At 72.2% G+C, this 56,528-nt stretch carries 56 protein-coding genes (1 of these 56 running past the window's edge); 11 read left to right on the forward strand and 45 right to left on the reverse strand.

Annotated features, from left to right (window positions below):
• Nucleotides 1–217: 217 nt before the first annotated feature.
• The 14 genes from FCN18_RS27660 to pyrR all read right to left on the reverse strand — a co-directional run bounded on the left by FCN18_RS27660 (nucleotide 218) and on the right by pyrR (nucleotide 16,195).
• On the reverse strand, nucleotides 218–2,278 hold the full coding sequence (locus FCN18_RS27660; protein WP_137096481.1) for a primosomal protein N': 2,061 nt from the start codon (nucleotides 2,276–2,278) through the stop codon (nucleotides 218–220).
• A 23-nt stretch (nucleotides 2,279–2,301) separates the two neighbouring features.
• The gene (locus tag FCN18_RS27665; protein ID WP_137096482.1) at nucleotides 2,302–3,411 is read right to left on the reverse strand and encodes an acyltransferase family protein; all 1,110 of its coding nucleotides are present in this window, start codon (nucleotides 3,409–3,411) and stop codon (nucleotides 2,302–2,304) included.
• A gap of 57 nt (nucleotides 3,412–3,468) precedes the next feature.
• Entirely contained in the window at nucleotides 3,469–4,671 is a 1,203-nt protein-coding gene (metK, locus tag FCN18_RS27670; protein ID WP_170200608.1) for a methionine adenosyltransferase, read from the reverse strand.
• 55 nt (nucleotides 4,672–4,726) lie between these two features.
• A complete protein-coding gene (gene coaBC / locus FCN18_RS27675; protein ID WP_137096483.1) occupies nucleotides 4,727–5,965 on the reverse strand; it encodes a bifunctional phosphopantothenoylcysteine decarboxylase/phosphopantothenate--cysteine ligase CoaBC in 1,239 nt (412 codons plus the stop codon).
• 7 nt (nucleotides 5,966–5,972) lie between these two features.
• A complete protein-coding gene (gene rpoZ / locus FCN18_RS27680) occupies nucleotides 5,973–6,248 on the reverse strand; it encodes a DNA-directed RNA polymerase subunit omega (RefSeq protein ID WP_110339306.1) in 276 nt (91 codons plus the stop codon).
• Nucleotides 6,245–6,889: a guanylate kinase gene (gene gmk / locus FCN18_RS27685; RefSeq protein ID WP_407675795.1), complete on the reverse strand. Its 645-nt coding sequence runs from the start codon at nucleotides 6,887–6,889 to the stop codon at nucleotides 6,245–6,247. The genes rpoZ and gmk overlap by 4 nt, the downstream gene beginning before the upstream one ends.
• Nucleotides 6,890–6,912: 23 nt before the next feature.
• The gene (gene mihF / locus FCN18_RS27690) at nucleotides 6,913–7,230 is read right to left on the reverse strand and encodes an integration host factor, actinobacterial type (RefSeq protein ID WP_005437476.1); all 318 of its coding nucleotides are present in this window, start codon (nucleotides 7,228–7,230) and stop codon (nucleotides 6,913–6,915) included.
• Nucleotides 7,231–7,551: 321 nt separating this feature from the next.
• Nucleotides 7,552–8,382, reverse strand: coding sequence for an orotidine-5'-phosphate decarboxylase (gene pyrF / locus FCN18_RS27695; RefSeq protein WP_137096485.1), 831 nt, complete (start codon nucleotides 8,380–8,382; stop codon nucleotides 7,552–7,554).
• 93 nt (nucleotides 8,383–8,475) lie between these two features.
• Entirely contained in the window at nucleotides 8,476–11,790 is a 3,315-nt protein-coding gene (carB, locus tag FCN18_RS27700) for a carbamoyl-phosphate synthase large subunit (protein WP_137096486.1), read from the reverse strand.
• Nucleotides 11,790–12,914, reverse strand: coding sequence for a glutamine-hydrolyzing carbamoyl-phosphate synthase small subunit (gene carA, locus FCN18_RS27705; protein WP_113643629.1), 1,125 nt, complete (start codon nucleotides 12,912–12,914; stop codon nucleotides 11,790–11,792). Before carA ends, carB begins: the two co-directional genes overlap by 1 nt.
• Nucleotides 12,911–13,402: a PH-like domain-containing protein gene (locus FCN18_RS27710; protein WP_137096487.1), complete on the reverse strand. Its 492-nt coding sequence runs from the start codon at nucleotides 13,400–13,402 to the stop codon at nucleotides 12,911–12,913. The genes carA and FCN18_RS27710 overlap by 4 nt, the downstream gene beginning before the upstream one ends.
• On the reverse strand, nucleotides 13,402–14,691 hold the full coding sequence (locus FCN18_RS27715) for a dihydroorotase (RefSeq protein WP_112274491.1): 1,290 nt from the start codon (nucleotides 14,689–14,691) through the stop codon (nucleotides 13,402–13,404). The genes FCN18_RS27710 and FCN18_RS27715 overlap by 1 nt, the downstream gene beginning before the upstream one ends.
• Nucleotides 14,688–15,617, reverse strand: coding sequence for an aspartate carbamoyltransferase catalytic subunit (locus FCN18_RS27720; RefSeq protein ID WP_113643630.1), 930 nt, complete (start codon nucleotides 15,615–15,617; stop codon nucleotides 14,688–14,690). The genes FCN18_RS27715 and FCN18_RS27720 overlap by 4 nt, the downstream gene beginning before the upstream one ends.
• Complete coding sequence (gene pyrR, locus FCN18_RS27725) at nucleotides 15,614–16,195, reverse strand: bifunctional pyr operon transcriptional regulator/uracil phosphoribosyltransferase PyrR (protein WP_113643631.1); 582 nt, start codon at nucleotides 16,193–16,195, stop codon at nucleotides 15,614–15,616. The genes FCN18_RS27720 and pyrR overlap by 4 nt, the downstream gene beginning before the upstream one ends.
• A gap of 260 nt (nucleotides 16,196–16,455) precedes the next feature.
• Here pyrR and bldD point away from each other — a divergent pair, with 260 nt between their 5' ends.
• Nucleotides 16,456–16,944 (forward strand): transcriptional regulator BldD, encoded by a 489-nt coding sequence (gene bldD, locus FCN18_RS27730; protein WP_003096372.1) that lies wholly within the window; start codon nucleotides 16,456–16,458, stop codon nucleotides 16,942–16,944.
• A gap of 60 nt (nucleotides 16,945–17,004) precedes the next feature.
• Here the strand turns inward: bldD and nusB are convergent, their stop codons facing one another.
• The 3 genes from nusB to FCN18_RS27745 are packed head-to-tail and all read right to left on the reverse strand — an operon-like array spanning nucleotide 17,005 to nucleotide 19,176.
• Entirely contained in the window at nucleotides 17,005–17,454 is a 450-nt protein-coding gene (gene nusB / locus FCN18_RS27735; protein ID WP_113643632.1) for a transcription antitermination factor NusB, read from the reverse strand.
• Between the two features lie 8 nt (nucleotides 17,455–17,462).
• Nucleotides 17,463–18,020, reverse strand: a complete 558-nt coding sequence (gene efp / locus FCN18_RS27740; protein ID WP_112274499.1) for an elongation factor P — start codon at nucleotides 18,018–18,020, stop codon at nucleotides 17,463–17,465.
• A 37-nt stretch (nucleotides 18,021–18,057) separates the two neighbouring features.
• On the reverse strand, nucleotides 18,058–19,176 hold the full coding sequence (locus FCN18_RS27745; protein WP_170200609.1) for a M24 family metallopeptidase: 1,119 nt from the start codon (nucleotides 19,174–19,176) through the stop codon (nucleotides 18,058–18,060).
• Nucleotides 19,177–19,226: 50 nt separating this feature from the next.
• Between FCN18_RS27745 and FCN18_RS27750 the strand changes: the two genes are divergently transcribed.
• Nucleotides 19,227–19,736, forward strand: a complete 510-nt coding sequence (locus FCN18_RS27750) for a B-4DMT family transporter (RefSeq protein WP_170200610.1) — start codon at nucleotides 19,227–19,229, stop codon at nucleotides 19,734–19,736.
• On the opposite strand, the gene FCN18_RS27755 is transcribed toward FCN18_RS27750, so the two are convergent.
• The 9 genes from FCN18_RS27755 to FCN18_RS27795 all read right to left on the reverse strand — a co-directional run bounded on the left by FCN18_RS27755 (nucleotide 19,700) and on the right by FCN18_RS27795 (nucleotide 27,738).
• Nucleotides 19,700–21,220 carry a glycoside hydrolase family protein gene (locus tag FCN18_RS27755; protein WP_112274503.1) on the reverse strand — a complete coding sequence of 507 codons (1,521 nt, stop codon included), beginning with the start codon at nucleotides 21,218–21,220 and terminating at the stop codon, nucleotides 19,700–19,702. The genes FCN18_RS27750 and FCN18_RS27755 overlap by 37 nt on opposite strands.
• Nucleotides 21,221–21,729: 509 nt before the next feature.
• Complete coding sequence (aroQ, locus tag FCN18_RS27760) at nucleotides 21,730–22,161, reverse strand: type II 3-dehydroquinate dehydratase (protein ID WP_113643634.1); 432 nt, start codon at nucleotides 22,159–22,161, stop codon at nucleotides 21,730–21,732.
• Entirely contained in the window at nucleotides 22,158–23,267 is a 1,110-nt protein-coding gene (gene aroB, locus FCN18_RS27765) for a 3-dehydroquinate synthase (RefSeq protein ID WP_137096488.1), read from the reverse strand. The genes aroQ and aroB overlap by 4 nt, the downstream gene beginning before the upstream one ends.
• 67 nt (nucleotides 23,268–23,334) lie before the next feature.
• On the reverse strand, nucleotides 23,335–23,895 hold the full coding sequence (locus FCN18_RS27770; RefSeq protein WP_112274877.1) for a shikimate kinase: 561 nt from the start codon (nucleotides 23,893–23,895) through the stop codon (nucleotides 23,335–23,337).
• Between the two features lie 55 nt (nucleotides 23,896–23,950).
• A complete protein-coding gene (gene aroC, locus FCN18_RS27775; RefSeq protein WP_113643635.1) occupies nucleotides 23,951–25,144 on the reverse strand; it encodes a chorismate synthase in 1,194 nt (397 codons plus the stop codon).
• Nucleotides 25,145–25,178: 34 nt separating this feature from the next.
• On the reverse strand, nucleotides 25,179–25,847 hold the full coding sequence (locus FCN18_RS27780; RefSeq protein ID WP_137096489.1) for a prepilin peptidase: 669 nt from the start codon (nucleotides 25,845–25,847) through the stop codon (nucleotides 25,179–25,181).
• 339 nt (nucleotides 25,848–26,186) lie between these two features.
• A complete protein-coding gene (locus FCN18_RS27785) occupies nucleotides 26,187–26,843 on the reverse strand; it encodes an anti-sigma factor family protein (RefSeq protein ID WP_137096490.1) in 657 nt (218 codons plus the stop codon).
• Nucleotides 26,840–27,325, reverse strand: coding sequence for a sigma-70 family RNA polymerase sigma factor (locus tag FCN18_RS27790; protein WP_233520303.1), 486 nt, complete (start codon nucleotides 27,323–27,325; stop codon nucleotides 26,840–26,842). The genes FCN18_RS27785 and FCN18_RS27790 overlap by 4 nt, the downstream gene beginning before the upstream one ends.
• Before the next feature lie 23 nt (nucleotides 27,326–27,348).
• A complete protein-coding gene (locus tag FCN18_RS27795) occupies nucleotides 27,349–27,738 on the reverse strand; it encodes a hypothetical protein (protein WP_112274517.1) in 390 nt (129 codons plus the stop codon).
• 128 nt (nucleotides 27,739–27,866) lie between these two features.
• Between FCN18_RS27795 and FCN18_RS27800 the strand changes: the two genes are divergently transcribed.
• Nucleotides 27,867–28,316: a QcrA and Rieske domain-containing protein gene (locus FCN18_RS27800; RefSeq protein ID WP_112274519.1), complete on the forward strand. Its 450-nt coding sequence runs from the start codon at nucleotides 27,867–27,869 to the stop codon at nucleotides 28,314–28,316.
• Between the two features lie 63 nt (nucleotides 28,317–28,379).
• On the opposite strand, the gene FCN18_RS27805 is transcribed toward FCN18_RS27800, so the two are convergent.
• Complete coding sequence (locus FCN18_RS27805; protein WP_137096491.1) at nucleotides 28,380–28,835, reverse strand: PTS sugar transporter subunit IIA; 456 nt, start codon at nucleotides 28,833–28,835, stop codon at nucleotides 28,380–28,382.
• Nucleotides 28,832–29,068: a glucose PTS transporter subunit EIIB gene (locus tag FCN18_RS27810; protein ID WP_112274523.1), complete on the reverse strand. Its 237-nt coding sequence runs from the start codon at nucleotides 29,066–29,068 to the stop codon at nucleotides 28,832–28,834. Before FCN18_RS27810 ends, FCN18_RS27805 begins: the two co-directional genes overlap by 4 nt.
• A 152-nt stretch (nucleotides 29,069–29,220) precedes the next feature.
• Between FCN18_RS27810 and FCN18_RS27815 the strand changes: the two genes are divergently transcribed.
• From FCN18_RS27815 to FCN18_RS27845, 7 genes are all read left to right on the forward strand, one after another.
• A complete protein-coding gene (locus FCN18_RS27815; RefSeq protein WP_369973616.1) occupies nucleotides 29,221–30,006 on the forward strand; it encodes a GntR family transcriptional regulator in 786 nt (261 codons plus the stop codon).
• On the forward strand, nucleotides 30,003–31,274 hold the full coding sequence (locus tag FCN18_RS27820; RefSeq protein ID WP_137096492.1) for a PTS transporter subunit EIIC: 1,272 nt from the start codon (nucleotides 30,003–30,005) through the stop codon (nucleotides 31,272–31,274). The genes FCN18_RS27815 and FCN18_RS27820 overlap by 4 nt, the downstream gene beginning before the upstream one ends.
• A 14-nt stretch (nucleotides 31,275–31,288) precedes the next feature.
• The gene (locus FCN18_RS27825; RefSeq protein ID WP_112274527.1) at nucleotides 31,289–31,555 is read left to right on the forward strand and encodes an HPr family phosphocarrier protein; all 267 of its coding nucleotides are present in this window, start codon (nucleotides 31,289–31,291) and stop codon (nucleotides 31,553–31,555) included.
• A gap of 83 nt (nucleotides 31,556–31,638) precedes the next feature.
• On the forward strand, nucleotides 31,639–31,929 hold the full coding sequence (locus FCN18_RS27830; RefSeq protein ID WP_113643640.1) for a hypothetical protein: 291 nt from the start codon (nucleotides 31,639–31,641) through the stop codon (nucleotides 31,927–31,929).
• Between the two features lie 40 nt (nucleotides 31,930–31,969).
• Nucleotides 31,970–32,626 carry a phosphoribosyltransferase gene (locus FCN18_RS27835; RefSeq protein ID WP_113643641.1) on the forward strand — a complete coding sequence of 219 codons (657 nt, stop codon included), beginning with the start codon at nucleotides 31,970–31,972 and terminating at the stop codon, nucleotides 32,624–32,626.
• A 3-nt stretch (nucleotides 32,627–32,629) separates the two neighbouring features.
• The gene (locus tag FCN18_RS27840) at nucleotides 32,630–33,277 is read left to right on the forward strand and encodes a dienelactone hydrolase family protein (RefSeq protein ID WP_112274533.1); all 648 of its coding nucleotides are present in this window, start codon (nucleotides 32,630–32,632) and stop codon (nucleotides 33,275–33,277) included.
• Between the two features lie 10 nt (nucleotides 33,278–33,287).
• Complete coding sequence (locus tag FCN18_RS27845) at nucleotides 33,288–34,100, forward strand: serine hydrolase domain-containing protein (protein ID WP_137096493.1); 813 nt, start codon at nucleotides 33,288–33,290, stop codon at nucleotides 34,098–34,100.
• Here FCN18_RS27845 and FCN18_RS27850 read toward each other — a convergent pair.
• The 14 genes from FCN18_RS27850 to FCN18_RS27915 all read right to left on the reverse strand — a co-directional run bounded on the left by FCN18_RS27850 (nucleotide 34,084) and on the right by FCN18_RS27915 (nucleotide 51,692).
• Entirely contained in the window at nucleotides 34,084–35,034 is a 951-nt protein-coding gene (locus FCN18_RS27850) for a D-2-hydroxyacid dehydrogenase family protein (protein WP_137096494.1), read from the reverse strand. The two genes, FCN18_RS27845 and FCN18_RS27850, sit on opposite strands and share 17 nt — an antisense overlap.
• Nucleotides 35,035–35,044: 10 nt before the next feature.
• A complete protein-coding gene (locus FCN18_RS27855; RefSeq protein WP_137096495.1) occupies nucleotides 35,045–36,241 on the reverse strand; it encodes an endonuclease/exonuclease/phosphatase family protein in 1,197 nt (398 codons plus the stop codon).
• A gap of 70 nt (nucleotides 36,242–36,311) precedes the next feature.
• Nucleotides 36,312–37,166: a shikimate dehydrogenase gene (locus FCN18_RS27860; RefSeq protein WP_407675794.1), complete on the reverse strand. Its 855-nt coding sequence runs from the start codon at nucleotides 37,164–37,166 to the stop codon at nucleotides 36,312–36,314.
• The gene (mltG, locus tag FCN18_RS27865; protein ID WP_137096497.1) at nucleotides 37,156–38,766 is read right to left on the reverse strand and encodes an endolytic transglycosylase MltG; all 1,611 of its coding nucleotides are present in this window, start codon (nucleotides 38,764–38,766) and stop codon (nucleotides 37,156–37,158) included. The genes FCN18_RS27860 and mltG overlap by 11 nt, the downstream gene beginning before the upstream one ends.
• Entirely contained in the window at nucleotides 38,763–39,257 is a 495-nt protein-coding gene (gene ruvX / locus FCN18_RS27870; RefSeq protein ID WP_112274544.1) for a Holliday junction resolvase RuvX, read from the reverse strand. The genes mltG and ruvX overlap by 4 nt, the downstream gene beginning before the upstream one ends.
• Complete coding sequence (gene alaS, locus FCN18_RS27875) at nucleotides 39,254–41,914, reverse strand: alanine--tRNA ligase (protein WP_113643647.1); 2,661 nt, start codon at nucleotides 41,912–41,914, stop codon at nucleotides 39,254–39,256. Before alaS ends, ruvX begins: the two co-directional genes overlap by 4 nt.
• A gap of 97 nt (nucleotides 41,915–42,011) precedes the next feature.
• On the reverse strand, nucleotides 42,012–42,335 hold the full coding sequence (locus tag FCN18_RS27880) for a hypothetical protein (protein ID WP_112274548.1): 324 nt from the start codon (nucleotides 42,333–42,335) through the stop codon (nucleotides 42,012–42,014).
• Complete coding sequence (locus FCN18_RS27885; RefSeq protein ID WP_112274550.1) at nucleotides 42,332–42,736, reverse strand: DUF948 domain-containing protein; 405 nt, start codon at nucleotides 42,734–42,736, stop codon at nucleotides 42,332–42,334. The genes FCN18_RS27880 and FCN18_RS27885 overlap by 4 nt, the downstream gene beginning before the upstream one ends.
• Before the next feature lie 45 nt (nucleotides 42,737–42,781).
• On the reverse strand, nucleotides 42,782–43,693 hold the full coding sequence (locus FCN18_RS27890) for an NAD(P)-dependent oxidoreductase (protein WP_137096498.1): 912 nt from the start codon (nucleotides 43,691–43,693) through the stop codon (nucleotides 42,782–42,784).
• A gap of 18 nt (nucleotides 43,694–43,711) precedes the next feature.
• Nucleotides 43,712–45,079, reverse strand: a complete 1,368-nt coding sequence (locus tag FCN18_RS27895) for a replication-associated recombination protein A (protein ID WP_112274554.1) — start codon at nucleotides 45,077–45,079, stop codon at nucleotides 43,712–43,714.
• A gap of 55 nt (nucleotides 45,080–45,134) precedes the next feature.
• Entirely contained in the window at nucleotides 45,135–45,935 is an 801-nt protein-coding gene (locus FCN18_RS27900) for an SGNH/GDSL hydrolase family protein (RefSeq protein ID WP_170200613.1), read from the reverse strand.
• A gap of 168 nt (nucleotides 45,936–46,103) precedes the next feature.
• Nucleotides 46,104–47,321: a phosphotransferase gene (locus tag FCN18_RS27905; protein ID WP_112274558.1), complete on the reverse strand. Its 1,218-nt coding sequence runs from the start codon at nucleotides 47,319–47,321 to the stop codon at nucleotides 46,104–46,106.
• A gap of 540 nt (nucleotides 47,322–47,861) precedes the next feature.
• Nucleotides 47,862–49,628 carry an aspartate--tRNA ligase gene (aspS, locus tag FCN18_RS27910; protein WP_137096499.1) on the reverse strand — a complete coding sequence of 589 codons (1,767 nt, stop codon included), beginning with the start codon at nucleotides 49,626–49,628 and terminating at the stop codon, nucleotides 47,862–47,864.
• Between the two features lie 129 nt (nucleotides 49,629–49,757).
• Complete coding sequence (locus tag FCN18_RS27915) at nucleotides 49,758–51,692, reverse strand: intein-containing Rv2578c family radical SAM protein (RefSeq protein ID WP_206077995.1); 1,935 nt, start codon at nucleotides 51,690–51,692, stop codon at nucleotides 49,758–49,760.
• Between the two features lie 400 nt (nucleotides 51,693–52,092).
• Between FCN18_RS27915 and FCN18_RS27920 the strand changes: the two genes are divergently transcribed.
• On the forward strand, nucleotides 52,093–53,553 hold the full coding sequence (locus FCN18_RS27920; RefSeq protein WP_137096500.1) for a benzaldehyde dehydrogenase: 1,461 nt from the start codon (nucleotides 52,093–52,095) through the stop codon (nucleotides 53,551–53,553).
• Here FCN18_RS27920 and FCN18_RS27925 read toward each other — a convergent pair.
• From FCN18_RS27925 to FCN18_RS27935, 3 genes are all read right to left on the reverse strand, one after another.
• A complete protein-coding gene (locus FCN18_RS27925) occupies nucleotides 53,541–54,329 on the reverse strand; it encodes an IclR family transcriptional regulator (RefSeq protein WP_137096501.1) in 789 nt (262 codons plus the stop codon). The two genes, FCN18_RS27920 and FCN18_RS27925, sit on opposite strands and share 13 nt — an antisense overlap.
• 61 nt (nucleotides 54,330–54,390) lie before the next feature.
• Nucleotides 54,391–56,109: a thiamine pyrophosphate-requiring protein gene (locus tag FCN18_RS27930; protein ID WP_137096502.1), complete on the reverse strand. Its 1,719-nt coding sequence runs from the start codon at nucleotides 56,107–56,109 to the stop codon at nucleotides 54,391–54,393.
• Nucleotides 56,106–56,528, reverse strand: the 3' end of a protein-coding gene (locus tag FCN18_RS27935; protein ID WP_112274564.1) for a solute symporter family protein. 1,113 nt of this gene lie beyond the right edge of the window; 423 of the gene's 1,536 nt are visible here — the last part of the coding sequence; its start codon lies beyond the right edge, outside the window; its stop codon occupies nucleotides 56,106–56,108. The genes FCN18_RS27930 and FCN18_RS27935 overlap by 4 nt, the downstream gene beginning before the upstream one ends.

The raw sequence follows: 56,528 nt of genomic DNA on the forward strand, positions 1-56,528 counted from the left end.
CCCGCTCCCGCACGCGAGTCCCCCCGCTCCCGCACGCGAGTCCCCCGCTCCCGCACGCGAGTCCCCCGCTCCCGCACGCGAGTTGCGCGCTCAGCGGTGCCGAACGGGCAACTCGCGGTCAAGAAGCGGGGACTCGCGGGCTCGAGCGGGGAACTCGCGGGCTCGAGCGGGGGACTCGCGCGAGCGGGAGTGCACGACTCGCGAACGCCGGTTCCGGTCAGATCAGGGTCAGCGGGTCCAGCTGGATGCGGACGGGGTCGGTTTCCTTGCGGGCGTTGCGCAGCGCGTTCACGGCGTGCGCCGCCGCGGCGAGTCCCCGGCCGTGGGCGCGCGGCACCCGCACGAGCGCCCGTTCCCGCTCGGCGCGGCCGTCCTCGTCGACCTCCCCCACCGGCACCGGGCCGAGCACCTCGGCCTGCTCGGGCAGGGTGATCTCGTCGAGCAGCGCCGCGACCGCCTCCGGGGTGCCCTCGAAGCTCGCCATCCGCACCGCTGGCGGGAAGCCCAGCTCCTTGCGCTCGGCCAGCTCCAGCTCCGCGTGCCAGCCGGGGTCCCAGCGCACGAGCGCCTGCACCGGAGCGATCCCGGCGTCGGCGCCCACCACCACCCGGCCGCCGTCACGGGCGGACCGCACGAGCGCTGCGGCCGTCATCCACCGCCGCAGCGTCTCCTCCGCCGCGCGCAGGTCCTGCCTGCCCAGCAACGCCCAGCCGTCGAGCAGCAGCGCGGCGCCGTAGCCGCCCTCGGCCACCGGCTCGGCGCCGGGCGTCGCGACCACGAGCGAGGGCTCACCGGGCACCTGGGGCAGCACCTCGCCCGCGCCGGAGGTCCGCACCGGCACGCCGGGAAACGCCCTGCCCAGCTCCTCGGCGGTCCGCTTGGCGCCCACCACGACGGCCCGCAGCCGCCCGGAACCGCACGTCGCGCAGCGGAAGCTCGCGTCGGCCACCCCGCACCACCGGCAACGGGGCGTCCCGGCCTCGCCGCCGCCCGGGAGCATGAGCGGCCCCGCACAGCGGCGGCACCGCGCCGGCGAGCGGCAGTGCCCGCACGCCAGGCCGGGCACGTAGCCCCGCCTCGGTACCTGCACGAGCACGGGCGCGCCTGCCGCCAGGCCCGCGCGAGCGGCCTCGAACGCGACGGCGGGCAACCGGGCGGCGCGGGCCGCCTCGTCGCGGGCGACGTCGAAGTCCTCGCCCGTGGGCGTCACGCGCGGGGCGCACGCCCGCAGCTCCTCCCGCGCGGCGACGATCGGGTGCGCCCACCCGGACTCCACCAGCAGCTGCGCCTCTGCGGTCCTCGCGTACCCGGCGGCGAGGAACGACGCCTTGCTCGCGTGGGCGCGCAGGATCAGCACGTCCCGCACCTGCGGGTAGGGCATGTGCGGGTCGGCGTGCAGGTCGTCGCCGTCGTCCCACACCACGAACAGCCCCGGATCGGTGACCGGGGCGAACATCGCTGCCCGCGTGCCCACGACGATGCGCACCGCGCCGCGCAGCACGGCGAGCCAGCGGCGGTAGCGCTCGGCCGGGCCGAGGTCGGCCGACAGCGCGACGACGGCGTCCTCCCCGGCGAGCGCGGCACAGGCCGCCCGCAGCCGGGCGACGTCGCGGTGGTCGGGCACCACCAGCACGGCGCCCCTGCCCCGCGCGGCGACGGTGGCCGCCAGCTCCGCCAGCCGCGCCGGCCAGTCCTCGCCCGGCAGCGCCTGCCACACGGCGTGGCCGACCCGGCCCGCGCTCAGCGCGCCGGTGAACCCGGGGCCCCACGGGTAACGCCGCCAGCCCGCGACGTCCGGCGGTTCGGGCGCGGGCGCGGGCTCCCGCGGCGGTTCCGCCTCGACCTTGGCGTGCCGGGGCGGCAGGGCCAGCCGCAGCACGTCGATGAGCGTGCCGCCGTAGCGCTCCGCCACCGACCGGCACAGCGCGGCCAGTTCCGGGGGCAGTACCCGCTCGCTGGAGGTGACGCGCTCGAGGAACGCGAGCCGGCCCTGGTGCTCGGTGGTGTCGCCGCGTTCGAGCAGGAAGCCGTCGACGAGCTGGCCGGCGAACCGCACGCGCACCCGGCAGCCGGGCACGGCGGCCTCGTCGAGCTCCTTGGGCACGTGGTAGTCGAAGGTCCGGTCGAGGTGCGCTAGCGGCACGTCGACGATCACCCTCGCGACCGGCGCGGTCTCCGCGGGCTCCCGGCGGCCCTTGCGCGAGGCCGCCGCGCGCTTGCCCTTGGCGGGCTTGGGCTGCGGCAGCTCCCACAGCGGGGTGGTCTCGGGACGGCTCACGCCGTCTTCTCTACCAGAGCGGTTCAGCGGGGCTGCTTCGCGTCGAGGCGCCGGGTGAGCAACGTGAACATGGGCTGCTCGACCCACCGCGTCAGCGCCCAGCCCAGCAGGATCGCGGTGACGACGAACGCGGGCACCCAGCCCCACCACGGCACGCCGAGGTCGGCGAGGTGCCTGGCGACGATCGTGCCGATCACGTAGTGCATGAGGTACACGCCGTAGGAGATCCCGGCGAGCCAGCTGATGGGCTTCGCGAGCCGGTTGAGGCCGGGCAGGTCCCACGCGGGCTGGTAGGCGGCCACGCAGATCAGCACGAGCGCCACCGCGAACGCGATCACCGAGTCGCCGGGCGGCGGGTGCTTGTCGTGCGCGACGATGACCACGCCGAGCATGCAGTACAGCTGCGCGAAGCTCATGCGCCCCTTGGACCAGCGGTAGATCGCCACGCCGGCGATCAGCAGGTGCGCGCGGTTGAGCCCGGTGCCGTCCATCATCATGCTCGCCCACGGCGCGACCTCGCCGGGCCGCATGAACAGGTATCGCACGGCGAGCGGGACCAGCAGCACCGCCCACATCACCAGGGTCGCGTTCCGTCCCCGCACCTTGCCTTTCCAGGCGAGCAGCGCGATGGCGGTGAACCCGCACACCTGCACCGGCACGGTCCAGTGCGACAGGTCGATGTACTCGACCGACGGCAGCAGCGTGTGCACGAGCGCCAGGTTGCCGACCAGGTCGCCGTAGGACGGGCGGGGGAAGCCCTCGGGATGCAGCACGATGCTGACCAGGAAGATCACCACGACGGCTACCCAGAACGCGGGCAGCAGGCGGGCGAGCCGCCGCAGCCACCAGCGCAGCGGCGTCCCCCTGCCGATCGTCATCGCCGCGAAGTAGCCGGAGATGACGATCAGGATGGACGCGCCGAACGGGAAGTCCATCTGCAGCGACCCCGGCGGCATGTCGAAGCCGGGCAGGGTGTGCGGCGCGAGGAACGTCGCGTGGAAGGCCAGCACGGCCACGATTCCCAGGACACGGATGGCATCCCAGCTGATGTGCCGCGTGCTCTTGGGCTTCGCCGCCCCGGCGGTCTGTTCCCCGGCCCTTGGCGACGCCGCGACGTCCTGAGTGTCCACCACGAGATCGGAAGCCTAAAGGAAACCCGTCAGTAGCCGACCACCGGGGCGGGCACCGGGTCAGGCGCCCACGGCGCTCCGGAGGGCGTCCGCGCGGTCGGTGCGCTCCCACGGGAGGTCGAGCTCGGGACGGCCGAAGTGCCCGTACGCCGAGGTCTGCGCGTAGATCGGCCGCAGGAGGTCGAGGTCGCGGATGATCGCCGCCGGGCGCAGGTCGAACACCTCCGTGATGGCGGCCTGGATCTTCAGCGGGTCGACGTGCTCGGTGCCGAACGTCTCCACGAACAGGCCCACCGGGGCCGCCTTGCCGATCGCGTATGCCACCTGCACCTCCACCCGGCCCGCGAGGCCAGCGGCGACCACGTTCTTGGCGACCCAGCGCATCGCGTACGCCGCCGAGCGGTCCACCTTCGACGGGTCCTTGCCCGAGAACGCGCCACCACCGTGCCGCGCCATCCCGCCGTAGGTGTCCACGATGATCTTCCGACCGGTCAGGCCCGCGTCACCCATCGGGCCGCCGACCACGAACCGGCCCGTGGGGTTCACCAGCAGCCGCAGGTCGGAGGAGTCGAGCTCCACCCCGGCCAGCACGGGCGCCACCACGTGCTCGCGCACGTCGACGCCGAGCATCTTGTCCAGGTCGATGCCGTCGGCGTGCTGGCTCGACACCACCACGGTGTCCAGCTTCACCGCCTGCTCGCCCGCGTACTCGATGGTCACCTGCGTCTTGCCGTCCGGCCGCAGGTAGGGCAGCACGCCCTCCTTGCGCACCGCGGCGAGCCGCTGCGAGAGCCGGTGGGCCAGCGCGATCGGCAGCGGCATCAGCTCCGGCGTGTCCGAGCACGCGTAGCCGAACATCAGCCCCTGGTCGCCCGCGCCCTGCTTGTCGAGATCGTCGAGCGCGTTCTCCAGCCTCGACTCGTACGCCGTGTCCACGCCCTGCGCGATGTCCGGCGACTGGGAGCCGATCGCCACGTTCACGCCACAGGAGTTGCCGTCGAAGCCCTTGGCCGAGGAGTCGTAGCCGATGTCGAGGATCCGCTCCCGCACGATCGTCGGGATGTCCGCGTACGCCTCGGTCGTGACCTCGCCGGCCACGTGCACCTGGCCCGTCGTGATCAGGGTCTCCACCGCGACCCGGCTGCGCGGGTCCTTCGCCAGCAGGGCGTCCAGGATCGAGTCGCTGATCGCGTCGCAGATCTTGTCCGGGTGCCCCTCGGTCACCGACTCCGACGTGAACAGCCTACGGTTCGACGCGGTCACGACGTCCTCACATCCTCGATCGACAACGGCACGTGGGCGAATGCCCGCTGTGAGCCTACTGGCGATGGGCGCGGTGGCGCACCAGCTCGGTCACCGCGTCCCACACTGTGGCCGCCAGCAGGGACTTCGCGCCCAGCGGGATCCGTTGCTCGGTGCCGTCCGCGCTGAGCAGCCAGCCGGTGTTCTCCTCCATCTCGAAGGCCTTGCCCTCACCGACGGCGTTGACCACCAGCAGGTCACACCCCTTGCGCTTCAGCTTGGCCCGCGCGTGCTCGAGCACGCTGCCGTGCTCGTCGCCGGTCTCCGCGGCGAAGCCGACGATCACCTGGCCTGGCCTGCGGGCCTCGACGAGCCCGGCGAGGATGTCCGGGTTGCGGACCAGCGAGATCGTCGGGTCCGGGCTGTGATCGGTCTTCTTGATCTTGTGGTCGGCGGTGTCGGCGGGCCGGAAGTCGGCGACCGCGGCGGCCATCACGACGACGTCGGCGGTGCTCGCCGCCTCTTCCACCGCGGCGCCGAGCCGGCGCGCCGTGGAGACGTGCACGACCTCGGCCCCGGCGGGCTCCGGCAGCGCCTCGGTGTGGGCGGCGACGAGTGTGACGTCGGCGCCGCGCTGGGCGGCGACCCGCGCGAGCGCGTAGCCCTGCTTGCCCGACGAGCGGTTGCCGAGGTGCCGCACGGGGTCGAGCGGTTCGCGTGTGCCGCCCGCCGACACGACCACGCGCAGGCCCTCGAGATCGCGGGGCAGCGCGTCGGAACGGGCCAGCAGCAGGCGCGCGACGTCGACGATCTCACGTGGGTCGGCGAGCCTGCCCTTGCCGGTGTCGACGCCGGTCAGCCGTCCCGAGTCGGGCTCGGTGACGACCGCCCCGCGCGAGCGGAGCAGCGCCACGTTGTCGCGCGTGGCGGGGTGCTCCCACATCTCCGTGTGCATCGCGGGGAAGAACGCGACGGGGCACCGTGCCGTGAGCAGGGTGTTGGTGAGGAGGTCGTCGGCAAGACCGTGGGCCGCCCTGGCGAGCAGGTCGGCGGTGGCGGGCACGACGAGCACGAGGTCCGCGTCCTTGCCGACGCGGACGTGCTGGACCTCGGGCACCTCGGTGAACACACCCGTGTGGACGGGATGCCCGGACAGCGCCTCGAAGGTGGCCGCGCCGACGAAGTTCAGCGCGGCCACGGTGGGCACCACCCGCACGTCGTGCCCGGACTCGGTGAGCCCGCGGAGCACCTCGCACGCCTTGTAGGCCGCGATACCGCCACCGACGCCCAGGACGACCCGCGGTTTCGAGCTCACCGAGGCGTTACTCGCCTTCGGTGTGCTCGAGCAGACCGGCGTGGATCTCGCGGAGCGCGATCGACAGCGGCTTCTCGCGGGGGCCGGGCTCGACGAGCGGGCCGACGTACTCGAGCAGGCCCTCGCCGAGCTGCGCGTAGTAGTCGTTGATCTGACGGGCGCGCTTGGCCGAGTAGATCACCAGCGCGTACTTGGAGCTGACCTTCTCGAGCAGGTCGTCGATGGGCGGGTTGGTGATGCCCTCGAGGTGCTCGCTCTGAGGACCCAGGGTAATCGAGGTCACTGACTGTGCTCCGAATCGTCGAAAGACTTGTTTTCGCCGGTTACCAAGTCTAGCAATCGGCGCGCGGCGACCTGCACGTCGTCGTTCACGACCTGCTCGTCGAACTCCGCGGCGGCCGCGAGCTCACGCTCCGCTTCCGTCAGCCGGGCCCGCACGGCTTCGTCGTGCTCGGTGCCGCGGCCCGTGAGCCGGTCGACGAGCACGCCCCACGACGGCGGCAGGAGCATCACGAGCTGGGCCTCCGGCATCGCCTGCCGCACCTGCCTCGCGCCCTGCAGCTCGATCTCGAGCACGGCGGGCCGTCCCGCGTTCAGCGCGGCCTCCACGGGCGCCCGTGGCGTGCCGTAGCAGTTGCCCGCGAACTCCGCGTGCTCCAGCAGCTCGCCCTTGGCGACCATGGCGTCGAAGGTCTCGCGGTCGATGAAGTGGTAGTGCTCGCCGTCGACCTCGCCGGGCCGGGGCGCGCGGGTGGTCACCGAGACGCTGAAAAACACATCGGGGTTCAGCCGCCGCAGCTCGCCGACGACGCTGGACTTGCCGACCCCGGATGGTCCCGAAACGACGGTGAGCCGGTGCCGGGCCGTCTCAGCCGGCACCGGCTCACCAGTTGTCACTCGGCCGCCGCGTACGCCGGCCTCGATCGAGCCGCGGTGTCGCCGCTCGCTCACTCGCCGCTGAACTCGGCGAGCAGCGCCTTGCGCTGCCGGTCGCCGAGGCCGCGCAGGCGACGGCTGGTAGCGATCTCGAGCCGCTCCATCGTCTGCTGCGCACGCACCTTGCCCACGCCCGGCAGGGCCTCCAGCAGCGCGGAGACCTTCATCTTGCCGAGGACCTCGTCCTCGTCGGCCTGCTTCAGCACGTCGGCGAGGGTCGTACCGCCGCGCTTGAGCCGTTCCTTGAGCTCCGCGCGGGCGCGACGGGCGGCGGCGGCCTTCTCCAGCGCCGCAGCACGCTGTTCCTCGGTGAGCTGGGGAAGTGCCACGTTTTCCTCCGGTGTTACTCAAATTCTGGGTGGGTGTGGCGACCGTACCCACCCTTGACCTGGACCCACAATGCGGGGGTGGGCGCTGACCGCGCCGCCAGGACGCTGGATGACGGCCTGGCGGACGGTGCTGTCGCGCCGCGACTGGACGCCGCGGCACGGCCAGAGACGACCCTACTCACAAATGGTCGCGCGGTGTCAGCCCGCGACCCTGCGAATGCGTTTCCCGGTGCGGCGCCGACACCCCCGCCTGCGCCACGCCGCTTACCCTAGTGCAAGATCAACATACGGTTCGACCAGGGCGGGAACCGGGCGCAGACCCTACTTGAGCACGCGGTTCAGCTCATCGGCCGTGCGCAGCACCGCGGCACGCAGCGCCGCCGGATCCGGGCCGTGTTTCAACAGAGCCCTCGCCGAGGCGGGCAGCACGTTCGGCAGGCTGTCGCCGAACAGCGGCGCGAGGTCCCGCGCACCGGCGCCCTGCTCACCGAAACCCGGAGCCAAGATTGGCCCGTTCAGCCCAGCGAGATCCAGCTCGCCTGGCAGGTTGGTGGCCCCGATGACAACGCCGACGGCGCCCAGCGGAGCGACGCCCGCGTTGCGCGCACCCGCATCGTCCACAACGGACTGCGCAACCGTGCGACCACCCGTGTCGGCCCGCTGCAGGCCCTCGCCCTCCGGGTTCGAAGTCCGCGCGAGCACGAACACGCCCCGCCCCGTCTCCCCGGCCAGCGCGAACGCGGGTTCGAGCGCGCCGAAGCCGAGGTAGGGCGACACGGTGATCGCGTCGGCCGCGAGCGGCGAGCCCTCGCCGAGGTACGCCAGCGCGTAGGCGGCCATCGTGGAGCCGATGTCGCCGCGCTTGACGTCGAGCAGGACGAGTGCGCCCGCCTGGCGCGCGCACTCGATCACCCGCTCCAGCACGGCGACCCCCTTGGCGCCGTGCGCCTCGAAAAGCGCCGACTGCGGCTTCACCACCGCCACGTGCTCGGCGAGCACCTCGGTGGCGCTCAGCGCGAACGTCTCCAGCCCGCGCGCGTCGGCGGGCAGGTCCCACGCCCGCAGCAGCTGCGGGTGCGGGTCCACGCCCGCGCACAGCGGGCCGCGCGCGGCGACGGCGCGCCGCAGCCGCGCCCCGAACCCCTCAACCACGCCGGCTCCTCTCCTCCGCGACGTCCGCAGTGAAGGCCACCTTCACTGCGTTGAGCGCAGGCATGGTGGCCTTCACTGCAGGTGGGTACTCGGTCACGATCCGACCCGCAGGGACGCCTGGAGCTGCTGCAGTGAGCGCACCCCCAGGTCACCCCGGATGAGGGCCTCGATGCCGTGTACGGCGGCGGCAGCGCCCTGCACGGTGGTCACACACGGGATTCCCCTCGACACCGCCGCGGTGCGGATCTCGTAGCCGTCCACGCGGGGCCCGCTGTTGCCGTACGGGGTGTTTATCACCATGTCGACGCCGCCGTCGAGGATCACCTCGACGATGTTCGGCTCGTCGGCGGTGCTGCCCTGGTAGTGCTTACGCACCACCGTGCACGGCACCCCGTTCCGGCGCAGCACCTCGGCCGTGCCCGACGTCGCGAGGACCTCGAAGCCGAGGTCGGCGAGCCGCTTGACCGGGAACACCAGCGAGCGCTTGTCACGGTTGGCCACCGAGACGAACACCTTGCCGCTCGTCGGCAGCGAGCCGTAGGCACCGGCCTGCGACTTCGCGAACGCGGTGCCGAAGGACGTGTCGACGCCCATCACCTCGCCCGTGGACTTCATCTCGGGGCCGAGCAGCGAGTCCACGCCGTGGCCCTCGGGCGTGCGGAACCGGTGGAACGGCAGCACGGCCTCCTTGACGGCCACCGGCGCGTCGACGGGCAGGTGCCCGCCGTCGCCGTCGGCGGGCAGCACGCCGCGCTCGCGCAGGTCCTTGATCGACGCGCCCGTCATGAGCAGCGACGCGGCCTTGGCGAGCGGCACCGCCGTCGCCTTGGACACGAACGGCACCGTGCGGGACGCACGCGGATTGGCCTCCAGCACGTACAGCACGTCGTCCTTGAGGGCGTACTGCACGTTGAGCAGCCCGCGCACGCCCACGCCGCGCGCGATCGCCTCGGTGCAGCGGCGCACCTCCTCGAGGTCCGTGCGGCCCAGCGTGATCGGCGGCAGGGCGCACGCCGAGTCGCCGGAGTGGATGCCGGCCTCCTCGATGTGCTCCATCACGCCGCCCAGGTACAGCTCCTCGCCGTCGTAGAGGGCGTCGACGTCGATCTCGATGGCGTCGTCGAGGAAGCGGTCCACGAGCACCGGGTGCTCCGGGGTTACCTCCGTGGCGCGCCGGATGTAGCCCGCGAGCGACGCCTCGTCGTAGACGATCTCCATGCCGCGCCCGCCGAGCACGTAGGAAGGCCGGACGAGCACCGGGTAGCCGATCTCGTCGGCGATCCGCTTGGCTCCCTCGAACGACGTCGCCGTGCCGTACGCGGGGGCCGGGAGCCCGGCCGAGGTCAGCACCTCGCCGAACGCGCCCCGGTCCTCCGCGAGGTGGATCGCCTGCGGCGGGGTGCCCACGATCGGCACGCCCGCGTCGGCCAGCCGCTGCGCGAGCCCGAGCGGGGTCTGGCCGCCCAGTTGCACGATCACGCCGGCGACCGTGCCCGACGCCTGCTCGGCGCGCACGACCTCCAGCACGTCCTCGAACGTCAGCGGCTCGAAGTACAGCCGGTCGGAGGTGTCGTAGTCGGTGGAGACCGTCTCCGGGTTGCAGTTGACCATCACGGCCTCGAACCCGGCCTCCCGCAGCGCCAGCGCCGCGTGCACGCACGAGTAGTCGAACTCGATGCCCTGCCCGATGCGGTTCGGCCCGGAGCCGAGGATCAGCACCTTCGGTTTCTCCGGCTGCGGGGCCACCTCCGTCTCGGCGGCGGGATCGGCCTCGTAGGCCGAGTAGTGGTACGGCGTCCTCGCCTCGAACTCGGCCGCGCACGTGTCGACGGTCTTGAACACCGGGTGCACACCGAGGCGGTGCCGCAGCGCGCGCACGCCGTCCTCACCGGCCAGTTCGGGCCGCAGCGCGGCGATCTGCCGGTCGGACAGCCCGGTGCGCTTGGCGCGGCGCAGCAGCTGACCATCCAGCACCGGCGCGTCCCGCACCTCCGCGCCGACCTCGCCGATCAGCGCGATCTGGTCGATGAACCACGGGTCGATGCCGCTGGCCTCGTGCACCTGCTCGACGGTGGCGCCGAGCCGCAGCGCGCGCTCGACGGCGTAGAGCCTGCCGTCGTGGGCGGTGCGCAGGTCCTCCAGCGTCGACTCCAGCGTGGCGCCCTCCGGGTCGGGCTGGGTCCAGAAGCCGACGCGCTTGGTCTCCATCGAGCGCATGGCCTTGCCGAGCGCCTCGGGGAAGCTGCGGCCCAGCGACATGGCCTCGCCGACGCTCTTCATCGTCGTGGTGAGCATCGGGTCGGCGCCGGGGAACTTCTCGAACGCGAACCGGGGCACCTTCACGACCACGTAGTCGAGCGTCGGCTCGAAGCTGGCCGGGGTCTCCCCCGTGATGTCGTTGCTGATCTCGTCGAGCGTGTAGCCGATCGCGAGCTTCGCGGCGATCTTGGCGATCGGGAAGCCGGTGGCCTTCGACGCCAGCGCCGAGGAGCGCGACACGCGCGGGTTCATCTCGATCACGACCATGCGCCCGTCGCGCGGGTTGATCGCGAACTGGATGTTGCAGCCGCCGGTGTCGACGCCGACCTCGCGCAGCACGTCGATGCCGACGTCGCGCATGTGCTGGTACTCGCGGTCGGTCAGCGTCATGGCGGGGGCAACGGTCACCGAGTCACCGGTGTGCACGCCCATCGCGTCGACGTTCTCGATCGAGCACACCACCACGACGTTGTCGTGGCGGTCGCGCATCAGCTCGAGCTCGTACTCCTTCCACCCGAGCACGCTCTCCTCGATGAGCACCTCGGTGACGGGGCTCTCCTCGAGGCCCAGCGACGCGAGCCGCTCGAGCTGCTCGTCGGTGTGCGCCATGCCGGAGCCGAGCCCGCCCATCGTGAACGAAGGCCGGATCACCACCGGAAGGCCCACCTCGGCGACGGTCTTGCGCACCTCGTCCATGGAGTGGCAGACGGCGCTGCGCGGCACGTCGCCGCCCACCGACCGCACGATGTCCTTGAACTTCTGCCGGTCCTCACCGCGCTGGATCGCGTCGATGTCGGCGCCGATCAGCTCCACGCCGTACTTCTCGAGCACCCCGCGCTCGTGCAGCGCGACCGCGGTGTTGAGCGCGGTCTGCCCGCCCAGCGTGGCCAGCAGCGCGTCGGGGCGCTCGGCGGCGATGACCTTCTCGACGTAGTCCGGGGTCACTGGCTCGATGTAGGTCGAGTCGGCGAACTCAGGGTCGGTCATGATCGTCGCCGGGTTGGAGTTGACGAGGCTCACGCGCAGGCCCTCGGCGCGCAGCACGCGGCAGGCCTGGGTGCCGGAGTAGTCGAACTCGGCGGCCTGCCCGATCACGATCGGCCCGGACCCGATGACGAGGACGTGCTCGATGTCAGTGCGTTTGGGCATTACTTGCTTTTCTCCATCAAGGTCACAAACTCGTCGAACAGCGGGTTGGCGTCGTGCGGACCGGCCGCCGCCTCGGGGTGGTACTGCACGGAGAAGGCGGGCACGTCCTCGCACCGCAGGCCCTCCACCGTGCCGTCGTTCGCGCAGTAGTGGCTCACCTTGGCCGTGCCGAACGGCGACTCGAACCGCTGGCCAGGCTCGCCCTCGAGCGCGAAACCGTGGTTCTGCGCCGTGATGGCCACGCGGCCGGTGTCGGCGTCGAGCACCGGGACGTTGATGCCGCGGTGACCGAAGCGCATCTTGTAGGTGCCCAGCCCCAGCGCGCGGCCGAGGATCTGGTTGCCGAAACAGATGCCGAACAGCGGCACCTGCCTGCCGAGCACCGCCCGCGTCAGCTCGATCGCGTGTGTCTGGGTCTGCGGGTCGCCGGGCCCGTTGGACAGGAACACGCCGTCGGGCTCCACCGCCAGCACGTCGTCCAGCGTGCTCGCGGCGGGCAGGACGTGCACCTCGATGCCGCGCTTGGCCATCTGGCGGGGCGTGTTCGACTTGATGCCGAGGTCCAGCGCGGCGACGCGGTAGCGCCGCTCGCCCTCGGCGGCCACCACGTAGGGCTTCTCCGTGGTGACCTCGCCGGCCAGGTCGGCGCCCTGCATCGGCGGGCTCGCGAGCACCTGGGCCACGAGGTCGTCGGTGGACGCGAGCGCGTCACCGGAGAAGACGCCCGCGCGCATGGCGCCGTGCTCCCGGATGTGCCGGGTCAGCGTGCGCGTGTCGATCTCGGCGATGCCGACGATGCCCTGCGCGCGCAGCTCGTCGTCGAGCGTGCGCTTCGAGCGCCAGTTCGACGGAGTGCGCGCCGGGTCGCGGACCACGTAGCCGGCCACCCAGATCCGCGAGGACTCGTCGTCCTCGTCGTTCCACCCGGTGTTGCCGATCTGCGGCGCGGTCTGGACCACGATCTGGCCGCGGTACGACGGGTCGGTCAGCGTCTCCTGGTAGCCGGTCATGCCGGTGCAGAAGACCGCCTCGCCCAGCGAGCGCCCCTGCGCGCCGTAGGCCGTGCCCCGAAAGATCCGGCCGTCCTCGAGGACGAGCGCGGCCGGCGTGCGAGTGCCGCTCATACCTGGGCACCTCCCTTGACCTGGTTGATCCACTGTGGATAGACCGCGAGATCGTCCCCGCGGAACCCGGTGTCGAGCTCGACGTCGTCGGCGCGCCACGTGAACACCAGAAGACTGTCCGTTCCCATCACCTTGCCCGCCATCCCCTTGGCGGTCTTGACGTCCACAATGGACTCGCGGGGGATCCAGAAGCTCACCGTACCGGCGCGGTCCACCTCGACGCCCTCGTCGTACAGCCGCAGCACGGCCGGGCCGCGCAGGCCCACACCCCGCGTCACCACGCGTTCCTGCCAGTGCCCCGCGTTGGTGGTCGCCACGTAGAGCCCCTTGGCTGAGAGCAGCGGCTCGCCAAGGTCCTCCGGCACCTCGGGGAAGGGCGGCACGCGCACGCTCTGCGCGCGGGCCTGGCGTCGCCAGCCCCGCCACATCCCGTAGACCCCGAGCGCGAAGAACGCGATGACCAGCAGCGTCAGCAGAAGCCTCTCCATTACCCAATCTTCCCTTCGCGCGACGTGATCCGCCCGCGCAGCAGCGTGGCGCTCACCACGGCGGGCAGTCGCAATCCCTCGTACGGTGTGTTGGCGGCCACGCTCGCGAGCTCGGCGCCGCGCACCGTCCACTCCGCGTCCGGGTCCACCAGCACCAGGTTGGCAGGCTCGCCGACCGCCAGCGGCCTGCCCTGGTCGGGCAGGCCCGCGATCTCGGCTGGCCGCTCGCTCATGACCCTCGCCACCCCGCGCCAGTCGAGCAGGCCGGGGCGCACCATCGTCTCGGCCACGATCGACAGCGCGGTCTGCAGGCCGAGCATGCCCGGCCTGGCCGCCGCCCACTCGCAGTCCTTGTCCTGCACGGCGTGCGGGGCGTGGTCGGTGGCCACGCAGTCGATCACGCCGTCGGCCAGCGCCCGGCGCATGCGCGCCACGTCGGCGTCGGCCCGCAGCGGCGGGTTGACCTTGTTCACCGGGTCGTAGGTGGCCAGGCGCTCGTCGGTGAGGAGCAGGTGGTGGGGCGTCACCTCGGCCGAGACGTCGATGCCGAGGCCCTTGGCCCAGCCGAGGACGTCGACCGTGCCGGTGGTGGAGACGTGGCAGATGTGCAGGCGCGCGCCTGCGTGCCGGGCGAGCACGCAGTCGCGGGCGACGATCGACTCCTCCGCCGACGAGGGCCAGCCGGTGTAGCCGAGCCGCGCCGCCCGCTCTCCCTCATGGGCCTGGGCGCCGACCGTGAGCCTCGGCTCCTCGGCGTGCTGCGCGACGACCACGCCCAGCGCCGTCGAGTACTCCAGCGCCCTGCGCATGAGCAGCGGGTCCGCCACGCAGTGCCCGTCGTCGGAGAACAGCCGCACCCCGGCCACCGACTTGGCCATCGTGCCCATCTCGGCGAGCTTCTCGCCCTTGAGCCCGACGGTGACCGCGCCGACCGGGTGCACGTCGACGAGGCCGACCTCCCGGCCACGCCGCCACACGTGCTCGACGACCACCGCGTTGTCGGCGACCGGGTCGGTGTTGGCCATGGCGAACACCGCGGTGTAGCCGCCGAGGGCGGCCGCGGCGGAGCCCGAGTCGATCGTCTCGGTGTCCTCTCGGCCCGGCTCGCGCAGGTGGGTGTGCAGGTCGACGAAGCCGGGCAGCAGCACCTGCCCGTCCGCCTCGATCACCTCGGCGTCCTCGCTCGCGGTGACCGTGCCGATCGCGGCGATGGTGCCGTCGGCCACGTGCACGTCCACCGGGTCGCCCTCGCCGTAGAGCCTCGCGCCCCTGATGACGATCTCGCTCACTGTTCTCCCTCTCCGGCAAGCAGGTGGTACAGCACGGCCATCCGCACGTGGACCCCGTTGCGGACCTGCTCGGTGATCGCCGACTGCGGCGCGTCGGCCACGGCGGAGCCGATCTCCATGCCGCGCAGCATCGGACCGGGGTGCAGCACCACGGCGCCCTCGGGCAGCAGGCCCAGCCGCGCCTCGTTGAGCCCGTAGGCGATCGAGTACTCGCGAGCGGACGGGAAGAATCCGCCGTGCATGCGCTCGGCCTGCACCCGCAGCATCATCACGGCGTCGAGCGCGGGCAGCTCGGCGTCGAGCTCGTGCGACACGGTCACCGGCCACGATCCGACGCCGACGGGCAGCAGCGTCGGCGGCGCGACGAGCACCACCTCCGCGCCGAGGGTCGCGAGCAGGTGCACGTTGGACCTGGCGACGCGGCTGTGCAGCACGTCGCCGACGATCGCGATCCGCCGGTCCTTGAGCCCGCCGAGCCGCTCGCGCAGCGTGGCAGCGTCGAGCAGCGCCTGTGTGGGGTGCTCGTGGGTGCCGTCGCCCGCGTTCACCACCGACGTGCCGACATCGGCGAGCCAGCCGGCCAGCCGGTGCGCCGCCCCCGAGGCGGGGTGCCGGACGATCACGCAGTCGGCGCCCGCGGCCGAGAGGGTGAGCGCGGTGTCGCGCAGCGACTCCCCCTTGCCTACCGACGAGCCGCCCGCCGAGACGTTCACCACGTCCGCGCTCATCCACTTGCCCGCGATCTCGAACGACACCCTGGTGCGGGTGGAGTTCTCGTAGAACATCGTGATCACCGTGCGGCCGCGCAGCGTCGGCAGCTTCTTGACCTCCCTGCCGAGCAGGGTGCGCTTGAGCTCGTCGGCGGTGTCGAGGATCGCGGTGGCGGCGTCCTCGGCCAGGCCGTCGGTGGTCAGCAGGTGCTTCATCGGCGTTCCCCCAGCAGCACGGCGTCGCGGTCGTCCACGTCGGACAGCAGGACCGAGACCTCCTCCGAGCGGGAGGTGGGCACGTTCTTGCCCACGTAGTCGGCGCGGATCGGCAGCTCGCGGTGGCCTCGGTCGACCAGCACGGCGAGCTGCACCACCCGGGGCCTGCCGTGGTCCCGCAGCGCGTCGAGCGCGGCCCGGATGGTGCGGCCGGAGAACAGGACGTCGTCGACGAGGACCACGACGCGGTCGTCGATGCCGGTACCCGGCAGCTGCGTCTGTTCGAGCGGGCGGGTGGGCTTGCGCCGCAGGTCGTCGCGGTAGAGCGTCACGTCGAGGGCGCCGGTGGGCACGTCGACGCCGGAGAACTCGCTGATCCGCGCGCCGAGGCGGGTCGCGAGCGGGATGCCGCGAGTCGGGATGCCCAGCAGCACGGGCGGGATCGCGCCCGTCGAATCAAGAGCGGTCTTCTCGATGACCTGATGGGCCATTCGGGCGATGGTGCGCGCGACATCCCCGGCCGAGAGCAGCTCGCGCTCAGCAGCCGGTTCCGTCGCGCCACGTGGGCGTGGCGCCACGGTGGACCTCCTTCCCCGCCTCACTGGACGGGTCCTTAAAGGATGTCGATTCCCCTGGTTAGGCGGGAACCGCACAGACAGTAGCAGGTGAGGCTCGTCATCCGTTCGGGTGGTGCGATCGGGTGCGAGAACCCCCAGCCAGGGATGATCTGCTTGACCTGGTGACGACTACGAGTAACCATTACTCTGAGTATTCGACTCACGAGTTCCCTGTCGGTCATCCGGGCCGATCTCGGGACGAGGAAACGGAGAACCACCAGATGGGCGATTACGCCAAGGCGCTCGGGGCCAAGCTCCGCGGTATCCGCCAGCAACAGGGCTTGTCCCTGCACGGGGTCGAGCAGAAGTCCGGCGGCCGCTGGAAGGCGGTCGTGGTGGGCTCCTACGAGCGTGGCGACCGTGCGGTCACCGTCCAGAAGCTGGCCGAGCTCGCGGACTTCTACGGCGTCCCGGTGGTCGAGTTGCTGCCCGAGGGCCGGGTTCCCTCCGGCGCCGAGCCGGCCACGAAGATCGTGATAAACCTCGAGCGGCTGCAGCAGCTGCCCGCCGAGAAGGTCGGCCCGCTGGCCCGCTACGCGGCGACCATCCAGAGCCAGCGCGGCGACTACAACGGCAAGGTACTGTCGATCCGCACCGAGGACCTGCGGTCGCTGGCGATCATCTACGACATGACGCCCGGTGAACTCACCGAGCAGCTGATCGACTGGGGCGTGCTGCCGCCCGAGGCCCGCCCTTCCAAGGAAGACTGATCGCCGCCGCGCGGTCGTGAGCGGGAGACCCCTCGCTCACGACCCGGCGGTGACGGGTGCCTAGAGCACCGCCCTGAGGCGGTCGGCGATGTTGCCGATGCGGCCGAGCACACCGTTGACGAAGCGCGGCGAGTCGTCGGTGGACAGTTCCTTGGCCAGCCCCACCGCCTCGTCGATCGCGACCGGGTCCGGCACGTCTGCCGACCAGAGCATCTCGTAGACCCCCATCCGCAGGATCGCGAGGTCCACCGGCGGCATCCGGCTCAGCGTCCAGCCCTGCGCGTGCTCCGCGAGCAGCTCGTCGATGCGCTCGCGCCGCGCCGTCACACCCTCGACCAGCGAGATCGTGTAGTCGCTGATCGGGTCCACGTCCACGGAACCGACGCGGTCGGACAGCAACGTCACCGCGTCGGCCTCCCGCTGCGCGGCCTCGTACAGGAACTCCACCGCGCGGCGGCGGGAGGCGCGGCGCCCGATGGGCGCACGCCGGGAAGGGCTCTCCGAGGTCACCGGGCTTCTCACGCGCGGCCGAGGTAACGGCCGTCTCGGGTGTCGACCTTGACCTTCTCGCCGGTGCTGACGAACAGGGGCACCTGGATCTCGGCGCCGGTCTCCAGCGTCGCCGGCTTCGTGCCACCGGTGGAGCGGTCGCCCTGCAGGCCGGGGTCGGTGTGCTGGATGACCAGCTCGACCGAAGTGGGCAGCTCGACGTACAGCGGCTGACCCTCGTGCATCGCCACCTGCGCCTCTGTGTTCTCGAGCAGGTAGTTGGCGCCGTCGCCGACGGTCTCGCGGGGGACGTTGATCTGGTCGAACGTCTCGCCGTCCATGAAGACGAAGTCGGTGCCGTCGTTGTACAGGTAGGTCATGTTGCGGCGGTCCACCGTCGCGGTGTCGACCTTGGTACCCGCGTTGAACGTCTTGTCCACGACCTTGCCGGACAGCACGTGTTTGAGGGTGGTGCGCACGAAGGCACCCCCCTTGCCGGGCTTGACGTGCTGGAAGTTCACGACCGACCAGAGCTGGCCGTCGAGGTTCAGCACCAGGCCGTTCTTCAGGTCGTTGGTGGTGGCCACGGGTGTGAGTTCTCCCTGTGATTCGGTGGGCCGCGTACTAAACGACCACGAGTTCCTTGCTGGTCAGGGTGAGGAGCTCGGGAGTCCCCTCCCGCACGACGAGCGTGTCCTCGATGCGCACGCCACCCCGGCCGGCGAGATACACGCCCGGCTCGACGGTGACCGCCATACCGGCGGACAGTGTACCGGCGCCGGTCGCGGCGAGACTGGGAGCCTCGTGAATCTGCAGGCCGACGCCATGGCCGAGACCGTGCGAGAACTCCTCGCCCCGGCCCGCCGCGACGATCACGTCCCGTGCCGCGCCGTCCACCGCGGCCACCTCGGCTCCGGGCACCACGGCGGCGCGACCCGCGGCCTGGGCACGCAGCACGAGCTCGTAGAGCTCCCGCTGCCAGTCCGCGGCGGTGCCGAGCACGACGGTGCGCGTCATGTCCGAGTGGTACCCGTCGACGGTCGCCCCGAAATCCAGTTTGACGAAGTCGCCGGCCGCCAACGGCGTGTCGGCAGGCCGGTGGTGCGGGATCGCCGAGTTGGCCCCCGCCGCGACGATCGAGGTGAACGACCGGCCCTCGGAGCCGTGGTCGAGCATGCGGTTCTCCAGGTCGCGCGCCACCTCCCGCTCGGTGCGGCCCGCGCGCAGCCCGCCGTGCTCGATCAGGTCGGCCAGCGCGCGGTCGGCGGCGGCGCACGCCCGGCGCAGCGCCTCGACCTCCGTCTCGTCCTTCACCGCGCGCAGGCGCTCGACCAGGCCCGGCGCCCGGTGCAGCTCGACATCGTCCGCGGCCTCCACGAACACCGCGTGCTGTTCGACGCTGACGTACTGGCTCTCGAAGCCGGTGCGCGCGTAGTCCTTCGCCTTCGCCGCGGCGCGGGCCAGCAGGGTCACGGCGCTCGCCCGGCCGAGGACGCGCTCGAGGTCGGGCACCTCCGCGGCGGCCTGGGTCGTGTAGCGGCCGTCGGTGCAGAACAGGGTCCGGTCGTCGTCATCTGCGTGCACGAGCAGTGCTGCGTTGGAGCCGGTGAAACCCGTGAGGTAGCGGATGTTCAGCAGGTCGGTGACGAGTAAGGCGTCGAGGCCCTGGGGACGGAGCAGGTCACGCAGCGCCTCCCTGCGGGCGGCGCGGATCTCGGTCGCGGTGCGGGAATTCTCGGCCACGGGCCAAGCTTAGGACTCGACCTCACGATACTTGCGGTTACAGTGGGCCGATGCCGTCCTGGGTTGTTCGCGGACTCGGCATGGCCGTGCTGCATGCCGCCGCCACCGTCGCACTCGCGAAGATCGCGGTCTTCCAGCCGACCGAGTCGACCACCGTCACCGCCGTCGTGCTCGCCCTGCTGGTGGGGGCGGCCGCGCTGTGGAGCGCGCTCGACGCGTGGCTCGGCCTGGTCGACGCGGGCCGCACCTGGTTCATCGCCGCGCTCGTCGCCGGGCCGGTCGCCGGCGTGCTCAACGTCGTCGGCCGCGCGGCGTTCGTGGACCAGACCGGGGTCGGCGAGCTCGGTTCCGCGCTGACCGGAGGCGCCGCCTTCACGGCGTTGCTCGTGCTCGTGCCAGCGGGCCTCGGCCTGCTCGTCGGCGGGAAGCTGCACACGACCCGCGAGGACGCCGGCGCCGACGCCGACTCTGGCCCTGACTCCGACGCCGGGGCCGCCGAGGAACCGGCGCCCCGGCCGCGGCCTCAACCGCGCAAGCCCAAGGTCGGCCCCGCCGGGTAGGCCTCCCACTCCGCCCGGCTCACCGGCTCGGCCGGTGAGCCGTTCAGCTCGACGACCTCGGCCGGCGTGACCGGCCACAGCGTGCCGTCCAGCAGGAAACCGGCTCCCAGACCGGGCGCCTCCACCGCCGGCGCCCCCGGCCGCAGCCGCACGTCCACCGGCAGCCGGTCAAGCACGGGCAGCCGCTCGTCCAGCACCACCCCCGCCAGCTGCTCGGCCACCGAGCGCCGGTCGACCCGCACCACCTTGCCGTCGGTAACCAGGTCCATCGTGCGCACCGGCGAGGGCATCGCGAAGCCGTCGAGCACGGCCAGCGCACGTTTCGGCTCTGCGCAGGCGTCCAGCCCGTGCAGGTCGAGCCCGTAGTGCCGCAGGTCCGTCGGCGCGTTGGCCCGGCCGATCACGGTCGCGTGGATGACGTCGATGGGCACCCGGCCACACGGGTCGTCGACCGAGACCGGCGCGTGACCGTCGGGCCTGCGCACCAGCCCGGGGCCCTCCTCCCACTCGTCGGGGATCGTCACCGGCTGGTACGGCGTCGCCGTGAACTCCCTGTTCCAGAAGGTGATCGTGGTGCCCTTGTCGGTCTGGTGCGCGATCGCGAAGGCGTCGAGCGCGTCGACCCACATGAGGTCGGCGCTGAAGGCGTCGACGAGGGAGTTGGTCCGCGCGGTCTCGGTGTGCGGCACCTCGGTGAAACCCTGCGGCCCCAGTGCCTGCACGCCCGCGGAGAACGTGGGGTCCTTGGCGCGCAACAGGAACTGGCCCGCGCCGTTCCAGCCCGCGGCACGGCCCGTGGTGTCGGTGAACATCAGGTAGAACCAGCCGTCTAGGTACACCGCGGCAGGCTGGCCCGCGCCGTAGGTGTTGTCGCGGTGGGTGTCGTGGGCGGGCCGGACGATCGGATCGGTGCCGGGACGCGTCCAGTTCCTCCCGTCGGTACTGGTCACGAGACCGATCGAGTTGCCGAGCGCGTGGCTGCCCGCCGCGCCGGTGTAGTACATGTAGTACGTGCCGTCGACCCGGATCACGGACGGATCGCACGTGTGCACCCCGTCGAACGCACCGGGGTTGCCGGAGAGCACGGCTTCCGGAATGCCGCCGCCAGGACCGGCGAACGGCCCGTCCGGCGAGCCGGCCTCGGCGTAGAGGATGTCGTCGCCCGGCGGCGCGGCGCTGCCGTACTGGCTGCACCACCACATGCGCGTCTGCCCGCCGTCCGACATCACCGTCGGCCCGTAGTTGTAGACGGCGTCCGCCCCGCCCGCGGCGACCACACCGGGGCTGGCCCGGTACCGGTCAGCCTGCAGCGGCACCTGCTCCTCGGTGGGTACGGGCTGCTCGGGACCAACGCCGATCCCCGGCTCCGCGCCCTCGGCCTGCGGCCGGGCGGTCCCCGCCGTGCACCCCGCGACCAGGGCGGCGCTCACCGTGACGGCGAGTGCCGCACCGGCGACACGTGCTCGACGATGCCGGGAGCGCATGCTGGCGGCGGACCTCCATCCCTCCCCCACGGCCGGAATGCCTCGGCCTGGACCCGCTCAGTCTACGGAACCCCTCACCCGAACGGGTGCAGACCTCGTGGTGTGGCAACGGGTTCCGCCTCGAATCCGTTGATGTTCTGCGGATACGCCGCGTAGCGCCCGGGACCGCCCGCGCGCGGGTAGGCGTCGGCGAACTGCGGCCGTGGGCCCGTGCCCGAGGAGCGCCGCCGTCAGCTCGTGGCCGATCTCGGCGGCCTCCCCCGGCAGCTCTGTGAGCGGCCGGAGCTCGACGAGGCCGATCGATCGCCTCACCGCCGAGCTCGATCACCCAGACCAGTGCACGTGCCCGGCCGCCCCGCGTACCCTTGCCGCCGCTCGATCATCCCCGCGACGCCGCCCCGCGGGAACCTGCTCAGCTCCGGTCGCGAACAGTGACGCCACCGCGCAGGCGTCCGATTCGGGCAGCCCGCGGCTCCTGAGCCGCGTGGCCCGCGAAACCGGGACCGCGGTCACCCTTCGTTGTCGGCCAGCCAGCGCAGGGCGAGGCGGTAGCCGTCCACCCCGAAACCGGCGAGCACGCCGGTCGCGATGTCGGAGAGCACGCTGTGGTGCCGGAACTCCTCGCGCCGGTGGACGTTGGAGATGTGCAGTTCGATCAGCGGCGCGGCCAGCTGAGCGGCCGCGTCGCGCACGGCGATCGAGTAATGCGTCCAGGCCCCGGCGTTGAGCACCACGGGCACACCGGCGTCGGCCGCCTCGTGCAGCCAGCCGACCATCTCGCCCTCGTGGTCGGTCTGCCGCACCTCGACCTCGAGCCCGAGCTCCTTCCCGGTTTCGACGCACAGCCGCACCAGGTCGTCGTGGGTGGTGGAGCCGTAGACGGACGGCTCGCGCTTGCCGAGCCTGCCGAGGTTGGGCCCGTTGAGCACCAGCACGTTCACAGGAACACGCCCCCGTCCTTGGCCTCGCCGCCCGCGAGCACGGAGTAGGCCCCCGCCAGCAGCGCCGGGTCGGGTCCCTCCATGCGGCCCGGCTTGGCGAGCCCGTCGAGCACGACGAACCGCAGCGTGCCCGACCTGTTCTTCTTGTCGGCGCGCATGCCGTCGATGAGCTGCGGCAGCGCGTCGGGGTCGTAGGAGGTCGGCAGCCCGAGCGAGCGCAGCACGGCGGCGTGCCGGTCCGCGGTCGCGTCGTCGAGCCTGCCGGCGAGGCGGGCCAGCTCGGCGGCGAACACGAGCCCCACGCTCACGGCCGCGCCGTGCCGCCACCGGTACCGCTCCCGGCGCTCGATGGCGTGCCCGAGGGTGTGGCCGTAGTTGAGGATCTCGCGCAGATCCGACTCGCGCAGGTCCGCCGACACGACGTCGGCCTTGACCTGGATCGAACGCCGGACCAGCTCACCGAGCACCGGTCCCTGCGTGTCGACGGCCGCGGCCGAGTCCTGCTCGATCAGCTCCAGGATGCGCGGGTCGGCGATGAAGCCCGCCTTGACGACCTCGGCCATCCCCGCCACCAGCTCGTTCGGCGGCAACGTCTCCAGCGTCGCGAGGTCGACGAGCACCGCCGAGGGCTCGTGGAAGACGCCGACGAGGTTCTTGCCCGCCTCGGTGTTGATGCCCGTCTTGCCGCCGACGGCGGCGTCCACCATGCCGAGCAACGTCGTCGGCACGTTCACCAGCCGGACGCCCCGCATCCAGGTGCCCGCGACGAACCCGGCGAGGTCGGTGACCGCGCCGCCGCCCAGTGCGACGACGACGCCGCGCCGGTCGAGCCCGATCTGGCCGAGCACGTCCCAGCAGAAGTCCGCGACGCGCAGCGCCTTGCCGTCCTCGGCGTCGGGGATCTCCACGCGGTGGGCGTCGAGCCCGGCACCGGCCAGCTCCTCGCGGACGGCCTCGGCTGTCGTCGTGAGCGTCGGCGGGTGGATGAGCGCCACCTTGGACGCGTCACGCACCGTCTCGGTGAGCTCGGCGAGCAGCCCACGGCCCACCACGACCTCGTACGGCTGGGCGGTCTTGACCTCGATACGGACCGGGTCGGTGGTCATCGTCCTCCTCATCGGGATCCGGTCGGCGGCGCGGTGACCCCGGCCTGCCGGACGCGGGTACGCATTGTCACTCCGCGAACGACTCCTCGGCGCCGTCGCGCCCGGACTCCTCCGCCAGGCCGGCCAGCCGCTCGGCGATCACGGCCGCGACGTCGCGGGGTGCGCGACCGGTCGTGTCGACCTCGATCGTCGCGACCGAACGGTAGATCGGCAGCCGCTTGTCGAGCAGCTCCTTGTACGTCGCGCGCGGGTTCACCCCGGCCAGCAGCGGGCGCGCGGTCGACAGGCCGGTGCGCTGCACGCCCTCGGCCATGCCGACGTACAGGAACACCACGGTGTGCTCACTCAGCCGCTTCCGCGTGATCTCCGACAGCGGCGCCCCTCCGCCGAGCGCGTAGACACCCGAGTGCCGGCCCAGGCCGGCCGCGACGATCTCCTCCTCGATGGCCCTGAACGCGGGCTCACCGTCGTTGGCGAAGATCTCGGCGATGCGGCGGCCCGTCTCGGCCTCGAGGTCGGCGTCCGCGTCGGCGTAGGCCACACCGAGCAGCCCGGCGAGCAGCGGCCCCACCGTACTCTTGCCCGAGCCGGGCGGGCCGACGAGAACAACAGGGCCGCGTGTGGTCATGCTGGTCACGGTAGCCTCCGCGCTCGGACGCCCGCCCTCGGCCTCCGCCGTCGCGTTACCGGTCCCACCACGCCTCGAGCCCGGCCAGGTAGCTCTCGACGTTGCGCTTGGACTCGGCCAGCGAGTCGCCGCCGAACTTCTCCAGCGCCGCGTCGGCCAGGATCAGCGCCACGACCGACTCCAGGACCACACCCGCCCTCGGCACCGCGCACACGTCGGAGCGCTGGTGGATCGCCACGGCCGGCTCGCCGGTCTCCACGTCGACGGTGGAGAGCGCGCGCGGCACGGTCGAGATCGGCTTCATCGCGATCCGGACCCGCAGCGGCTCGCCGTTGGTGATACCGCCCTCCAGGCCGCCGGCACGGTTCGAGCGCCGCGTGACGCCCTTCGGCCCCTTGCCCCTGTCGATCTCGTCGTGGGCCCTGCTGCCCCAGCGCCGCGCCGTCGTGAACCCGTCGCCGACCTCTACGCCCTTCATCGCCTGCACGCCCATCAGCGCGCCGGCCAGCCGGGCGTCCAGCCTCCGGTCCCAGTGGACGTGGGAGCCCAGGCCCGGCGGCAGTCCGTACGCGATCACCTCGATCACACCACCGACCGTGTCACCGGCCTGCCGGACGGCGTCCACCTCGGCGACCATCGCCTGCGTGGCCTCATCGCCGAAGGCTCGGACGGGGCTCTCGTCGATCGCGGCGAGGTCACCCGGCTCCGGCAGCGGCCCCTCGGGAGCCTCGGCGGCACCGATGGACACGACGTGGCTGACGATCTCGACATCCAGCAGCTGCCGCAGGAACAGCCGCGCCACCGTGCCCAGCGCGGTGCGCGACGCGGTCTCCCGCGCGCTGGCCCGCTCGAGCACCGGACGTGCCTCGTCGAAGCCGTACTTCTGCATCCCGGGCAGGTCAGCGTGACCGGGCCGGGGCCGCGTCAGCGGCTCGTTGCGCGCCAGGCCCTCCAGCTCGGCGGGGTCGACGGGATCGGCCGCCATGACCTTCTCCCACTTCGGCCACTCGGCGTTCTCGATCTGGACCGCGATCGGGCCGCCCTGGGTACGACCGTGCCTGACGCCTCCGACGAACTCGATCCGGTCGGTCTCGAAGCCCATGCGGGGGCTCCGGCCGAAGCCGAGTCGCCGACGGGCGAGCTGCTCGCTCAGGTCGGCGGTCGTGACCTCGACTCCGGCGACCATGCCCTCGAGGATGGCGGCCAGAGCGGGCCCATGTGACTCACCTGCGGTTATCCAGCGCAACACGTACCGAATCCTGTCACGAGGCGCCGATCTTGCTTCAGCTGCCCACAGTCACCTCCGCTCCCGCCTCCAGCCCGGCGCCCGGGAACAGCGTGATCAGGCACGTGACGGCCAGCAGGCCGGGACCGTGCGGGACTCCTCCGCGCCACCGGCGCACGCGGAGCAGAGCCGCCGCTCCGGCCAGCACCAGCGTGGCCACCGCCGCCGTGCAGGCGGCGACCACGAGTGCCGGCCAGCCCGTCGCGCCGAGCGCGCCACCGAGGCTGCCCGACAACTTCACGTCGCCCGCTCCGAGCGCGGCCGGCGCGACGGCGTGTACCAGGGCGTGGACTCCCGCGAACAGCACGGCGGCCGATGCCGCCCTGACCGCGAGCGCGCCTTCGGGTCCCGCCGCCGCCGCGACGCAGACCGCGGCGCCCACCAAGGGATACGCGGGCACCGTGAGTGCGTCGGGAAGGCGCCGGTGACGGAGATCGGTGAGCGCGAGCGGGACGGCCAGCGCGGTGACGACGAGCGGCACGGGCAGCCACCAACCGGGCATGCCGTCCGCCGACCACCGCCAGGCCACCACGGCCCACAGCGACGCCGTGCCGCCCGCGCACCACCAGATCGGCACGGCGGCAGGGCGCCGCGTTCGGCCCAGCACCCTGCTCGCGGCCCAGCCGATGACGAGGCCGGCGACGGCGAAGATCAGTCCCCAGTACACGCCTTCCAGAGTCGTGGCCGGGGACACCGGAAGGCAAGGAGTAACCGGAGTGAGTACTCCGCTCGCGCGCGGGTGCGGCCGATCTCACCCGTTCGCCGTAACCACACGGGGGCGTCCCACGGGGGCCCTCCCCGGGCATGCCGCGCGGTCCCGGGCGCACAACTCGCGGTCCCGAGCGGGCAACTCGCTGCCGAGCGGGCAACTCGCGGACTGGAGCGGGCAACTCGCGGGCTGGAGCGGGCAACTCGCGGTCCTGAGCGGGCAACTCGCGCGCTGGAGCGGGCAACTCGCGGTCCTGAGCGGGGGACTCGCGGGCTGGAGCGGGGGACTCGCGCAGCGTCAGCCGGAGACCGGGAGGCGGAGGAGGGCAGGGCCGTCCGGGAGACGGATCTCCAGTGCGTCGATGTCGGCACGCCGGAGCGGGGTACCGATCGACAGCTCGGCGGTGTCCTCGGGCACCGCGTACCAGCTCGCCAGCTGGCGCACGGTGCCGTCGGCCCGCACGGCGACCAGGATGTAGTCACCTCCCCTGCCACCGCGGTAGCTGCACGACATGTCCACTCGCGTGCCCCAGTCCGCCTCGGTCAGGTTGACGCTCGCCTGCACGGGGTAGGCGCCGAGCACGGTCATCTCCTCCCGGGGCGGCTGCCCGCCGGGCAGCACGAGCGCGAGCACCAGCGCCGCGCACGCCGCCACCGCCGCGCCCACGGCCGCGAGCGTCGTCAGCACCCGGCGCCGCCGCTGCCGCCGCACCGTCACCAGCAGGGCAGGCAGGAGATCGGGCGGTGGCGGTTCCGGGTTCAGGTGGGCCACCACGTCGGCCTGGGCGAGCAGGCCGGGCAGCCCGGCCAGCTCCCGCACCGAACGCGCGCACGAGTCGCAGTGCGGGAGGTGCTGCTCGAACGCGGCACGGTCCTCGGGCGCGAGCGCCCCGAGCACGTACGCGGCATCGAACGCCGCGAACGCATCGGCTCGCGTGCCGAACGCGTCGTTCACCGGGTCACCCCCTTCTCCTCGAGCACCAGCCGGAGCGCGCGCAGGGCGTAGTGCGTCCGCGACTTGACCGTTCCCTCCGCGATTCCCAGCTGAGCCGCCGCATCGGCGACGGACATCCCCTGGAAGAAGCACAGCAGGAGCACCTCACGATGCCGAGGAGACAGCTCGCCGAGCGCGTCGGCCACGAGCCAGCCCTGCACCGCGCGCTCGGTGTCGTCCGGCACCGGGAACTCAGGCACCGGGTCCGTCGCGACCTCGGAACGGCTCGTGGCCGAGCGCCAGTCGTCGATCGCGATCCGCCTGGCCACCGTGAACAGCCAGGCCCTCGCCGAGCGCTGAGACTGGTCCAGCACCGTGGGATGGCGCCACGCCCGCAGCAGGGTCTCCTGCACGACGTCCTCGGCACGGCCACGGTCCCCGCTCGTCAGGCGCAGGGCGTACGACCACAGTGCGGCCGCGTGCTCGTCGTGCAACGCCCGCATCAACTGGGGCTCGGCCTCATCGCTCACACCCGCCCGCTCTCCCTCGCGGTCGCCGTGGTCCTCCGGGGCACCAGCAGCGCGAGGCCGAACACCACGCACGCGACCTCGGTGACGACGCCCCACAGCTCCTCCTGGGTGGCGAACTGCTCCTGCACCCCGAAGAAGCCGACCGTCAGCGACAGCACGTAGGCCCCGAGCGTCGCGAGCCCGAAACCGACCGCCGCCAGCGCGGGCAGCCAATGCCGCCACAGCAGCACGGCGATCGCGATCACGACCCCGGCGATGACGTTGACCAGGAAGAGCGGGCCGACGACGTCCGTGTTGCGGGCCCAGTCGAGCCAGACGACCCAGTGCACCCATGCCGAACCGAGCAAACCGAGCGCCACCAGCACCCGCAGAATCCAGCCGACCATCGCTCCACTCCCAAGCCCGCTCCGCCGATCAGTGACGACCTCTCTGTCAGTGACACGGGGCAGCGCCCGTTCCGGTTCGACGTCGCGCTGGATTGAACCGAACCGGCGGCGGCCTCGTGTCCAGAAGCATGACTGCCCAATCTCACACCCGCCGCACCGTTCTGACCACCGGTGCCGCCGTAGCCGGAGCAGCCGCCGGAACCGTCGTGCTCGCCGCGTGTGGTGACGGAGAAACCGAAAGCCCGCCCACCGAAGGAGGACAGCCGTCGAGCGCGGCCCCCGCGGGCCAGCGGGTCGCCGCCCTCAACGACGTGCCCGTCGGCGGCGCCACCACCGTGAAGACGCCTGACGGTCAGGACGCGATCATCTCGCGACGCAGCCAGAACGAGGTCGCCGGTTTCAGCGCCGTGTGCACCCACCAGGGCTGCGCGGTCGCGCCGGAGGGCGCCGAGCTGGTGTGCCCGTGCCACGGTTCGCGGTTCGACGCGTTCACGGGCGAGGTCAAGAACGGACCGGCGAGCGAACCGCTGCCCGCCGTCAAGGTCGCCATCGAGCGGGACCAGATCGTGACCGCGTGAGCGCGGTCGCCCAGTGGCGGGGATGCCTGAGGGGGTGGGGCATCCCCGTCTCCCGTCGGCGCCTCAGCCCGCCCAGGTGAAAATCGCGTCGCCCGCGGCCACCGCCGAGCCGAGCCGCAGCCCGGCGAGCGCGCTCTCCTGAGCGTCGAGCGCGATGACGGGCACGATCGGCGAGTAGCCCGCCGCCGCCACGGCGTCGGGGTCCCAGCCCACCACTGGCTGTCCCGCGCGCACCTGCTCGCCCTTCACGACGTGCAGGGTGAACCCCTCGCCCTTCTGCTTGACCGTGTCGATGCCGAGGTGCACGAGCACGGCCCGGCCGTCCTCGCCCGCGACGACGAACGCGTGCGGATGCAGTGTCACCACCGTGCCGTCGAGGGGGGCCACCGCGTCGGCCCGCCCTCCCTCCGGCCGCACCGCGAGGCCGGGACCCACCATGGCCTGCGCGAACACCGGGTCCGGCACCTCGGTCAGCGCCACGGTCGTGCCCGCGACCGGGCTCTGCACGGCCAGGCTCACATCAGGTCCTCGATGTCGCTGGCGATGGTGTCGGCCTCGGGGCCGACGATCACCTGCACGACGTCGCCGACCTTCACCACGCCGTGCGCGCCCGCCTGCTTCAGCGCGGGCTCGTCGACGAGCGAGCCGTCTTCCAGCTCGCAGCGCAGCCGCGTGATGCATCCTTCGATCTCGATGATGTTGTCCGCGCCGCCGAGCGCCGCGAGGATCTTCGCCGGCCTGTCGTCCGCCATGGCGGTCTCCCTGGATCTGTTCGGTTACGGAGCACGAACCCGTAACGGTGGTTGACACCCGGTCGGGTAACGGAGCATTCTGCCCCATCAACAAATGGTCTAGACCGGAACGTACCAATCTTCGCCCGTCGACGCGAGCACCGGAGGTGCCGATGGACTCGATGACCGGCGCCTCGCCCGACCGCGTCGTCGACGGCCCGACCCCCAAACACACGCAGCTGCGCGAAATACTGCGCCGGATGGTGGAACGCGAGCTGCCACCCGGCTCAGCCATCCCGTCGGAGCGCGAGCTCGCGGAACGCTACGACGTGTCCCGGCTGACCGTGCGCACGGCGATCGGCAAGCTCGTGGACGAGGGCCTGCTGTCCCGGGTGCGGGGCAAGGGCACGTTCACCGCGGCCGGGCGTATGGAGCTGCAGCTCTACCTGATGTCGTTCACGGCGGACATGCGGCGCCGCGGCCTGGTCCCGACGACCAGGAGCCTCGGCGCCGCCAGTGAGATCCCGCCCCCGTCGACGGCCGCCGCACTCGGCCTCGCCGGGAACGAGGAGGCGCTGGGGATCCGGCGGCTGCGGCTGGCCGACGGGGTGCCGCTGGCCGTCGAGCGCGGCTGGTACCACCCACGTGCCGTGCCGGGGCTGCTCGGCCTCGACCTCACCGGTTCGCTGTACGCGCAGCTCGCCGAGCACTACGACATCCGCTTCGACCATGCCTGGCAGACCGTCTGGGCGGAGTCGGCGGACCGGGAGACCGCGCGGCTGCTCGGCATCCGCACGGCGGGCCCGCTACTGGTCTTCCGCCGGATCTCGAGCATGCGCGGGAAGCCGGTGGAGGACATGACGTCCTGGTACCGGGGAGATCAGTACCAGGTGACCATGAAACTGGACCGGAACTCCCCGGATTCCGGCCCCCTTCCGGAACATGGAGGACGCTCATGAGCGCCACCCCCTCTGCGGAGACGAAGGGCAAGGGCAGGCGGCTGGCGGGACTGCAACGCTTCGGGCGCAGCCTCATGCTGCCCATTGCCACCCTTCCCGCGGCAGGCCTGCTGTCGCGGCTGGGCCAGGACGACATGCTCGGCAGATGGTCGGCCACCGAGGACATCGCGAAGGTGCTCGCCGCGGCGGGCGGTGGGCTGTTCGACTGGCTGCCGCTGCTGTTCGCGGTGGGCATCGCCGTTGGCTTCGCGCGCAAGGGGGACGGTTCGACGGGTGTGGCCGCGGTCGTCGGCTTCGTCGTCTTCAGCAAGGTCGTGCAGGTGTTCGCGCCGATCAACGAGCTCGAAGGGTTCTCGGAGGGCTGGTACCTGCAGCCCATCCGCTGGCCGTACAGCGTGCTCTCCGGCGTGATCGTCGGTCTCGTGACCGCCGTGCTGTGGCAGCGGTTCTACCGCATCAAGCTCCCGCCATACCTGGCCTTCTTCGGCGGCAGGCGATTCGTGCCGATCATCAACTCTTTCGTGCTGCTCGTGCTCGGCGTGGTCTTCGGGCTGATCTTCCCCGCCATCGACGCCGGCATGCAGAACCTCGGCGAGGCCGTGACCGGTGACGCCGTGATCGGCGGCGGCATCTACGGGTTCCTGAACCGGTTGCTCATCCCGGTCGGCCTGCACCAGCTGATCAACGTGCCCGTCTGGCTGATCTTCGACGGCGGCGACATCAACAACTTCTTCGCGGGCGACCCCAACGCGGGCGCGTTCATGACCGGCTTCTTCCCGATCTTCATGTTCGCCCTGCCCGCCGCGGCGCTGGCCATCTGGCAGACCGCCCGCCCGAGCCAGAAGAAGATCGTCGGCGGGATCATGCTCTCCGCCGCGCTCACGTCGTTCCTCACCGGTGTCACCGAGCCCATCGAGTTCGCGTTCATGTTCGTGGCCTGGCCGCTGTACCTGATCCACGCGGTGCTCACGGGCCTGTCGCTGGCGCTGGTCAACGCGCTGGACATCCACCTCGGCTTCTCGTTCTCCGCCGGTGGCATCGACTTCCTGCTCAACGCGGGGGCGCCCGCCGCGAGCGGTGCGCTGTGGCTGATCCCGATCGGCCTGGTGTACGCGGTGATCTACTACCTGCTCTTCAGGTGGGTCATCACGAAGTGGAACCTGCGCACGCCGGGCCGCGAGGAGGACGAGGAGAGCGCGGCGGCATCCGAGGGCGCGCCCGAAGCCACCGAGAAGTCCGAACCCGCCGACAAGTCGGCCCGGTCCTGACGGGAGCGCGAAACATGCCGCAACAACGGGTCACGGTGGCGAGCAAGGTGGGCCTGCACGCGAGGCCCGCGGCCCTCGTCGCGAAGGCCGCCGCCGCGCAGCCGGTCACGGTGACGATCGCCAAGGACGGTGGGGAGCCGGTGCCCGCGGGCAGCGTGCTGAACCTGATGACGCTCGGCGCGGCGTTCGGGGACGAGGTGGTGATCGCCGCCGACGGCACCGGTGCCGAGGAGGCCGTCACCGCGATCGCCGAGCTGGTGGCGACCGACCTCGACGCCTGAACCACTCCTGAGCGGGCCCCCTCCGGTCGCCGAGGGGGCCCGCCGCACGCATGGGACACCGCCACGCCGGGTACCCGGGACACATGGAACGACGGGAAAGGCAGCGGCCTCGCACCCGCGAGGAGTACGCGCGGGGCCTGCCCGACTACCACGACCCGACCGGTGGCTTCGGCGGTGCGGCACCCGCCTACAGCGCGTTGACCCTGCGGATCGTCCTCGCCGCGGTCACGGTGGTGCTGTGCGCGGGCGCGGCGGTGCTCTTCGCGGTCAACGGGATCGTGTGGGCCACCGTGCTGTTGTGCGTGCTCGCCGTGGGCATGGCCGTCGACCTCGGCTGGGTGATCCACCGCAAGCGACGCGGGGAACCCGGCTGAACCAGGCGGGTCAGCACATCGAGGAGGGCCGGACGAGCTGATGCGACAACCAGCCACCACGAGCCAGACGTACACCGACCGCCGGGACGCGGGCCGCAGGCTGGCCGGGCTGCTGAGCGAGCGCGACTGGGTGGAGCCCGTCGTGCTCGGCCTCGCCAGGGGCGGCGTGCCCGTCGCGGCGGAGGTCGCCGCCGAGCTGGACGCACCCCTCGGCGTCGCCGTCGCCAGGAAGATCGGCGCTCCGGAACATCCCGAGTTCGGCATCGGTGCCGTCACGGCACACGGGCCCGCGACCTTCGACGACCGCAGTGTGCGGGCGCTCGGGCTCGGCCCCGGCGACCTCGAGGAGGCCTGCGAGCGCGAGCGGGCCGAGGCACAGCGCAGGGTCGACCTCTACCTGCAGGGCCGGGAACCCGAGCGGGCCGAGGGCCGCGACGTCCTGCTGATCGACGACGGCCTGGCCACGGGCGTCACCGCGACGGCGGCGCTGCGGGCGTTGCGGGCCGACGGTCCGCGCAGGCTGATACTGGCCACGCCCGTGTGCGCGGCGGAGGCGGCCGAGGGGCTGCGCGCGGAGGCCGACGAGGTGGTGTGCGCGCTGCGGCCGGAGGGTTTCCGCGCGGTGGGCCAGTGGTACGACGACTTCGGCCAGACCACCGACGACGAGGTCCTCGACCTGCTGGCGAAGGGGGCGTGAGCGATGACCGTGCCCTTCGCCGTCGAGACCGAGGACGCGGCTCTGCCCGGCGATCTCACGATGCCCGCCGACGCGATCGGGGTGGTCGCGTTCGCGCACGGCTCGGGCAGCTCCCGGCACAGCCCGCGCAACGTGGCCGTGGCCAGGACGCTGCAGGACCAGCGGCTCGGCACACTGCTGTTCGACCTGCTCAGCCCCGACGAGGAACGCGCCGACGCCGCCACGGCCGAGTTGCGCTTCGACGTCGAGCTGCTCGCCGGACGCCTGGTAGACGCCGTCGACCGGCTGACAGAGGACGACCGCACGCACGGACTGCCGATCGGCCTCTTCGGCGCGAGCACCGGCGCCGCGGCCGCGCTGGTCGCGGCGGCGAGGCGGCGGGAGCACGTGCGCGCGGTGGTGTCGAGAGGTGGCAGGCCCGACCTGGCGGGCGACGCGCTCGGCGAGGTCGACTGCCCCGTGCTGCTCGTGATCGGCGAGCGGGACGAGCAGGTACGCAGGCTCAACGAGCAGGCCGCACGGAACCTGCGGGCGCCATACGAGATCGAGATCGTGCCGGGCGCGACCCACCTGTTCGAGGAGTCCGGCGCGCTGGAGCACGTGGCCGAGCAGGCCGGGGCCTGGTTCGGGAGGCACCTCGCACGTTCGTAGGCTGGGGGCCATGGACAGTGTGCGGTTGATCGAGCGATGGCCGGTGGACAACGTGGCGACGGCGGTAGTGCGCGCCGACGGCAGCGTGCTGGGCAGCCACGGCGACACCGGGCGGGTCTTCCCGCTCGCGTCGGTCACCAAGCTGTTCACCGCCTACACGACGCTGATCGCGATCGAGGAGGGCGTGGTCGAGCTGGACACGCCCGCGGGTCCCGAGGGCGCCACGGTCAGGCACCTGCTCGCGCACACGGCCGGCCTCGGCTTCAACGAGCACAAGGTCTACGCGCCTCCCGGGCAGCGCAGGATGTACTCCAGTGCGGGCTTCGAGCAGCTCGCCGACGCGCTCACCGAGCACTCGGGCATCCCGTTCGCGGCCTACCAGGACGAGGCGCTGTTCCAGCCGCTGCGGATGAACAGCACGAAGTTGAACGGCTCGCCGGGAGCCGACGCGGAGTCCACTGTGGATGACCTCGTGCTGTTCGCCGCCGAGCTACAGCAGCCGAAGCTGCTGGCGCCCACCACGCTCGCGCGGGCGACCGAGGTGGCCTTTCCCGGGCTCACCGGCGTGCTGCCCGGGTTCGGCCACCAGAAGCCCAACGACTGGGGCCTCGGCTTCGAGATCCGCGACCACAAGAGCCCACACTGGACGGGCAGCCTCAGCTCCCCGCGCACGTTCGGCCACTTCGGACAGTCCGGAACGTTCCTGTGGGTCGACCCGGACGCCGGCGTGGCATGCGTGGCGCTGACCGACCGCGACTTCGGGCCGTGGGCCGCCGAGGCCTGGCCCGCCTACACCGACGCCGTGCTCAGGGAACTGGCATGACGCGGATGGGCTCGCCCGCCTGATAGGCGGCGATGTCCTCCACGGCGTCGCGGTAGAACACCTCGTACACCTCACGTGTCACGTACCCGATGTGCGGCGTGAGGACGGTGTTGGGCAGCGACCGCAGCGGGTGGTCGGCAGGCAACGGCTCCTGGTCGAACACGTCGAGCGCGGCACCCCCGATCCGCCGCTCCCGCAGTGCCTCCACCAGCGCGTCCTGGTCGACGATCGGCCCGCGTGAAGTGTTCACGAGCCATGCGTCCGGCTTCATCAGGGCAAGCTCGCCGGCGCCGACGAGACCCCGCGAGCGGCTGCTCAGCACGAGGTGGACGGTCACGATGTCCGACTCGCGCAGCAGGTCCTCCTTCGACACCGCCGTCACGTCGTGCTCGGCGGCCTTCTCGGGCGTGAGGTTCTGGCTCCACGCGATCGTGCGCATGCCGAACGCCTGCCCGACGCGGGCAACCTTCGCACCGAGCCTGCCGAGCCCGAGCAGGCCCAGCGTGCGGCCGTGCAGCCCCGTGCCGACCCCGACCTGCCAGCCGCCCTCGCGCACCGACCGCTCCTCGACGGGCAGCCCGCGCACCGCCGCGAGGATCAGCGCCCACGTCAGCTCCGCGGCCGGGTGCGGCAGGTACCCGGTGTGGCTGACCACGATCCCCCGCTCGGTCGCCGTCTTGATGTCGATCGAGGGGTTGCGCGGGCCGCCGGCGCTGACGATCAGGCGCAGGTCCGGCAGCCGCTCCAGCAGCTCGGCGGGGAACGGGGTGCGCTCGCGCATGGCGACCACCACCTCGAACCCCGCGAGCCTGCGCGCGAGCTCGTCCCGGTCCCGGATGTGCTCGGTGAACACCTCGATCTCGGCATCGAGCGAAGCCCAGTCCGCGAGGCCGAGCGCGACGTTCTGGTAGTCGTCGAGGATCGCGATCTTCATGGGCGTCACGCTAGGGCACAGCCACCTCGACGTGCACCAGGTGGTGGTCGGAGGCGTCGTTCAGTCGCGCCAGCTCCGAGCCCGGCACCGGCCAGAACACGCCGTCACTCAACGGAAGCAGGCCCCGCGACGGCAGCACGTAGTCCACGCGCAGGTTGCCCGGCGCCTCGTCGTTGAAGTCGGCCGTGTCGAGCCACGGCCTGCCCTCGTGTCCGGTGTTGGCGCCGCCCTGCTGCTCGGCCGCCACGGCCGCGCCCAGGCTGGCCGGCTTGGTGTCCTGGACGCGGGGCGCGTCGAGCAGCTGCCGGGCGGCGCTCGCGACGCTGTCGCCGTCGAACGGGTCGGCGTTGTAGTCGCCCGCGATCACGAACCGCTCGCCCTCGCGCAGCCCACCGCGTCCGCCCGCGTCGTCGTAGATGTACCCGCCCTTGCCGGGGGTGACGTAGTCGGCCCAGAAGCGGATCTCGTCGTGGTTGCGGGTGCCGTTGCGGTCCTCGGGGCCGTCGAAGGTGGGCGGCGTCGGGTGCGCGACGAGGAAGTGCACGGTGCGCTTGCCCACGCGCACCGGAACGTCCCAGTGCGACTTCGACGACAGGCGCAGCACGTCCAGCGCCTCTGGCGAGTACCAGTCGGCGGGCTCCGGCGTGGCCGGGTCGTCGGGCAGCAGGGCGCCGGGCATGTCCTGCCAGCGGAAATGCTGGAACGTGCGGACCTTCGCGGTGTCGATGGGGTACTTCGAGAGCACGAGCATCCCGTACTGGCCCTCGAACACGCCGAAGCCGTGCGCGTCGTTGCCGCCGCCGACGGTGCCGTCGCGGTCGAGGTCGAAACCGGTGGGCACCCCGGTGTTGACGGGCGCGGTGTAGGCGTACGGGTAGTCGATCGGCCGCGCGCCGTTCTGCCCGACCTCCAGGTAGTTGTCGCGGAACGCGTCGGCGGCCGCGTTGCCCGGCACGTAGTCGAACTCGTTGACCAGCAACACGTCCGGTCTGCTCCGCTGGATCACCTCGGCGACCTCACGCGCCTGCGCGTTGTCCGGTGTGGACAGATCCGCGAGCAGGGCTCCCTCGGAGCCGCGGTTGAGCGAGGCGTTGAACGTCGCGAACTCGGCGCTCGCGCCGGGCCGGGGCGTGGCCGAGGCGGGCGCGGCGGTAACGGCCAGCACCACGACGGCGAGAACGGGCAACCACCCGCGAGATGTGCGCACTTGTGTCTACCTCCCAGTCGCGCTCACCCTACGGGCACAAGGTGAACGGCGGGGAGCGACTTTCGGACGATCAGTCCAGCGGCAGCGGCAGAATGCCGCCCGTCGCCTCACGCAGGGCATCCCGCATCGCGGTCTTCGGCGCCGCCCGCCCCGTGAACTGCTCCACCTGGCCGAAAGCCTGGTGCAGCAACATGTCCAACCCGGTCGCGACCCGGCCGCCGCGCGCGGCGACGGCCTCGGCGAGCGGCGTCGGCCACGGGTGGTAGATCACGTCCAGCACGCAACCGACGGCGGCCAGCTCCGCCAGGTACGGGGCGACCGCGTCGGGCGGCACCGTGTTGACGAGCACGTCGGTGTCGCCGGTGACGGCGGCGAAGTCCACGTCGGACCAGCGCAGCACCTCCACAGCCAGTCCGGCGCGCTTCGCGGCCGCCGCCGACTCCTCGGCCCGCGCGGGCTCCCGCACGACGAGCCGCACCAGCTCCAGGCCGAGCGCGGCGAAGCCCGCGACGGCCGCCGCGGCGGTGCCTCCCGCGCCGAGCACCATCGCCGTCCGGCCCTCGGTGTAGCCACCCGCGGCGCGCAGTGCACCCACGACGCCGTCCACGTCGGTGCAGTCGGCGCGCCAGCCACCCGAGGGCAGGTGCACGAGCGTGTTCGCGGCGCCCACGGCGGTGGCCCTCGGCGTGGCCTCGTTGGCGAGGTCCAGCGCCGCGCGCTTGCCCGGCATCGTCACCGACAGCCCCGCCCACTCGGGACCGAGGCCGGACACTAGGCCGGGCAGGCTCTCGGCGTCGGCCTCGATCCGCTCGTAGGTCCAGTCCGGCAGGCCGAGGGCCGCGTACGCGGCACCGTGCAGCACCGGCGAGAGCGAATGCTCCACCGGTTTGCCGAGTACCGCCGCGCGGCGGGGGCTAGAAGACACCACGGGCTATCGCGTCGTCGCGGTTGCGCAGGTGCTCCTGGTAGTCGACCGAGAAGCACGAGAGCCCGTTGGTCTCGCACTTCACGAAGTACAGCCAGGGCCCATCGGGGGGCTCCTCCGCCGCGGTGATGGCGTCCAGGCTCGGCGCGGCGATCGGTGTCGGCGGCAGGCCGCGGTTGCGGTAGGTGTTGTACGCACCCGCCCGCGCCCGGTCCGCGTCGTTGGTGCGCACCTCGGGCTGGTGGAGCACGTAGTTGATGGTCGAGTCGAGCTCGAGCCGCATGTCCTCCGCGAGCCGGTTGTGCAGGACCCTGGAGACCTTCCCGAAGTCGTTCGCCACGGCCTCGCGCTCGATCAGCGACGCGATGATGAGGATCTGGTACGGGCTGTAGCCGGTCCGCCCGGCCGCGTCGGGCAGCCCGGCGGCCTGCATCCGCAGCGTCGAGGTCTTGAGCACCTCGCCGAGCAGCGTCGCCGCGTCCCAGCCCGGCTTCACGTCGTACACACCCGGCGCGATCATGCCCTCGAGCTTGCGGCCCGGCTCGGCCCTCGCGGCGTCGGCTGCGGCCCATTCGGGCACGCCCAGCTGCGCGAGGTCGGCGGTGTCGGCAAGGCGCCGCAGCTCCTCCGCCGGGATGCACGTGCTCTCGCCGTTGAGGTCCGCGCAGGAGGCCTGCGACAGCAGCGAGAACACGCCGGGGGTGACGGAGCCGTCGGGCTGCTGGATGTCGTCGAGCTGGGTGCCTGCCCGCAGCTGCAGCTCACCGACCCTGGTGTCCGGCGCCACGAGGCTACTCACCGCGCTCGCGCCCGACATCTTCGTCTTGAGCACGTAGTAGCCGGGCTGCACGCCCAGCACGCGCTCGTCGTCCGCGCTCGCGTCGACGAACGCCTCGGCGCTCGCGACCACGTCGAGCTCGTTGAGCTTCGTGGCGATGGCGCGCGTCGAGTCGCCTTCCTCGACATGCAGGAGCACGTCGTTCTCGCCGGTGCCCTCGTAGTCCTCGAAGCCGAAGCCGAGCAGCTCACGCGCCCCGTAGTAGGCACCCCCGGCGAGCAGGACGATCACCGTGAGCGCGGCGAGCCAGCCCAGAAACCGCTTGCGGCGCTTGCGCGGCGCCCTCGGCTCCGGCCGGTCCTCACGCTCGTCCTCGAAGTACTCGGGGACGGCCCGCTCGTCGTCCCCGTCGCCGTACTCGTCGTGGATGTCCTCGTCGAGCAGGTCGTCGTAGTCGCCGTACTCGTCGTAGTCGCGGTAGTCCCGGTCGCCGAAGTCGAGGCCGAGCACCTCGGTGGGGTTCTCGTCCGGCGGCACGCCCTCGTTGGGCGAGCGCCTGCGGCGGGCGGGCGGCCGGGGCCTGCGCTCGGGCACCGCGCCCCTCGGCTCCCCGGGACGCGGCGCGGGGCCTGGCTCGGGTGCGGCGTGCCGCGCCCGTCGGGCGGGCGGGCGCCTCGGCACCGGCGGGTCGGAGGGCAGCGGGCGCTGGGGCGGCTCCGCCGCGGCCTGGCGCGGGGGCCGGGGCGGGCGCTCCGCCTGCGGGGACCGCTGGGCCGGGCGGAGGCGGCGCCTGCCGCCGGGACCGTCGTCGGGGGTGCTCATGCCGGACCGGCCTCCCTCGCGATCGCCGCGCCGCGCGCGTCGAGCCAGCCCTGCAGGATCTCGACGGCGGCGGCCTGGTCCACCACGGCCCGCTGCTTACGGCCCTTGACGCCGCGCTGGGACAGCATGCGGCTGGCGCTCACCGTGGTGAGCCGCTCGTCCGCGAGCCGCACCGCCACGGGGGCCACCCGCTCGGCGAGCCTGCGGGCGTAGTCCGCGGCGGTCTCGGCCGCCGCGCCGTGGCGGTCGGCCAGTGTCCTCGGCAGTCCCACGATCACCTCGACCACCTCGTGTTCGGCGACAAGCCGCGCCAGCTCGTCGAGATCGGTGTCGTCGTCCGCATCACGCGACAGGGTAGCGAGCGGGCTCGCCAGGATGGGCGCGGGATCGCTGAGGGCCACACCCACCCGCACGGACCCGACATCGACGGCAAGCCTGCGGCCGGCCCCGGGATCCTGCTCCCCGGGCCGGTCCGGACGGATGTCGCTCACCCCGAGGCGAGGGCACCGCGCAGCGCCGCGATGGCCTGGTCGATGCCCGCGGGGTTCGTGCCGCCGCCCTGTGCCATGTCCGGCTTGCCGCCGCCGCGACCGCCGACCGCCTCGGCGAACGCGGGCACCAGCTTGCCCGCCGCGAGCCCCTTGTCTCGCGCCGCAGCGGTGGTGGCGACGACGAAGCTCACCTTGCCGTCGGCGGGGGCGAACAGCGCCACCACGCCGGGCCGCGAGCCCAGCCGGTTGCGGACCTCACCCGCGAGCGCGCGCACGCCACCCGCGTCGACGCCCTCGGCGAGCTGCTCCGCGACCAGGGAGACACCGCCCACGTCCTGCGCCTTCTCCGCCAGCGACCCCGCCGAGCCGAGCACCTGCCGCGTGCGAAGCTGCTCGATCTCCTTCTCGGCGTTGCGCAGCCGCGAGAGCACGTCCTCGATGCGGGAGGGCAGCTGGTCGGTCGGTACCTTCAGCGTTCCGGCCAGTTGTGAGACGAGCAGCTGCTCCTTGCGCACGTGCCTCAGCGCGTCGGTGCCCACGAGCGCCTCGACGCGGTGCACGCCAGAGCCGATCGACGCGTCGCTGACGAGCTTGACGAGGCCGAGCTGGCCGATGCGGCCGACGTGCGTGCCACCGCAGAGCTCGCGCGAGTAGTCGCCCATGTCGACCACGCGCACGTCGTTGCCGTACTTCTCGCCGAACAGGGCGACCGCCCCGAGCTCGAGCGCCTTGTCCTTGGTGGTGACGTAGGACTGCACCTCGACATCGGTCTGGAGGTAGTCGTTGACCTCCTCCTCGACCTCGGTGAGCACGTCGGCCGACACCGAGCCGGGCGTGGTGAAGTCGAAGCGCATGCGGCCCGGCGAGTTCAGCGAGCCCGCCTGGGCGGCGCGCTTGCCGTAGGCGCCGCGCACGGCCGCGTGCACGAGGTGCGTGGCCGAGTGCGACCGCTCGATGGAGGCGCGGCGCGTGGCGTCGACCGACGCCGTCAGCTCGGTGTCGAGGCCGACCTCGCCCGCGATCACCTCGACGCTGTGCACGAACAGGCCGGGCACGAGCTTCTGCACGTCGAGCACCTTCAGCTCGACGCCGTGACCCAAGAGCGTGCCGGTGTCGGCGATCTGGCCACCGCTCTCGGCGTAGAACGGCGTGCGGTCGAGGATCAGGCCGGCCCGCTGCCCCTCGCCGACCGAGGGCACGGGCACGCCGTCCTGCAGCAGCGCGAGCACGCGCGAGGTGGCCTGGAGGTCGGTGTAGCCGAGGAACTCGGTCTCGCCGTGCTGCTCCAGCACCTTGCGGTACTCGGAGAGATCGCCGTGGCCGCTCTTGCGTGCCGCGGCGTCGGCCTTGGCCCGCTGCCGCTGCTCCTCCATGAGCGTGCGGAAACCGTCCTCGTCGACCGAAAGGCCCTGCTCCGCGGCCATCTCGAGGGTCAGGTCGATCGGGAAGCCGTAGGTGTCATGCAGCTGGAACGCCTTGTCCCCGGCCAGGATGTCGCCGCCGGAGCGCTTGGTCTCCTCGGCGGCGAGGTCGAAGATCTTCGAGCCGCTGGTGAGCGTGGAGAGGAAGGTCTCCTCCTCGACGCGCATCACGTCGCTGATGCGGTCGAAGTCGCGCGCGATCTCCGGGTACGACGGCGACATCGCGTCGCGCACCACCTTGGCGAACTCCGGCAGCACCGGCTCGTGCACGCCGAGCAGGCGCACGGAACGCACGATGCGGCGCAGCAGGCGCCGCAGCACGTAACCGCGCGCCTCGTTGCCGGGCGTGACACCGTCGGTGATGAGCATGACGCCCGAGCGCGCGTGGTCGGCGATGACGCGGAAGCGCACGTCGTCGGTGTGGTTCGCACCGTAGCGGCGGCCGGAGAATTCCTCCGCCTTGGTGATCACCGGGCGGACGAGGTCGGTCTCGTAGACGTTCTCGACGCCCTGCAGCAGGTACGCGACCCGCTCGACGCCCATGCCGGTGTCGATGTTCTTCTTCGGCAGCTCACCGACCGGAGGGTGGCCGTACTTCGGACTCTGGTCGCCTCGCACGTCCTGCATGAAGACGAGGTTCCAGATCTCCAGGTAACGGTCCTCGTCGACGACGGGGCCGCCCTCGCGACCGTACGCGGGGCCGCGGTCGTAGTAGATCTCCGAGCACGGGCCGCCGGGGCCGGGCACGCCCATGTCCCAGTAGTTGTCCCTGCCGTCGCGGGCCTGGATCCGCTCGGACGGGATGCCGGCGATCTCCCGCCACAGGCCCGCGGCCTCGGAGTCGTTCTCGTAGACGGTGACCCAGATGCGGCCGGGGTCGAACCCGAAGCCGCCGTCGTCCTGCGAGGTGGTGATCAGCTCCCAGGCACGTGCGATGGCGCCTTCCTTGAAGTAGTCACCGAACGAGAAGTTCCCCGCCATCTGGAAGAACGTGTTGTGCCGCGTGGTCTTGCCGACCTCGTCGATGTCCCCGGTGCGCACGCACTTCTGCACGCTCGTGGCACGCGGGTAGGGCGGCGGCACCTCGCCGAGGAAGTACGGCTTGAACTGGACCATGCCCGCGTTGACGAACAGCAGGGTCGGGTCGTCGAGGATCAGCGAGGCGCTGGGCACCCTGGTGTGCCCGTGCCCCTCGAAGTAGTTCAGGAACCGCTTGTTGATCTCGTGTGTTTCCACTGGTTTTCCTCTGGGTGAGGCTCGGCGGCACCGGATCGGGCGCGAGCCTGGTTTCGGGGACGGCGGTGACGGCGGGGAGCGCGGCGAACGACGCCGCTCAGCTCTCCGCCCGGGGCGCTCGCCGGGCGCGCGACTCGGTGGCGGCGTGCCTGCCGCCCGCCGCCGTGTACCTCGTGGCCTCGGTCCTCCCCGGAAGGCCCGTGCGCCGCTCCACGATGTCGCTCAGCTCCTGCTCCCGCTCGCTCATCCCGGCGCGGACGTCCGCACCGAACGCGCCGATGGCGCCCGCCAGCTCCCGCACGGCGTCGCCCAGGTTCGAGGCTAACCCCGCCGGAGTGGCTTGACGAGCCGTTTCGGTCGCCTTACGGGAGAGGGCGACCCCGGCGGCGACACCCATGCCGAGCCAGAACAGCCGCCTCATCGCTTGCTCTTCCTGCCCCGGCGCAGCGTGTGCTTGCCGTTCTCGGCCTTGCCCTTACGGCGCGCGCGCACGGCCTTGGACAGTCCGTAGGACAGCGCGGCGGTCTTCACGAGGGGGCCGCCGAGGGTCGCGGTGAACACCGACGACAGCGCCGACACGTTGCCCGAGACGGCCTGCGCGTTGGCCGTGATGCCGTCCACACGCTCGAGCTGCGTGTTGACATGCGTGATCGTGTCGTTCGCGCCGTGCAGCAGCGGGTCGGTGTTCTCGTGTGCCTTGCGGATCGCGATCGTGGCCTCGTCCAGCGTGCGGCCGAGCTTGATCAACGCGATCGCGAGGAACAACACCAGCAGCACGAATGCGCCAGCGGCGATCAGTGCGGCGATCTGCCCTGCCGACACGTGCCCTCCTCCAGGATCGGTGGCGACGTCGATGTGCGGGTCAGGCTACCGTGCGTCGTCGGCCCCGGCCGTGCGACCCTGCCGCGCGTCCGCCCTGTCCCGGCTCACGACTCCGCGGTACAGCGCCGCCATGTCGTCGTCGGCGTGGCCAGCCTCCGCGGCGGCCGCGAGGTGCCGCCGGGCGGCGCGCACCCCGGCGAGATCGGCGTCGCCCTCCTCGGCGAGAACGAGGTCGGCGTCCTTGAGCGCGTGCCGCACGGCGAAGCTCAACGGGAACTGCCCCGTGATCATCGCCTCGCCCTTGACGTGCGCGTAGCCGGCGTCGAGCGGGCCTCCCCCGATGGCTTCGAGGAACAGCTCCGGGTCGAGGCCGAGCTCACGCGCGAGCGCCACGCTCTCGGCCGTGGCGTTGGTCAGCGCGAGCACCCACGCGTTGGCGACGAGCTTGAGCCTGCTGCCGGCACCCGTGTCACCGACCCAGAGGGTGCGGCTGCCGACCGCGTCGAACACCGGCTCGCATCGTCCCCGAACGTGTGCCGGCCCTGAGCCGAGGACCACGAGCGTGCCGTCCTCGGCGGGTTTCCTGGTGCCCAGCACGGGCGCGTCGGCGAAGTCCACCCCGGCCGAGGCGGCCAGGCCGGCGAGGGTCTCCGTCCACGCCGGCCCGATCGTGCCCATCTGCAGCCACACGGCAGCGGGGCCGAACGAATCCAGCACGGGCTCGACGGTCTCGCGCGTGGCGGGACCGTCGGCGAGCATCGTCACCACCACGTCGGCTCCCCCGACGGCCGCGCGTGGTTCGGTGACCAGGTCCCCGCCCAGCTCGGCGAGTGGCTGCGCCCGGCCGACCGTGCGGTTCCACGCCCGCACGGGCAGGCCCGCTTCGAGCAGGTTCAGCGCCATCGGCAGCCCCATGGTGCCCGTGCCGAGCACGGCGACGACCGGTTTGCCCGTCATGGTCCCTCCTTCGCCGGATCAGCCTCCCCTGATGGTGCGGCGCAGCCGCGGCACCCGCTCGGCGAGCGTGCGCTCGGCGCCGCGCTGGGTCGGTTCGTAGTAGTCGCGGCCCACCAGTTCGTCCGGCGGGTACTGCTGGGCGAGCACTCCCTCGGCCACGTTGTGCGGGTAGCGGTAGCCCTGCGCGTTGCCGAGCTTCTCCGCGCCCGCGTAGTGGCCGTCCCGCAGGTGCGGGGGCACCGTGCCGACGCCGCCGGAGCGGACGTCGGCCAGCGCGCTGTCGATCGCGGTGATCACCGCGTTGGACTTCGGCGCCGTGGCGAGATGCAGCGTCGCCTGTGCCAGCGCGAGCCTGCCCTCGGGCATTCCGATGAACTGCACGGCGTGCGCCGCCGCGACCGCTGCCTGCAACGCGGTGGGATCGGCGAGCCCGATGTCCTCGCTCGCGTGCACGACCAGCCTGCGCGCGATGAAGCGCGGGTCCTCCCCCGCCTCGATCATTCGGGCGAGGTAGTGCAGCGCGGCGTCGGCATCGGAACCGCGGATCGACTTGATGAACGCGCTGATGACGTCGTAGTGCTGGTCCCCGTCGCGGTCGTAGCGCACCGCAGCCTTGTCCACAGTGGACTCCACGGTGGCGAGCTCGATCGTGGGGCTGCTCGTGGCCGAGGCCGCGTCGGCCGCGGCCTCCAGCGCGGTGAGCGCGCGCCGCGCGTCACCCGCCGCGAGTCGCACCAGGTGCGCCGTCGCCTCGTCGGTGAGGGTGAACTCGCCGCCGAGGCCGCGTTCGTCGGCGAGGGCGCGGCCCAGGAGGTCCCGGATGTCGTCGTCGGTGAGCGGGCGCAGCTGAAGCACGAGCGAGCGCGACAACAGCGGGGAGACCACGGAGAACGACGGGTTCTCCGTGGTGGCGGCGACGAGCAGCACCGTGCGGTCCTCGACCGCGCCAAGCAGCGCGTCCTGCTGGGTCTTGGAGAAGCGGTGGACCTCGTCGATGAACAGCACCGTGTTCTCGCCGTTGTAGCGGCGGCGCCGCTTGGCCTCCTCGATGACGCCCCGGACCTCCTTGACCCCTGCCGAGAGCGCCGACAGCGCGACGAAACGCCGGCCCGTCGCCGTCGACACGAGGTTGGCGAGCGTCGTCTTCCCGGTGCCCGGCGGGCCGTACAACAGGACCGACGCAGGGGCCGCGCCCTCGACCAGCCTGCGCAGCGGCGCGCCCTCCCCCAGCAGGTGCTGCTGACCGACGACCTCGCCGAGGGTGCGCGGGCGCATCCGCACGGCCAGCGGAGAGCCGGGCGGCGGGGGCGGCGGCTCCGAGACCGCGACGGGCTCCGGCGGCGGGGCCACGTCCGGGTTCACCGTGAAGAGTTCGTCTTGGTGCACACCTCGACGGTAGCCGCGAGGGCCGACATCCGGCGCGCCCCCTCGGCGCGTGGGTTCAGTGCGCCGCCGCGGGTGCGGGCAGCTCGGCCGGGCTCTCCTCCGCTCCGGCCGGACGGCGGCGCCGCTCGGTGGCGGCCCGCAGCATGATCCCCGCGGCGTAGGGCATGAGGTCCCGGCCCCGCCGCCACAGCCACGGGATGCCCTTGACCACGAGCCAGCCGACGTGGTCGAGCGCGCCGATCTCCTTGCCCCCGGAGCAGACCAGGCTCACCGGCGCGGGCACCGCGTACCCCGCGCCGGCGAGCAACTCCCCGAACCCGCGCGCGAGCAGCCGGTGCCCCAGCTCGGACGGGTGGAGCCGGTCGACGCTCCACGAGGCGAGCTCGTAGGTCCCCGGCACGGCGTCGAGATCGAGACACGGCACCCCGTGCCGCACCACCACCTCGTCGATGGCGGCGTTGAGCGCGTCGATGCGGGCCCGCAGCGCCCGGTGCAGCGAGCGTGGCAGCCGGAACACCCGGCCGTGGTCGTGGTACCTGACGGGCAGCACGAGCGCCCCGGCCGCGGCCAGTTCGGTCAGCACGTGGTCGAGATCGGCGGCGATCCGCCGGGGCGAGAAGTCGGAACGGAGGGTGTCGTTCATGCCGACGACCAGCAGCGCGACGTCGGGCCGGTGCGCGAGCGCCTTGGGCAGCTGGTCGGTGCGGACGCAGGCCATGCGCGCGCCCGTGAAGGAGCAGTTGAGGTACCCGGCGGGTTCGATGCCCAGAGAGTCGGCGACGAGCGGGCCCATCCCGCGCCAGGCGCCGTCGGGCAGCGGGTCGCCGAGGCCGACGGCAGTCGAATCACCGAGCACGACGAGGCGCCGTGCCCGCACCGGCGGGGAGGGCTGTGGGGTCTCGGGGATTGCTGTCCTGGCCACGTCGTCGCACACCACGTGGACACCATCGGCCACCGAAGCTCACCAGCGGTGAGCCGCGGGTAACGACGCGTGGACGTGTCGAGGAATGCTCGGTGCCAGTGCCTAACGGAAGGCGGGGTACAGCGCGAGCTCCAGATCCGGCCCGAAGCGCGTGTCGAGCGCCGCTGCCACCCTGGCGGCGTGCTCCGCGACCGCGGTGTCGCACTCGCGGTCGCTGTGCTCCGCGTGCTCGGCGAGACCGCGCCACCAGGTGACCAGCGCGGCCGCGCGCCCGGTGCGCGAGGCGTTGCGCACGTCGGCGAGCCCGGGCACGTGCCGGCACGTCGCGTGCCACACGGCCAGCAGCTCGGTGTCGAGCAGGTACGCGGACAGCGTGTCCTCGTCGGCCAGGGCGGGCCAGAGGCCGACGACCTCGGCGCGCCACGCCGCGATCATCGCCTCGCTCATCCCCGCTGGCAGCGACAGCGGGTGCGAGGCGGAGACGAACGGCACGCGCAGATGAGCCGCGTCGATCAGCGCGCTGCGCACCCGGCCGTGTTCGAAATCGAGGAACCGCACACCCGCGCCGGTGACCAGGTTGTTGTCGGGCCACAGGTCCACCGGGCTGAACGCGCGGTAGCCGCCGGCTCGGATCTGCTCCGCGGCACGCGCGGCGGCCTCCCGCACGGCGTCGGGCGTCCGCATGCCGAAGGCCTGCTCCAGTAGGTGCGGGGTCTGTTCGGTGACGTCGCCCGGCGCGGCGCCCGCGTCGTCGTCCGGCGCCTCGCCGGTCCGGTTCCGCGGGTTGAGCCTGCGCAGCAGCGCGTTGAAGTCGGCCTCGCGGTTGGCCGTGCTGAAGTGCAGGCGCCCGAGCGAGCGGGCCCACGACAGCAGGGCCGTCTCGGCGGCGCGGCTGTCGCCCCCGCAGAGCTTGTCCTCGAGAGTCGGCATCCTCCCGAGGTCGTCGATCACCAGCACCCGCTGGTCAGCGCTGTGTGCCAGGAGCTCGGGGCACATCCGGTCCTCGGGGGAGAGCGCCGTGAACAGCTGGTAGCTCGCCGCCTCCCTGGCGAACGAGTCGTCCTGCCCCTGCCGGGCCGCACCCGGGTAGTGCTTGATCACCAGCGTGCGTGGCAGGGCGAAGGACGACGAGTCGACCCGGGCCCTGACCACGGTGGCGGGGCCGCTCCCGGCCAGGTCCTCGGCATCGATCAGAGTGATCGTGCTGCCGAACCGCTGGGCGAGCACCGCCTCGGCGGCGGCGACGGCGGCATCGACAGAGAGAAGTTCCGCTCCTGCACCGATCGGCGACTCATCGGTAGAGGAGGTGTCCACAGTCATTGGCTCCGACCCTACTAGTGAACGAGCAGCGGTGACCACAACGTCGGCGAGAACATGAAGATTTCGCGGGATTGTCCCTCAACCGTCCGACGGTGGTCGGGGCGACGCCGCGGAACGTTTCCTTCGTACCCGCGCCGTCCTCACCAAACCGCCGCGAGCGCGATGCCCAGGAGGTTCACAACGGACCGCCCTGGCCGAGGCGGACAGGGACCACTGTCCGAGCACGGCTGCGACCGCGGCGTAGCAGGCCGGGGCACATCTCCAGCTCGAGTGCGCCGGTGTGGTCGAGCTACTGCGGCAAAGCCGGGTGACGACCCCGTCCGAACTCCTGCTCGTAGAGCCCGTTGACGACCTCGTCGGCGGCCCCGCGCGCTGTCGGCCTCCAATGTCGCCCTCGGGCGAAACGGCGGTGCCCCACGGCACCACGTGGGCCGCCCCGGAGCGGCGCCGGAGCCCGCCGCCGGTACCGCGTCGGTGCGCCCCGGCGGGCAGACGGTCCTGAGTTGCGGCACCGGTGGTGCTGAGCTGCGGCACCGGCCGTCAGCCGCGCTGCTGCGGCTTCGCGTCCACCCCGGCTTCCTTGCGCTGCTCTGCGGTGATCGGCGCCGGGGCGCCGGTCAGCGGGTCGTAGCCGCCGCCGGTCTTCGGGAAGGCGATCACGTCCCGCAGCGAGTCCGCGCCGGCGAGCAGCATCACGATGCGGTCCCAGCCGAACGCGATGCCGCCGTGCGGCGGCGGGCCGAACTGGAACGCGTCCAGCAGGAAGCCGAACTTCTCCTGCGCCTCCTCCTCGGAAAGGCCCATCACCTCGAAGACGCGCCGCTGCACGTCACCGCGGTGGATACGGATGGAGCCGCCGCCGATCTCGTTGCCGTTGCAGACGATGTCGTAGGCGTAGGCCAGCGCGTTGCCGGGGTCGGACTCGAACTTCTCGATCCACTCCGGCGTCGGCGAGGTGAACGCGTGGTGCAGCGCCGTCCACTTGCCGCCGCCCACGGCGACGTCGTCGGTCTCGTCCGCGGCCTCGAACAGCGGGAAGTCCACCACCCACACGAACGACCACGCGTTCTCGTCGATCATGCCGAGCCGCTGCGCGATCTCCACGCGAGCCGCACCGAGCAGCTGCCGCGCGTCGTTGGGCTTGCCCGCCGAGAAGAACACGCAGTCGCCGGGCTTCGCGCCCGCCGCCTCGGCCAGATGATCCCGCTCGTGGTCGGACAGGTTCTTCGCCACGGGACCGCCGAGCGTGCCGTCCTCACCGACGAGCACGTACGCGAGGCCCTTGTGCCCGCGCTGCTTGGCCCACTCCTGCCAGGCGTCGAGCTGCCGCCGCGGCTGGTCGGCACCGCCTGGCATGACCACCGCACCGACGTAGGGCGCCTGGAACACGCGGAACGGCGTGTCGGCGAAGAACTCCGTCAGCTCGGTGAGCTCCAGACCGAACCGCAGGTCCGGCTTGTCCGTGCCGTACTTCGCCATCGCCTCGGCGTAGCTGATCCGGCGGAACGGCTGCGGCACGTCGACCCCGACGAGCTTCCACAGCGCGGTGACCACCCGCTCGCCGAGCGCGATCACGTCGTCCTGCTCGACGAAGCTCATCTCGATGTCGAGCTGCGTGAACTCCGGCTGCCGGTCGGCACGGAAGTCCTCGTCGCGGTAGCACCGGGCGATCTGGTAGTACCGCTCGAGCCCGCCCACCATCAGCAGCTGCTTGAACAGCTGCGGCGACTGGGGCAGCGCGTACCAGGAGCCCGGCCGCAGGCGTGCGGGCACCAGGAAGTCGCGGGCGCCCTCGGGCGTCGAGCGCGTCATCGTGGGCGTCTCCACCTCGATGAAGCCCTCGTCGTGCAGGACGGTCCTCGCCACCCGGTTGACCTCGCTGCGCAGCCGCATCGCACTCGCGGGACCGTTGCGGCGCAGGTCGAGGTACCGGTGCTTGAGCCGCACCTCCTCGCCGACCTCGAGCCGCTCGTCGATCGGGAACGGCAGCACCGCCGACTCGGACAGCACGTCCAGCTCCGTGACCAGGACCTCGATCTGCCCGGTCGGGATCTCCGGGTTCTCGTTGCCCTCGGGCCGCTTCGCGATCTCGCCGACCACCTTGATGCAGTACTCCGCGCGGAGCTGGTGCGCCCGCTCGGCCATCTCGCCCTCACGGAAGACGACCTGCGCGACCCCGCTCGCGTCCCGGAGATCGACGAAGATGACCCCGCCGTGGTCCCGCCGCCGGGCCACCCAACCGGTGAGCGTGACGGTCTGGCCAGCCTGCTCGACACGCAACGTGCCGGCGTTGTGGGTGCGAAGCACTTCGCAGGATCCTCTCGGAAAGCAGTGGTAGCGGTCTTGCCATCGGTGTGCAGCGGCGTTTCGCCGACGGCTCAGGTTAACGAACCGACCGGGGTCGGCCGCCACCAGGTTTCCCGAGTGCGCGGGCACCTAAAGCAGTGTCATCTGGTCTCCCTTCGTCCGGGTCGGCTCGCTCTCCCCACGCGGCATGCTGCCCTCCGGCCAGCCGGCTTCCTCATCCCCTGGCACGCCACGCTCCTCACCACCGGACCGGGGATCGAGCCCGTACCGGCGCAGCAGCGGCGTGACGCGTGCGGACAGCCACCGCCGGTACGCCGCGTTCACGTAACTGCCCCGCGCGTACAACTGCCGGTAGCGCGGCACGAGGTCCGGGTGGTGCTCCGCCAGCCAACGCGCGAACCACTCCCGCGCACCTGGACGCAGATGCAGCGGGATCACCGTGACACCCGTCGCGCCGGCATCGGCCACCTCCGCAAGGAGGCTCTCGAGCGCCTCGGTGGAATCGGTGAGCCCCGGCAGCACCGGAGCGAGGAACACCCCGCAGGGCAACCCGGCCTCCCGCGCCTTCCGCACGAGCGCGAGCCGCGCCCTCGGGCTCGGCGTGCCCGGTTCGAGGGTGCTCTGCAGGTCGCGGTCCAGCAATGCGATCGAGACCCCGAGGCCGACGGAGACGTCCCTGCCCACCGTGCGCAGCAGGGGCAGGTCCCTGGCCAGCACCGTGCCCTTGGTGAGGATCGAGAAGGGCGTGCCCGACCCGGCCAGCTCCGTGATGATGCGCGGCATCAGCTCGTACTTGCCTTCGGCGCGCTGATACGGGTCGGTGTTCGTGCCCATCGCGACGTGCTCGCGTTTCCAGCTCGGACGCCGGAGCTGAGCCGCGAGGACCTCGGGCGCGTTGACCTTCACGACCACCTGGGTGTCGAAGTCCCTGCCCGCGTCGAGATCGAGATAGGTGTGGGTGTTGCGCGCGAAGCAGTTGTGGCTCACCACCCCGTCGGCGATGAAGTCTCCCGTGCCCGTGGTGATGTCGAACAGCGGCCGTTCCACTCCCAGCGGCTCGACGGACACGACCCCGAGCCGCGCCCCCGACTTGATCGCCATTCCGTCGATGGTGCGTTTGCGGGTGTCCGCGGGATCGGTGGTGTGGAAGAAGCGCAGCCGCTCGGCGAGCCCGCCCGAGAGCCGGAGCACCCGCAGACCGCTGACCCGGCCCGGATCCTCGACGACGTGCGCGAAGTCGAAGCGCTTCAACGCGAGGCGCACCGTGTCGAGCACGTCCGGCGCCAGTACCGAGATCCGGACGATGCCCCGCGAGTGGCTGCCCTCGGCGTCGAAGATCCCGGCGAGGAAGCCCTTGTGCCAGTCCTCCTCCGGCACCATCGGCACGGCGGTATCCCTGGCACCGCCGTGCCACTGCGAGAACGACCGGATCCGGTCCAGCGCCTCACCGTCGGCCGGTCCCCGCCCGGCGCCTATCCCCTCCAGGTAACCCTCGCGGTATGCGCGCGACAGTTCCGGCTGGGCGGCGAAGCGGCCGACGCCCATGAGCTTGTTGCCGGTCGTGAGGTACGGCCTGCGCGCCGCGCCCTGCTGCGCTCCGGTGACGTGCTTCCAGCCACGGTTGGTGAGGAACCGGTGGTCGCCACTGGCGACGAGGCTCGTGCCGTCCTCCAGGTTGATCCGGTAGGCGGGCTTGATCGTCGACCAGTGCGCGAGCACGCGCGTAGGCACGTAGCGCCGGTAGTCGCCCTCCAGCCGCGTGCCGTAGATCTCCTCGCCGACCTCGAGCTCGGCCAACGGCTTCGTCCGGCCGTTCGCCAGCAGGATCTGCGTCTCGCCCGCGAGGCAGTAGGTACACGCGTGAGAACAGCCCCGGTACGGGTTGATCGTCCATCGGAACGGCACCCGCGACGCGTCGGGCACCTTGTTCAGCACCGAGCGGGCGTGGACCTCGTGAAAGGTCACGCCGGAGAAGTCCGGTGACCGCACGGAGCGGATCAGGCCGGACAGCCCGAGCAGCGCCTGCTCGGCGTTCCCGTCGGCTCGCTGGCCATCCCATCTCACAGACTTGATTCGAACACATGTTCGATGTAGTGTCAAGGCAACGCGCGGTCACCGGCGTCGGGCCGGACCCGCACAGGAACCTGGACGAGGGGATCTCGCGCGCGGCGAGCGCCCAGGTGCGACGGGGATCGGCACCCACGATCAGGAGAGGAGGTACGCGATGCCAACAGCCCACAGGGCGTGACCACACAAAGCCCGCCGCGATCGTCGGCATCGGGACGGGGAAGCGGCCTTCCCTGCCACACGGCTCGACGGAGAGGACACGGGACCACACGGCGCACGGGCATCGGACACCTCAGGCCCGCACCCGCGTTCCGGTCGATGGAAAGGCGCACTGCGACCGGGACCGGACCCAGTCCATCATGACGCCACAGCGCGCACGATGCGGATGGGAGTGACCGTGAGCTTTCTCGACGTCCGGACATGGCAGGGCCGGGTCTTCACCGGCTCGTGGGAGAAGGCCGATGGCGGTGAGACGACCGTTGTCGAACCGGCGACCGGCGAGGAGCTGGGCCGGGTCGGCGCCGCGTCGGCGACTGACGTCGCCCGCTCCGCGGCCGTGGCCGCGCAGGCGCAGCGCGACTGGGCCACGACGCCCTTCTCCGAGCGGGCCGCGATCCTGCGGCGGGCCGGTGGGCTGTGGAGCACGCACGCAGAGGAGCTGCGCGACTGGCTGATCCGCGAGTCCGGCAGCATCCCCGGCAAGGCTGACTTCGAGCTGCACGTCGCCGAGGGCGAGTGCTTCGAGGCGTCGGCACTGCCCTCGCACCCGCTGGGCGAGTTGCTGCCGAGCGAGGCGCCGAGGCTGAGCATGGCGCGCCGCGTTCCGGCAGGCGTGGTGGGAGTGATCTCGCCGTTCAACGCGCCACTGATCCTGTCCATCAGATCGGTGGCCCCGGCGCTCGCCCTCGGCAACGCCGTGGTGCTCAAGCCAGACCCGCGCACGGCCGTGTGCGGTGGGGTCGCGCTCGCACGCGTCTTCGAGGAGGCCGGGCTGCCGCCTGGGGTACTTCATGTGCTGCCCGGTGGAGCCGAGGTCGGGCAGGCGCTGGTGGAGGATCCGAACGTCCGCGTCATCTCGTTCACCGGGTCGACGGCCGCGGGCCGTGCGGTCGGCGAACTGGCGGGCCGTCACCTCAAGCGCGCCCACCTCGAGCTGGGTGGCAACTCGGCGCTGATCGTGCTCGACGACGCCGACGTAGCGGCCACGACGAGCGCGGCGGCGTGGGGGTCGTTCTTCCACCAGGGTCAGATCTGCATGACAACGGGCAGGCACCTGGTCCACGAGTCGATCTACGACGAGTACGTCGAGCGCCTCGCGGCGACGGCAGCCGGGCTGCCGGTCGGGAACCCGGCCACGGGGGAAGTCGCGCTCGGGCCGATCATCGACGAGCGGCAGCGCGACAAGATCCACGCCCTGGTGGGCTCCAGCGTCGACGCGGGCGCGAGCCTCGCGGCCGGCGGGGAGTACGAGGGGCTGTTCTACCGGCCCACCGTGCTGGCCGGGGCGAAGCCGAGCGTGCCCGCCTACGACCAGGAGGTGTTCGGGCCGGTGGCGCCGGTCGCGAGGTTCGGCACGATCGAAGAGGCCGCGCGGCTGGCCGCCGCGAGCGAGTACGGGCTCTCGCTGGGCATCCTGACCAAGGACATCGCCAAGGGCCTCGCGCTGGCCGACCGCGTCCCGACCGGCATCGTGCACATCAACGACCAGACGGTGAACGACGAGGCGCACGCTCCGTTCGGCGGGGTGCTCGCCTCCGGCACGGGCTCCCGCTTCGGCGGTGCCGCCGCCAACATCGAGGCGTTCACCGAGACCCGCTGGGTCACGCTGCGCGGAGACGTCGCCGGTTACCCGTTCTGAGCGCCGGCCACCGCGGGCAGGCTCGCCGACACCGCGTTCGCCGCGGCACGCACGAGGCCGCCGACCCGGTCGAGGTCGAGGCGGTGGGAGCGGCCCGTCACCGACAGGGCCGCCACTACCTCACCCCTCGCGCCGAGCACCGGGGCGGCCACGGCGGACACGCCGGGCTCGGCCTCCTCGCGGTTGATGCCGAGGCCACGGGCAATCGTGCGCTCGAGGTCCTGGTGCAGCAGGCCCGGCAGCACGATGGTCCTGGGCGTCAACCGGGGCAGGCCGGCGTCGACGACGCGGCGGAGCCGGTCACGGCCGCCCCACGCGAGGAACACCTTGCCGGTGGCCGTGCAGTGCGACGGCATCCGGCCGCCGACCCGGGAGCGGATGCTCATCGACTCGCGGCCGGTGAGCTTCTCCAGGAAGAGGGTGTAGACGTTGTCGGGAACGGCCAGGTGCACGTTCTCGTGGCTGGCCTCGTAGAGCTGCTCCAGGTGCGGCAGCGCCGCCTGCCTGAGCACCCGGTGCCGCGGCACGAGCTGGCCGAGCCGGAAGAGCTTCGTCGCGAGCCGGTAGTGCCCCGGACTCGACCGCTCAAGGGCGCCCCACTCCACCAGCTCTGCCAGCAGCCGGTGGGCCGTGGGTTTCGGCAGCCCGCTGCGCGCGGCGATCTCGGCAAGGCTCAGCTCGGGTTCGCCCGCTCCGAACGCGTCCAGCAATGACAGTCCCCGCGCCAGCACCGATTTCGGCGCCGGGCGGTCCGCATGGCGACTCTGCCCGCTCACGTGCGCGATGGTGACGATCACGACAGCCCGGATCAACCGGGGTTTCCACTGACTGAAAGCTTCAGGCGTCCGGCACGTGCACGCTGACCACCGCCGAGCGTCCGGCCCGCACGACTCCGAGAGCCTCCGCGAGCACGCCCTTCAACTCGCTCGCGGCGCGCACCGTCCGGCCCCACGCCCCGCCCGCGGCCTCGGCGATGCCCGGGAGGTCCGCCTCGGGCTCGAAGCCCACCGGGAAGTCCGACCGCTGGGCCGCCACCCCGTCCGGGTAGACACCGAGCGTGGACATTTTCGGCGCCTTCCAGCCCCGGTTGTCGAAGATGACCGTCAGGCTCGGAGTGCCGTAGCGCCGCGCCACCCACTGCGCCGACGACGGCACCCCGAACAGGTAGGATCCGTCGCCGATCAAGGACACGACCGTGCGCTCCGGCGCCGCCAGCTTCACCCCGATCGCCGCACCCGCCGACCAGCCGAGCGAGCCCCCACCGGAGCCGATCAGGGAGCCGGGCCGCGAGCGCCGCAGGTGCTCGCTGACCACCGGGTAGTTGGTGATCGCCTCGGTGAGCACGATCGTGTCGTCGTCGATGGCCTCCCGCACGCACGCCACCAGATACTCCGGCGTGATCACCTCCCCGTCCGGCTGCTCGCGCTCCACCTGCGAGCGGACCTGGCGGTGGTGCTCGGCGGCGGCACGGGCCGCGCGGTCGGCTACCACGTCGGCGTCCACGCGGCCCCGCACGTACCCGGTGAGCTGGGTGACGGCCGTGCGCAGGTCGGCCCTCGCGAAACACTCGGCCGGGACGTGCCACAGCGGCATCTGCTCCTTGAGCGGGTCGACGTCGACGACGAACAGCCGCGCGTCCCGCGAGGGCCGGTTCTTCACCGGGATCCACGGCACGTCGCTGCCGAGCACGAGCACCACGTCGGCGGCGGCCAGCAGCGGGTTGTCGCGCTGCTCGTTCCACTGGTATCCCCAGTGCAACGGGTGGTCGCCGGGGAAGTTCACGTGCATGGGCACCGACTCGAGCACGGGAAGCGCCAGCGTCTCGCACAGCTCCACGAGCCCCGGCACCGCCTCCGGGTCGCGGCCCAGATAGGACGTCACGGCCACGGGGTTGCGCGCCCCGGCGAGGGCGTCGCCGATCCGCTCGACCACCTCCGGCGCGAGCGCCGAGGGAGCGATCGGACCGAAGGAAGCGGGGTCGGCGTGCTGTTCGGGCGCGGGTGACTCCATCACCTCGCGCGGGCCGACGAGGTACACCGGCCCGGCCGGTTCGCTGCGTGCGAGCTGCAACGCCCGGTGCACGAGCTGCTTGACGTTGTGCCCGGTGCGGATCTCGTTGTCGTACTTGGTGTATCCGCGCACGATGCCGCGCTGGTCGTGCACGTCCTGGATCCACTGGATGAACTCGTTGCGGCTGCCCGGCAGCTCACCCTCCTGCGTGAACGGCGACGCGCCAGCGTAGAGCAGCACCCCGACGCGGCCCTTGGCCGCGTTGTGCAACATGCCGCCGATGTTCTGCGTGCCGCACTCCACGTGCACCACCACGGCCTGCGGCACACCGGTCACCTGCGCGTAGCCCTGCGCCGCCGACATGGCGACGCTCTCGTGGGGACAGATCACCAGCTCGGGCAGCTCGCCCAGGGTCCCGTCGGCCCGCGCCCGCGCGTACGCCTCGACGAGCCCCGGGTGGTCGCTGCCGAGGTTGGCGAAGACGTACCGGACGCCGCCCTCGTGGAGTGCCTCCAGGAAGGCCCTGCTCGTCGAATACCCGTTCACGCCATCACTTCCTCGCTGTCATCGGTGCTCCGCCGCCGGGGAAACGCCATCGCGACGAGGTCGTCGTACGGGATACCCCGCGCCTGCGGCCGGTTCCTGCCCACAAGACTGCCGAGCCACGCGCACAAGAACCCGGCCGGCACCGACACGAGCGCGGGCACCGAGAGCGGGAACAAGTGGTCCTCGCCGAGGACGTCGGGACCGATCAGCACCAGTCCCAGTGAAACCACCAGCCCGCCGACGAGTCCCCACGTCGCGCCGACGCGGTTGAAGCCCCGCCAGTAGATCGTCAGCAGCAGCACGGGCATCGTCGTGCTCGCCGCGATGGCGAACGCGACGTTGGCGAGGAAGGCCACGTTGAGCGATTTGGCGCCGAGTGCCAGCAGGATCGCCACAACCGAGATCGCCACCCCGGCCAC

Source organism: Prauserella endophytica, from assembly GCF_005146945.1.
Lineage (GTDB): Bacteria > Actinomycetota > Actinomycetes > Mycobacteriales > Pseudonocardiaceae > Prauserella_A > Prauserella_A endophytica.

Excerpts from the sequence above, each read along its gene's own strand:
- FCN18_RS27830 (WP_113643640.1), top strand. The coding sequence starts at position 31,639 with ATGGAACGACGGGAAAGGCAGCGGCCTCGCACCCGCGAGGAGTACGCG.
- FCN18_RS27840 (WP_112274533.1), top strand. The coding sequence starts at position 32,630 with ATGACCGTGCCCTTCGCCGTCGAGACCGAGGACGCGGCTCTGCCCGGC.
- mltG (WP_137096497.1), bottom strand. The coding sequence starts at position 38,766 with ATGAGCACCCCCGACGACGGTCCCGGCGGCAGGCGCCGCCTCCGCCCG.
- FCN18_RS27710 (WP_137096487.1), bottom strand. The coding sequence starts at position 13,402 with ATGGAGAGGCTTCTGCTGACGCTGCTGGTCATCGCGTTCTTCGCGCTC.
- FCN18_RS27890 (WP_137096498.1), bottom strand. The coding sequence starts at position 43,693 with ATGACGGGCAAACCGGTCGTCGCCGTGCTCGGCACGGGCACCATGGGG.
- FCN18_RS27800 (WP_112274519.1), top strand. The coding sequence starts at position 27,867 with ATGACTGCCCAATCTCACACCCGCCGCACCGTTCTGACCACCGGTGCC.
- FCN18_RS27835 (WP_113643641.1), top strand. The coding sequence starts at position 31,970 with ATGCGACAACCAGCCACCACGAGCCAGACGTACACCGACCGCCGGGAC.
- aroB (WP_137096488.1), bottom strand. The coding sequence starts at position 23,267 with ATGACCACCGACCCGGTCCGTATCGAGGTCAAGACCGCCCAGCCGTAC.
- FCN18_RS27850 (WP_137096494.1), bottom strand. The coding sequence starts at position 35,034 with ATGAAGATCGCGATCCTCGACGACTACCAGAACGTCGCGCTCGGCCTC.
- FCN18_RS27810 (WP_112274523.1), bottom strand. The coding sequence starts at position 29,068 with ATGGCGGACGACAGGCCGGCGAAGATCCTCGCGGCGCTCGGCGGCGCG.
- FCN18_RS27755 (WP_112274503.1), bottom strand. The coding sequence starts at position 21,220 with ATGCGCTCCCGGCATCGTCGAGCACGTGTCGCCGGTGCGGCACTCGCC.
- FCN18_RS27905 (WP_112274558.1), bottom strand. The coding sequence starts at position 47,321 with ATGACTGTGGACACCTCCTCTACCGATGAGTCGCCGATCGGTGCAGGA.
- FCN18_RS27815 (WP_369973616.1), top strand. The coding sequence starts at position 29,221 with ATGGACTCGATGACCGGCGCCTCGCCCGACCGCGTCGTCGACGGCCCG.
- FCN18_RS27770 (WP_112274877.1), bottom strand. The coding sequence starts at position 23,895 with ATGACCACACGCGGCCCTGTTGTTCTCGTCGGCCCGCCCGGCTCGGGC.
- FCN18_RS27845 (WP_137096493.1), top strand. The coding sequence starts at position 33,288 with ATGGACAGTGTGCGGTTGATCGAGCGATGGCCGGTGGACAACGTGGCG.
- carA (WP_113643629.1), bottom strand. The coding sequence starts at position 12,914 with ATGAGCGGCACTCGCACGCCGGCCGCGCTCGTCCTCGAGGACGGCCGG.
- FCN18_RS27790 (WP_233520303.1), bottom strand. The coding sequence starts at position 27,325 with ATGCGGGCGTTGCACGACGAGCACGCGGCCGCACTGTGGTCGTACGCC.
- FCN18_RS27720 (WP_113643630.1), bottom strand. The coding sequence starts at position 15,617 with ATGAAGCACCTGCTGACCACCGACGGCCTGGCCGAGGACGCCGCCACC.
- FCN18_RS27750 (WP_170200610.1), top strand. The coding sequence starts at position 19,227 with ATGCCGTCCTGGGTTGTTCGCGGACTCGGCATGGCCGTGCTGCATGCC.
- FCN18_RS27795 (WP_112274517.1), bottom strand. The coding sequence starts at position 27,738 with ATGGTCGGCTGGATTCTGCGGGTGCTGGTGGCGCTCGGTTTGCTCGGT.
- carB (WP_137096486.1), bottom strand. The coding sequence starts at position 11,790 with ATGCCCAAACGCACTGACATCGAGCACGTCCTCGTCATCGGGTCCGGG.
- FCN18_RS27880 (WP_112274548.1), bottom strand. The coding sequence starts at position 42,335 with ATGAGGCGGCTGTTCTGGCTCGGCATGGGTGTCGCCGCCGGGGTCGCC.
- FCN18_RS27825 (WP_112274527.1), top strand. The coding sequence starts at position 31,289 with ATGCCGCAACAACGGGTCACGGTGGCGAGCAAGGTGGGCCTGCACGCG.
- bldD (WP_003096372.1), top strand. The coding sequence starts at position 16,456 with ATGGGCGATTACGCCAAGGCGCTCGGGGCCAAGCTCCGCGGTATCCGC.
- FCN18_RS27820 (WP_137096492.1), top strand. The coding sequence starts at position 30,003 with ATGAGCGCCACCCCCTCTGCGGAGACGAAGGGCAAGGGCAGGCGGCTG.